This window comes from Erythrobacter litoralis (genome assembly GCF_029760855.1).
Lineage (GTDB): Bacteria > Pseudomonadota > Alphaproteobacteria > Sphingomonadales > Sphingomonadaceae > Qipengyuania > Qipengyuania litoralis_A.
The window spans coordinates 398,554-453,728 of sequence record NZ_SOSI01000002.1 but is presented as its reverse complement, the minus strand read 5'-3'; the positions used below and the strand labels follow the sequence as shown (position 1 = coordinate 453,728).

Sequence of the window (55,175 nt, the reverse complement as noted above, 5' to 3'; positions counted from 1 at the left end):
ACCGGAATGGCCGCGATGATGCTGATAGACGAGGGCAAGATGGGCCTCGACCAGCCTTTGTACGAAGTGCTGCCCGCCTACAGAAACATGCGCGTTCAGAAGACCTATGACGGGTCGCTTCAGGACCTCGTTCCGGCCGAACGCCCGATCACCATGCGGATGCTTTTGACCCACACGGCGGGCCTCGGTTACAATATCGTGCAGTCCGGGCCGATCAGCCGCTATTACGCGCAGGAAGGCCTCGTTCCCGGTCAGGTCAGCCGCCTGCCGCTGCCCGGCATGGGTCGGGGCAAGGCGATCGAGGGTCTCGACAACTTCGCGGACGAACTGGCGAAAGCACCGCTCGTGCTGCAGCCGGGCACGAAGTGGAGCTATTCGGTCGGGCTCGACCTGATGGGCCGAGTGATCGAGGTCGTCAGCGGGATGCGCTTCGACGAGTTTTTGAAAGCGCGCATCTTCGATCCGGTCGGCATGAGCAGTACTTATTTCCGCGTGCCGCAAAGCGAAGTCGGCCGCTTCACGACCAATTACGGCATCCTCAACGGAACGCCGATCCCGATGGACCCGGCGCGGGCGTCCATCTATCTCGACAAGCCGTCCTTCCCCTTCGGCGGTGCGGGTCTCGTATCCTCCGCGCGCGATTACGACCGGTTCCTGCAAATGCTGCTGGGTTATGGTGCGATCGACGGCACGCGGGTGATGAGCGAAACGGCGGTGCGGCTCGGCACTTCGAACCTCTTGCCCGAAACCGCGACGGTGGCCGGCACCTGGATACAGGGCCAGCAATTCGGCGCAGGAGGCCGCGTGGCGGAAGGCGCCTATGGCTGGGGCGGGGCTGCGGGCACGGTCGGCCTCGTTCACTTCCCGGCGGGCGTGCGCGCGACGATGATGACACAGTACATGCCGTCCGAAGCCTATCCCATCCACGATGCCTTCCCCGAAGCGTTGAGGGCCGATCTGGCCACCATGCAGACCGCGGCGGCAGCCTGAACGGCGTGCTGTCTTTCACAGGATCGCCGCTCGACCGGGCAGACAACATTCGCGGCGACAAGGACGCGCTGGCCGGGCTGATGAACTGGAAGGCGCGGTTGCTCGCGCTCGACGGTCTGACGCCATCGCTGACCGATGAGGGGCGGTTGGCGTGGACGACTCTCGCCGATGCCGATCCGGATGCCGAACTGGTTTTTCTCGGGCTGGACGAAGGCAAGGCGTGTTTCGCCGCCGTCCCGCCCCGCGGAGACTCCGCGCCGCGGCTGGCCAATCCGGCGTTATGGGACTTGATGGCGACGCTGCCCACTGCCGAACTCGCGTTGTACGGCGGCGCACGCAGCATCGTCGATTGGCATGCGCGCCACCGGTTCTGCGCGCAATGCGGCGGCACCACCCGCATCGCGAAGGGCGGCTGGCAACGGACCTGCGAGAATTGCGGGGCGGACCATTTCCCCCGCACCGATCCCGTCACCATCATGCTGGTCGAACATGACGGCAGGATGCTGCTCGGCCGCGGCAAGGGCTGGGGCGAGGGCCGCTTTTCAGCGCTCGCGGGTTTCGTCGAACCGGGCGAGAGCCTCGAAGAAGGCGTCGCGCGAGAAGTTCTGGAAGAAAGCGGCATCGTCATTCGGCCCAAAAACGTACGCTATGTTGCGAGCCAGCCATGGCCATTTCCAAGCCAGCTCATGATCGGATGCCACGCCTTCGCCGAAACGGATGATATCACGCGCGACGAGACCGAGCTCGACGAAATCCGCTGGTTCTCGCGAGACGAAGTCGCGGCATCGTTAAGTGGTTCGGGGCCGTTTATTGCACCGCCGAAGCAGGCGATCGCATCCTATCTCCTCAACTGGTGGATCGAACGATGACCCAGCCTCAGACTCTGAAGATCGACATCTGGTCCGATGTAATGTGCCCGTGGTGCCTCGTCGGCTGGGGCAACCTGCGCCAGGCTTTGGACAGCCTTGAAGGTGAAATCGCGGCCGAGATCGCGTGGCACGCTTTCGAGCTCAATCCCGATATGCCGTCCGACGGTGAGGAGCGGACCGCGCATATTGCGCGCAAATACGGGCGCACGCTCGATCAATCGCGCGACGTTCAGAACCGCATGCGCGAGGCGGCGGAGCGGGCGGGCGTCTCGCTCGATTACGAGGGCGAAGAGCCCGCGCCGCCCGCGATGATGTGGAACACGTTCGATGCGCACAAGCTGCTGCTATGGGCCCGTGATATGCATGGCGCACGACGGCAGACGGACTTGAAGCTTGCATTGTTCGAAGCGCATTTCAATGCGCGCCGAGAGATCGGCCGGCGCGATGTCCTGCTGGCGATTGCAGAGGAAACGGGTTTCGATCGCACCGAAGCGGCGGCGGCGCTCGATAGCGAGGAATTGGCTGAGAAGGTTCGCGCGGAAGAACGCGCGGCGTGGGAGATGAACGTGACTGGCGTTCCGGCGGTATTCGTCGAAGGCAAATTCCTGATCCCCGGCGCCCAGCCGTCGGAAGCATATGTCGACGCCTTGCGCCGTGTCGCAGCGAAGGTTGCGGAGAACGCTTGAATGAAAAACGCCCCGCAGTCGCATGACCGCGGGGCGTAATCTTGTAGATCGGCTTGGGGCCTAGCTGTCGCGTTCGCTCTGGATGGCGGCGCGCGTCTTCGGTCCCTTCTGCGCGTCTTCCGACGGATTGTCCGAACCCACTTCCGGCTCGCGATTTTCGGGATCGGTCGCGCGATGCAATTCGCCGCGCTTGCCGACCTGGCGGTTGACTTCACCACCTGCCGAACTGCCTTGCGAAGGGGTCTTGCCCTCGGTCATTTCGTCGATCAATTCATTGTCGGGATGGCGGGACTGGCGTTCTGGCATTCGAATTCTCCTTTGCCGAACCAACGGGTCGGACGGGCGGAGAGTTCCGCGAAAGGCCGCTAGATCAGTCCGAGTTTTTCCAGCTTGCCCGCGAGCCTGCCCGGCATGACGTCGCCGATATCCTCGCCCTCGGCCAGATCGCGTGGCGGTTCGCCCTTGAGGTAGCGCCAACCTTGATGCGCACGCTTGGGGCGGGGCAGGACCGGGATCAGGCGCGGTTCGAGATTGATGAACCAGCGGCCATTGTCCTGCTCCTCGAACCCGGTGATCTTGGAACGGGCGACGAGGTTGTGTTCGTGTATCCAGAACAGCGAACCGCCGATGCATTCTTCCCACCGGGTCGGCCGATAGCGGGTATTGACTGACATGCGCGGCCGGTTGGCGAACCAGCTTTCGATATCGGCATAGCTTTTTGCGCCGTATGCAATCTTGGTAAGGTTGAGAGGCATCGGGTTCGAGATAGGGTTGCAAACGGCCCGGACAAGAAACGAGGTGCTGGTTCGCCTAACCGACGACCCCGCTGGCCACAGCCAAGCCGAGGAAAGCGAAGAAGCCCATCGAGTCCGTTATCATCGTGACGAACACGCTGCTTGCGACCGCAGGGTCCTGCCGCAGCCGGTCGAACGCCACCGGCACCAGCACGCCGGCCAGCCCGGCCACCGCGACGTTGATCACCATGGCCGCCGCAATCACCGCGCCGAGCCGGGGCGTGAAGATCGCGGCCGTGCCCATGCCGATCAGCACCGCGATGGTCACGCCATTGAGCATCGCGACGCGGAATTCGCGCCACAGGATACGCTGCGTGTTCGAGCGTGTAAGCTGGTTCATCGCGATGGCGCGAACCGTCACCGCCATTGTCTGCGTGCCCGCATTGCCCCCGATACTGGCGACGATGGGCATGAGAACCGCAAGCGCCACCAACTGCTCGATCGCCGCGCCGAACAGCGCGATGATGAAGCTTGCCACCAAAGCGGTGCCGAGATTGGCGATCAGCCAGCGCACCCGGCTGGAATAGGCCTCGCGGATCGGTTCGTTGATATCGCCTTCGCCAGCGCCGGACATCAGCAGGGCGTCCTCGCCCGCTTCCTCGGCGATGATGTGCACGATGTCGTCGACCGTCATCTGTCCGACAAGTCGCCCATCCTCGTCGATCACGGCGGCGCTGATCAGTCCGTATTTCTGGAACATCAGCGCGACCTCTTCCTGGTCGAGCGTCGCGGGGATGAGCGTCTGGTCGCGCTTCATCACATCGCCCAGAGGAATGGTACGCGGTGTGCGCAAGATCCATGAAAGCTGGCAGGTGCCGACCGGATGGTGCCGCTGGTCGACCACGAACACTTCGAGGAATTCGTCGGGCAGGTCGCGCCCGTCGCGCAGGAAATCGATGAGGTCGCCGACCGTAATGTGTTCCGGCACTGCCACGAACTCGCGGCTCATCAGCCGCCCGGCAGTCTCCTCCGGATAGGACAGAGCGGTCTGGATCGCGATCCGGTCTTCGGGATCGAGTTCGGCGAGGATGGCGCGCTGGTCCGCTTCGTTAAGGTCCTCGATCAGCTGGACCGCATCGTCGGTCTCGAGCTGCTCGGCGATCTGCGCCACCGCATCGGCGGGCAGGGCCTCCATCATCTCGTCGCGAACGTAGTCGTTGAGTTCGGCGACCACGTCCGACGTCATCAGGTCGGTGATGGCTTCGGCGAGGCGGTGCCGCTCGTCCCGCTCGAGAAGCTCGAGCAGGTCGGCGACATCGGCGAAGTGCAGGGGTTCGACAAGGTCGTACACCGCGCCTTTTTCGCCATCCTCCAGCGCATCGCGGACCGAGCGGACGAAGTCGGGCTTGAGGGTATTCTCCTCGTCCATCCGCTCGTCGTCGATCCGGTCGTCCGGACGGCCGCCATCCTCCGGCGCATCCCCGTCGTCAGGGGCCAGCATTACCTCGTCGTCATCGAAGGGGCGTTCGTCGTCCGCCATGGCGCCGCTCTAGGGAGAGGGGGGCGAAAAGCAAGCAGAGGGTGACAGGCGGGCGACAGTCCCTATGTAGGCGGGCGAACCTATCAGGAGACCGAATTCATGGCCGACACGCTGACTTTCACGCTCGATACCGGCGACGGGACAAACAAGGATGTGGTGATCAAGCTGCGCCCCGACCTCGCCCCCAACCATGTCGAGCGCATCACGACGCTCGCGAACGAGGGCTTCTACGACGGTGTGGTGTTCCACCGCGTGATCCCCGGTTTCATGGCGCAGGGCGGAGACCCGACCGGCACCGGTATGTCCGGCAGCGACAAGCCTGACCTCAAGGCCGAATTCAACAGCGAACCGCACACCCGCGGTACCTGCTCGATGGCCCGCACCCAAGTGCCTGACAGCGCAAACAGTCAGTTCTTTATCTGCTTCGACGACGCCGAATTTCTCGACGGTCAATACACCGTCTGGGGCCAGGTCGAAAGCGGCATGGAACATGTCGATGCGCTCCCCAAAGGTGAGCCGCCGCAGAACCCGGGCAAAATCGTAAAAGCGACTGTCGCGTAAACAGGCCAACCAAATCAATATGAAGGCGCGTGAGAAATCACGCGCCTTTTTTTGCGACTAATAATGGTTCGCAATCAGAACTGCATATCGGCGGCCGCCGTAATGATAACTATTCGCAAACTGGGACAAACGCATGATTGATAGAATTATTTTATAGATGACCCTCGACGTTAGAAGATGCTAATGATTATCACTAATAACTGGCTGTTTTATTGGATTTTCGGAACCGAACGTTGTATTGGTCCGTTACCAAATCAAATCATCGATAATCGGAGACCGCAAATGCAGTGCGCAAAATGTAAGTTTTTCAACGACAGTCAGAGCGAATGTCGCCGCTATGCTCCCTCGCCGGCAGAAGGCGACAAGCAGGCCCATTGGCCAAATGTCGCCAGCGACGATTGGTGCGGCGAGTTCGTCGCCGAAGGTGAAGAGCGCAAGGTCGCTTGAACCTTTTTACCGACATGAAATTTAGAAAGGGCTGGCGGTGATCGGCGGCCCTTTTTTCTTTCCGGCCTCCCTTGACATAAACGTTCTTGCGTCTCATTCTCATTAGCGGAAAGACGGAGGTTTATTGATGATCGAGGAATTCCGCCGAGCCTGGCATGGCTGCGCCGCCGAAGTGCAACTGGATTGTGTCCGGGGTTCGGCCGCGAGCGTCGCGCGGTGGTCGCTCGATCGGACGCAAAGCATCTTGCGGTATTTCTCTCGCGCTCCGTTGCAAGTTGCCGAAGTGGGCGAGCATTCTCCAACGCCTCACGAGCAAAGTCTTCAGCACATCGCGGCTTGTCTCGCTAAGGGCAATCGCGATCTGGCGCGTGCGCATGCGCAATGGTTAGTGAAGCCGGTTGCCATCGAGCGCTTGCTGCGGGCCCTGGAACCTGTCTCGACAGGGCCTGCGAAGCTCGTAAAGGTCGCCTGATCTACACCCTACCGGATCGAAGAGCCGGCTCATTTTATTTCTTAGAAACGTTAGTTCGGGCGGTGGGCGGCGTTTGTGAGTGTTGGCTCGGCATGACAGAATCCGACCTCGCGCCCAATCCCGTCCAATCCCGAGAAGCCTTCGAAGACCGCATTCGCGAACCGACCTTTCCCTGTGTCGGCGCGAAGTCCGCACTCGCCAACGATCGCTTGGTAGTGCGGCACGCACGCGACCTGCTTAGCGGCTGGAACGACCTCGAAATTCACGATGCCTTGCTCGAATGGGCCGATCGGAACGACCCGCCGAGCGCCTTTCGAAGCCTTGCAGTCCTGTTCGACGGCCCTCTCGACCTTTCGGAAGAGCAGTTCGAGAGGGCGATGTGGGAGCGACTGCAATCGCTGTCCGACAAGGATGCATGGCGAGGGTTGCCTTATGACGAGACGGTCGGCGCAGATCCGTCCAAGCCCGACTTTTCGTTAAGCTTCGGCGGACAGGCGTTCTTCGTAGTCGGGCTCCATCCGAATGCATCCCGCCCGGCAAGACGGTTCGCGCAGCCCATCCTCGTCTTCAATCTCCATAACCAGTTCGAATGGCTCCGGGCAGAGGGCCGCTACGAACGGATGCGTGAGGCAATCCTGTCGCGTGATTTCGACCTTGCCGGCAGCCTCAATCCGATGCTCGCCCGTCATGGCGAAAATAGTGAGGCGCGTCAGTATAGTGGCCGGGCTGTCGACGAGAGCTGGGAATGCCCGTTCAGGGACTCCCGCGCATGAGCGATACGCGACGGATCGAGCCGCGGAGCGGTGTCGCATTCGAATTGCGCGAAGGCCAGACGCTGACCGTAATCGACCCGGAGGGCGCGCAGGTTTCCGATCTGTTGGCCTACAGCCTTGAGGACGTTCGCGAGGTTGTTTCGAACGGGCGAACCTTCGATTATGAAGAAACGATCAAGCTGACGGTCGGCAACACGCTATGGTCTAACCGGTCCAACCGGATGCTGGAGATCGTGCGGGACACGGTCGGCACACACGATTTCCTGCTGACCCCGTGCAGCGTGGCGACGTTCGAGCATTTCTATCCCGACAAGCCGGTGCATCGCGGATGTTTCGGCAATCTGGCGGAGGCGCTCGAACCTTTCGGTATCGCGGAAGACGACATCCCGTGTGCCTTCAACGTCTTCATGAACGTTCCGGTCGACGGGTCGAGCGGGAAGCTGTCGGTCGAAACGCCGCCGAGCAAGGCAGGCGACCGCATCGTGCTGAAGGCCCTGATGGATTGCGTGATCGGGCTGACGGCCTGTTCTGCCTATGCCTCGAACGGCGGCAGCTTCAAGCCGATCGACTACCGCATCGACTGAAGCACGATCGGTTGCGGGGGCCGGGCATTTCCCGTAAAGGCGCGGCCTTCATGAAACCGACCAATGCCCCCAAGACCTATCGGGTCAAGAGCTTCGGCTGTCAGATGAATGTCTATGACGGCGAGCGCATGGCCGAGATGCTGAGCGAGCGGGGAATCGTGCCCGCGCCCGATGGCGAAGATGCCGATCTCGTCGTGCTGAACACCTGCCATATCCGCGAGAAAGCGGCGGAGAAAGTCTATTCCGACATCGGGCGTCTGACCAAGGGCAAAACGCAGGCGAAGGCGCCGATGATCGCAGTCGCTGGCTGTGTCGCGCAGGCAGAGGGCGAAGAAATTATGAAGCGCTCGCCTGCTGTCAGTATGGTGGTCGGGCCGCAGGCTTATCACCGGCTGCCCGAAATGCTCGACCGGGCCGTGAAGGGCGAGCGGGCGACCGATACCGACATGCCCGCCATCGCCAAGTTCGCCGCACTACCCGAGCGCAAGCGGACCAATCCGGCGAGCTTTCTTACTGTACAGGAAGGCTGCGACAAGTTTTGCACCTATTGTGTGGTGCCTTACACGCGCGGTGCGGAAATCAGCCGCCCCTATGTTGACCTCGTCACCGAAGCGAAGAAGCTGGTCCACGCGGGCGCGAAGGAAATCACGTTGCTTGGCCAGAACGTATCGGCATGGTCGGGCGAGGACGAGAAAGGTCACATGATCGGGCTGGCGGGATTGATCCGCGACCTCGCTAGGGTCGATGGCCTCGCGCGCATCCGTTACACGACGAGCCACCCGGCGGATATGGACGACGATCTGATCGCCGCGCATGGCGAAATCGACAAGCTCATGCCTTTCCTACACCTTCCGGTGCAGGCGGGCAGCGACCGGGTACTCAGGGCCATGAATCGCAGCCACACGGCCGAAAGCTACCTTAGATTGCTAGACCGCTTCCGCGCCGCACGGCCCGACCTTGCGCTGTCGGGCGATTTCATCGTCGGTTTCCCCGGCGAAACCGACGCCGAATTCGAGGAAACGCTCGCCCTGGTGGACGAGGTCAAATACGCGCAGGCATTTAGCTTCAAATATTCGCCGCGACCCGGAACGCCCGCAGCTACGATGGAAGGGCAAGTCGCCAAAGAAGTGATGGACGAGCGCCTCCAGCGCTTGCAAGCTGCCCTCAACCGCGACCAATTTGCTTTCAACGAGGCGAGCGTGGGCAAGACCTGCGAGGTCCTAGTCGAGCGCAAGGGGAAGCATCCCGGCCAATGGCTTGGCAAGACGCCGTGGCTGCAAAGCGCTTGGTTCGAAGGCGAGGCGGCCATTGGCGATCTCGTGCAGGCAGAGCTGATCGAAGCGGGGCCCAATTCGCTCGCAGGACGGATGCTCGAACCGGCGCGGTCAGCCGCCTGAGGCTTCTTTTTTCGCAAGGTCGACGAGATCCAGATCCTCGGAAATCAGGACGGTGCCGGTCATTCCGACGATTTCCGCCGGCTGGACCGTAGGGTTCGTCGGATAAGCCTCGCCATCGAACTTGAGCAGGGCATTACCTGCCGCCCCGCCGCCGCCCGCTATCGCGACAGTGATGTCTTTCCAGCCCTTTGTACTGGTGTCCATCACGGTAACTGGCGTTCGTGAAACACTGATATCGCCCACCTTGCGCCACGACGGACCCGCAGACGTCAGAACCACGGTGTTGCATCCACCCGTGCCGCAGAAATAAGAGCCAACGAGTTGGACAATCGCTTCCTCCTCGCCGTCGTCGTTTAGATCGCTCCATGCAAGCGCATAGCGCATGGGCAAGGTGTCGGGATATTCCTGCGTCAGAAAATGGCGAATGGCGTCTTCCCGCATGGAAGCAGAAGCACCTGCCGGACCCTCTATGGCGGCGCCTTCGACAGGCGTTTGGGGTTCCTCGACCGATACGCAAGCTGTCAGAGCGGTTAGCGAGGCGGCAACGAAAAGCGGACGGATCATGAAGGTCTCCCCGGACTTCGAGTCGACGCGGGTTCTGCAAGCAGCTTGGCTTGATGACAAGCCGGTTACTTTCCACCGCCCTCGCGGCACGCTCTCTTGCGAAGTTTCGCCGAGCGCCTACTTTCGTAGGCATCGTACGAAAGGAGCGCATGGCCCGTAAACCCGCACCGAAGGATAGAACCGCCTTCAGCCCGTCACCCAGTCCGCAGCGCGAGGTCCGCCGCGCGCAGGTGGACGTTGGCTTCGACAATCAGAGCTTGCTCGGTGCGCTGTTCGGCCAATTCGACGCTAATCTGGTGCAGGTGGAAAACCGGCTCGGTGTGTTCATTTCGGCCCGCGGCAACCAGCTTCACATCGAAGGACCGGAAGACAGCGTGGCGCGGGCGCGCGACGTGCTCAGGCGCATGTACGATCGGCTGGCGATAGGGCAGGATCTCGATCAGGGCGCGATCGAGGCGCTGATCGCCATGTCGGACGAACCGACCTTCGACGGGATCGCCGATGTCGACCCCAAGGGGCCGCCGATCATGATCCGCACCCGCCGCAAGACCATCGTGCCGCGCAGCGCCACTCAGGCGACCTATATGCGCAGCCTGGTGCGCGACGACATCATCTTCGCGCTTGGCCCGGCGGGTACGGGCAAGACCTATCTCGCCGTGGCGCAGGCCGTCGCGCAGCTCATCACGGGTAGCGTGCAGCGCCTGATCCTTTCACGGCCGGCGGTGGAGGCGGGGGAGAAGCTCGGCTTCCTGCCCGGGGATATGAAGGACAAGGTCGATCCCTATCTGCGTCCGCTTTACGATGCGCTCTACGACTGCATGCCGCCCGAACAGGTGGAGCGGCGGCTGGCATCAGGCGAGATCGAGATAGCGCCCATCGCCTTTATGCGTGGGCGGACGCTGGCCGACGCCTTCGTCATTCTGGACGAAGCGCAGAACACCACGCGCGAACAGATGAAGATGTTCCTCACCCGCTTCGGCCAGAACAGCCGCATGGTCATTTGCGGCGACCCGCGGCAGGTCGATATTCCCGGCGGGGACCGCATGAGCGGGCTCGCCGATGCGGTTGACAAGCTCGAAGGTGTCGACGGTTTCGGCACCATCCGCTTCACCGCCGCCGACGTCGTGCGCCACCCGATAGTGGGTCGGATCGTGGAGGCTTACGAGGGGGAAGGGAGTTGATCCTGACTTGGCTCTCAGCTCGAGCTGAACTGTTCGAAACCCTTCTTTCTTTCTCGTGTGATGCTCGAACCGAAGGGCAGCCCTTCGTCAAGCTCAGGGCTATCGGTTCAAGACATGGAACTTGAAACGGATGTGTCAGGTTGGCCCGATGCCGACTGGACGGATATCGCCGCGCGCGCGAGCGCTGCGGCAGGGCAGGTTGAACCAGCGCTCGCCCATCACCGGCTGATCGTTTCGATCCTTTTCACCACCGACGCGCAAGTCCAGGCCCTCAACCGCGAATGGCGCGGCAAGGACAAGCCGACCAACGTACTTTCCTTTCCCATGCTGACACGCGAAGACTTGATCGTTCTGGCGCCCGAAGGTCCGCCGGAAATGCTTGGCGATATCGCACTCGCTTACGAAACCTGCGCGCGGGAAGCGGCGGAGAAGGGGGTCAGCCTCGAACATCATGCGACCCACCTCCTCCTACATGGGTTCCTCCATCTCGCCGGGCACGACCACGTCGACAGCGACGAGGATGCCGAAGCGATGGAGGCGCTCGAAATCGCGGCGCTTGCCAAAATGGGTATCGCGGACCCATATCGGGATCGCGAACTATAGGAGCGCGTTGCAGGGCCATGCCCGATTCGACATCACCCGCAGGAGAAGCGGAGAGTAGCGGCGGGCTGTGGCCCGCACTCCGCAAATTGTTCGATAGCGACAGTTCGGACCGATCGCTGCGCTCGCAGCTCGAAACCGCGATCGACGAGCACGAAGGCGAAAACGGCGAGGACGACGAGGCCGATCGCGGCAAGGGCGATCTGTCGGGCGTCGAGCGCCAGATGCTGCGCAACCTGCTCCATTTCAGCGAGCACGATGCCGACGATGTTGCGGTGCCGCGCGGCGAGATCATCGCGATGGACGCCGATGCGACGTGGGACGAACTGGTCGCGACCTTCTCCGAACACGGCCATTCCCGCATGCCGGTCTTCCGCGACCAGCTCGACGATGTCGTGGGCATGATCCACATCAAGGACGTGTTCCCATATCTGGCGGAGCGCAAGGATCCGCCGGCGGACTGGACCGTGCTGATGCGTCAGCCGCTCTACGTGCCGCAAACGCGCAATGCCCTCGATGTGCTTGCCGACATGCGGCAGCAGCGTATGCACCTTGCGATCGTGCTCGACGAGTTTTCGGGCACGGACGGGATCATTACGATCGAGGATTTGGTCGAGGAGATCGTCGGCGAGATCGAGGACGAACACGACGACGCGCCGGAGGAATGGATCGTACCCATTGGCGATGGCATGTGGGATTGCGACGCTCGGGCCGAACTGGACGATGTTGCTGACACGGTCGACAAGCGGCTCGCCGAAGTGGAAGAATCGGTCGATACTTTGGGCGGGCTCGCCTTCGTACTGGCCGAACAGGTTCCGGAAGTCGGCCGCGTGCTCGAACATTCCAGCGGCTGGCGGATCGAGATAACCGACGGCGACGAAACGCATGTGAAACGCCTCCGCCTTCACCAGCCCGAGCCGGCCCTGGAAGACGCGGAATGACGTTTCGCCGTATCGAGGCCTAGAAGCAATGGCCGTTCGCCGTCTCCCACCCTTGCGTGCGCTCGAAGCGTTCGTGCGGACCGTCCGCTTGGGGTCGGCGCGGGCGGCTGCGGACGAACTGGGACTGAGCCCCTCGGCCCTTTCGCGGCGGATCGGCAATCTCGAGGATTTTGTCGGCAAAAAGCTGTTCACCCGCGCGCGCCAATCGATGCAACTGACCGACGATGGCCACGCCTTTTTCGAAGCCGTAAACCCGCAGCTCGAAGCGCTCGCGCGCGCGGTCGAGGCGCAGTCCGACAACTTCTCGCTGCTACGCCTGCATCTCGGAGTACTGCCGCTTTTCGGCAGTCAGCGCCTATTCCCGCGGCTCGGCGAACTGCGCAAACGCCATCCCCTTCTGCATATCGACATCGATACCGGCCCGCATCTGGAAGATCGCGTGGGCGACACGCTGGATGCCGCCATCATCCTGTCTCGCGGTCCCACGCGCGGGCTTCATGCAATCAGGCTGGATTACAACAAGGTTCACGCAATCTGCAGCGCCGAGATTCGCAAGCGCGTCGGCAACGATCCCCAGAGCGATGTTTTGGCGAAGCAGACCTTCCTTGTTCACCACGAATTGCCGGACAGTTTCACGGCGTGGAAGGCGGCAATCAACCGACCGGATCTGGATCCGGCAGCGGTCGATCATTTCGATTCAGGACAATTGATGCTGGAGGCGGCGGCGCAGGGTCTGGGTATCGCGATCATGCATGACGATCATTTGCGCCGCGCGGCGGACACGCGGCTGGCGCGTCTGTTCGATGTCGAGGTGGAAAGCCCATACAGTTACTGGTTCGTGTGCAAACCGACTGCGCTCGAGGAGCGCCCGGTGCGGCTCTTCCACGATTGGCTCGCCAGCGCCGAGCTTTAATCCTGTGCGCTTTCCTTCGGAGGGGCACTGTAACGGATCGCCTCGACAGTATGGGAGTAATCGCGCAGCGGCTTACCCAACGTTTCGACCAGCTTTTCTTCGATTTCCTCGCGAGCCTTGGCCGCGATGGCCTTACGCCCGCGATATTCTTCGGGCGAGAACGGCTCGAGGTAGTGAATCGTCAGCCGGAACGTGCCGGGCCGTGCCATTATGCGCTTGGCGTTGTTCGCCCCGCTTTCCTCACCGATCCACCCGATTTCTTCGGCGACCGGACCGTAATCTACCACGCAAGGCTGAACCAAGACGCCGGGGGGCGGGGGCTCCAGTACGGATAACATCGAGGATTTGAACGGCAGGAGCGAATGCCCGTCGGTCACCGTGCCTTCGGGAAAGACGGTGACGGACCAGTTGTCCGCCAGCGCTTCACGCAGCGTATTGATCTGATCCGCAACGCTGAGCCGCGCTTCGCGCTTTACGAAGACCGTTCGGTTGAGGCGGCAGAGCCAGCCGATGACCGGCACTTCGCCAAGCTCCTGCTTCGCGACGAAAGCCGTGCCGCTCGCCCCGGCGAGTGCGAGGATGTCGATCCACGAGACATGGTTCGAGATGAAGAAGACGTCGCGCCGCAACGGGGTGCCGACGATCCGAACCCGCGCGCCTACGACGCATGCGGTGTAGCGCAGGAAATACATCGGGAAGGGCGAGCCGTAGGCGAAGATGCGGTAGAGATAGTGCAGCGGCACGAAGATCAGCACGAGAAGGACGATGCCGATCAGGCGCGCGGCGAAACGGAGGCCGCCGGCAAGCCCGAGTTTGGTCGGTTCGCCGCGCATGGCCGCGAGCCGTTTTTCCGAATATTGCTTGAGCCTTCGCTCAATCCTCTCGGTCGAGGCGGACGCCATACAGCTCCATCCGATGATCGACGAGGCGATAGCCGAGCTTCTCTGCGATCTGCTTCTGCAACGCTTCGAGTTCCGGATCGACAAATTCGACGACCTTGCCGCTTTCGACGTCGATCAGATGGTCGTGATGCGCTTCGGGTGCTGCTTCATAGCGGGCGCGGCCATCCCCGAAATCGTGCCGATCCAAAATGCCGGCCTCTTCGAACAGGCGAACGGTGCGATAGACGGTCGCAATCGAGATCTTAGGATCGATCTTATTAGCACGATCATGCAGCATTTCGACATCGGGATGGTCGTCGCTTTCGGACAGGACCTTGGCAATCACCCGGCGCTGGTCGGTGATACGCAAGCCTTTTTCCTGGCAAAGCTGTTCGAGATCGATCCGCTGGTGCAACAATCATGTCCTGTAAAATGACGAACGCCCCGCACCCTTATCGGGCCGGGGCGTCCTTCTCAAGCTATCGCTCGGATCAAACTTACGAAGCCGCTTTCTTGCGACCACGCTTCTGACCGGGCTTACGACCAAGACCAATCTTGTGTGCAAGATCACGGCGCGTTTCTGCATAGGCCGGGGCTACCATCGGATAGTCGGACGGCAAGTCCCAACGCTGACGATATTCATCCGGCGCCATATCGTGTTCTGTCGAAAGGTGACGCTTCAGCATCTTCATCTTCTTGCCGCAATCGAGGCAGACGATGTGATCTTTCTTCACGGAAGAACGGACCGAGACGGCAGGGTCCGGGCGCTCTTCTTCGACTTCGACGGGCTCGCCCAGTCCGGAAAGAGCCGAGTAGACATTCGTGATCAATTGCGGAACGGCATCCACATCGACACTGTTGTTCGAGACGTGCGCTGCGACGATATCGGACGTCAACGTAATCAGCGTTTCATTCATATCTGTTTCGAATTCGGACATATTATCAAGTAAACCCTTTCTTATTCTTCGCTCCGATAGTGACCAAGCAAAAACTTGTCCATACGATCTAGTAGATTGTCGCAATTCTACAATCTGATTGACTTTGCTTCGAAAAGGGAAAATTCTCTTTTTTCGCTGTTCTACAAATCCTTAGCGAAGGTCAGGGCATCGATAGCTTCGTTCGAGAGCGTCCGATAATACGCTTTGCGCCTGCCGATTTGCCGAAATCCACAGCGCAAATAAAGCGACACCGCCGGATTGCCGTCTCTCATTTCGAGAAAGACCCGCGTCGAACCATTTGCTTTTGCCACATCGAAAAACCGTTGCAGAAGCTTCGTCCCCAGTCCGGTATTTCTCACATTCGGTCGAACGCCGATAAGAAGAAGCTCTTCTTCGTCGGCGGCTCTTCGAACAAAGACGAAACCCTCCGCGGCATCGCCATTACGGGGTATTTGTCCTGCTTTGTCGGCAAGCAACATATAGGTGTTTGGTAGGGCGAGAGAGTCTTCGATCTGCTTGCGGGACCATGCCTCCCGCCAGTGAGGATCGAAAGCTGTCTCCATTACGGCCATGAGGCGATCGACGTCGTTCATGATCGACCGACGGCGGCATCCGGTGCACGACCGTAAAGCGGTGCAAGCTCTTCGGTTACAAGGCCGCGAGGAACGGAAAGCACTTCGCGCGCATCCGGAAGACAAGTAATAGCGCGGAACTCCGGCCCGCGACTTTCGATCAACTCCTCCGCCCTGTTTCCTGCAACGATCGGGTGTACTAGACCGGCCTTCGCGATGTCAGGCGGCAGCGAAGCGGCTTCCGCTTCCGGCAGACATTGCCGGTCGAAGTTCTGGACGAACCATTGCCCGTGGCCGCCATTCATACAGACGGTGACGGGTCCCGGCTGTCGGGCTTGCGCCATAGCTGAGACGAGCGCCAGCGTAGAAAAACCGCGAACTTCCGCTCGCCAAGCTACACCCAGAGCCCGCGCCGTCGCCAAGCCGATACGAACGCCGGTGAAGCTCCCGGGTCCGAGCGAGACGCGAATGGTCTCTGCCTTTCCCCGGCCAGGCAATTCGGCGATCATCGGAACGAGCCGCTCGGCATGGCCGCGGCCCAATATCTCATGGCGAAAGTCGACGAGCGCGTCGTCTTCGAACAGCGCCACCGAACAGGCTTCGGTCGCAGTTTCTATCGCCAGCATTCGCATCCGCCGGCGCTTAGCGCGGCGGATGCGATGTCTTCAAGTCAGGCGATAGAATTGAACTTGTCGAAATCGGGGCGCGGACTGCGCTCGAATATCGTCGACTTGTCGCCATAACCGATGGAGCAGATCCAGTCGGCCTTGTAATTCGGCTCATCGGCGAAGAAGTCTTTCGTGACCGCATCGAGATCGACGCCCGACATAGGGCCGCAGTCGAGCCCCAGCGCACGCGCCGCAATCATCAGATAGGCGCCCTGCAATGCGGAGTTGCGGAAAGCATTCGTTTGGCGCTTTTCCTTGTCGCCTTCGAACCAGCTTTTCGCATCGGCATGGGGGAAGAGCCACGGGAGCTGGTCGTGGAATTCGGTGTCGTAGCCGATGATGACGCAGACCGGCGCGGTCTTGACCTTTTCCTTGTTACCTTCGTCGGCATGGCCGGCGAGGCGGTCTTTCGCGTCCTGCGATTTGCACCAGATGAAGCGACCCGGCTGCTGGTTCGCCGAAGTAGGACCCATTTTCAAAAGCTCGTAGATCGCCTTGATCTGCCCTTCCGACACCTCCTTGTCGTGCCAGCCATTATAGCTGCGCGCTTCGCGGAAGATCTGGTCCAGCGCCTGGTCGGAAAGGGTGGTGTCGTGAAACTGCTCGGTCATGAAGTCCTCTGGTAAACGCCCTCAGGCTGCGCGGACTTCAACGACCTCCGGCACGTAATGTTTCAGCAGGCCCTCGATCCCGTGCTTCAGCGTTGCGGTGGAGGAAGGGCAGCCGGAACAGGCACCCTGCATCTGCAGATAGACGACACCGTCGCGAAACCCGCGATACTGGATGTCCCCCCCGTCGCCTGCCACCGCCGGGCGAACGCGGGTTTCGAGCAATTCGTTGATCTGCGCGACGATATCGCCGTCTTCCTCACGTTCTTCTACCAGCATGGTATCGGCTTCCGGCGGAACCGCGATCCCACCGGCGCTGCCGGCTGCGAACAACGGCGCTTCCGACACGAAATGGTCGAGCAGGATGGCGAGGACTTGCGGCTTCAATTCTGTCCATGAAACGCCCGGCGCCGCCGTTACGGTAATGAAGTCGCCGCCAAAGAAGACGTTCGTCACCTCGCCGGTATCGAAGATCGCCTGCGCGAGGGGGCTGGCTTCGGCCGCTTCGGGCGTCGCGAATTCGCGTGTGCCGCTCGCCATGACCTCGCGTTGGGGGAGGAACTTCAGGCTGGCGGGATTCGGAGTGGTCTCGGTTTCGATGTACATGAGTGAAGATGTAGGCGCGGCGGTCGCCGGTCACAAGCGCAACGGCGCGCAGGATATTCACTGGTGCTTCACCCCGCCCGACCTATATGCCCGCGCATGACTGATACCTCGCGCGCCCTGCGGCGTTTCGCGCTTTTCCTTCCTGCTGCCGCCCTGCTTGCCGCGCAACCTGCGTGGACGCAGGATGCGATGCCGGTCCCCTCGTCGATCCAGACGGCGGACGAAGTGCCGTGGATCTACGAAGGCAGCGACGTTCCGCGCGACGAGGAATGGACCTTCGGCGAACTCGATAACGGCTTGCGCTACGGTGTGCGCGAAAACGGCGTGCCGCCGGGGCAGGTGTCCATCCGCGTGCGCATCGATGCAGGCTCGCTATACGAGAACGACGACGAGCGGGGCTTCGCGCACCTGCTCGAACACCTGCTGTTCCGCGAAAGCCAGTATCTCGGCAAGGCGGAAGCGATCCCGACCTGGCAACGCCTCGGCGCGACCTTCGGGAGCGACACCAATGCCGAGACCAGCCCTACGCATACGGTCTACAAGCTCGATTTGCCATCCGCCGATCCGGCCAAGCTGCGCGAGAGCATGAAGCTGCTTTCCGGTATGGTTCGCGCGCCGGTCCTCTCGACAGAGAACGTGAACACCGAAGTGCCTATCGTCCTTGCCGAAAAGCGCGAGCGGGGCGGGCCGGGCGAGCGGATCAGCGAGCAGAGCATGCAGACCTTGTTCGCCGGGCAGCGGCTGGCGGACCGGATCACGATCGGTACGGAAGATAGCTTGCTGGCAGCGGACGGCGCTTCCGTTCAGGCCTTTTACGATCGTTGGTACCGTCCCGAGAACACGGTCATCTCGGTCGTCGGCGATATGGACCCGATGGTCTTCGCCGAACTGATCGAAACGTATTTCGCCGATTGGAAGGGCACCGGCCCGGCGGCGCAGGCGCCCGATTTCGGCGATCCGGTCGCGCCCCAGGGGTCCGATGCGGACAATCCCGTGGGCGAAGTAGCGGTCATCGTCGAACCCGATCTGCCGCGCTCTTTCACCTATGGGATCATGCGACCGTGGCGGCCGGTTGCCGATACGGTCGAATACAATGAGGGACGCCTGCGCGAACAGCTCGCGCTCGCGCTGATCAATCGCAGGCTGGAAGCCCGCGCGCGCGCCAATGGCAGCTTTCTGTATGCGCAAGCCGACGAATCGAAAATCAGCCGCTCGACCCATGCGACGCTCGTCACCTTCGCGCCCCTCAGCGAAGACTGGAAAGGCTCGCTCGAGGAAATTCGTGCGGTGATCGCGGACGCGACGAGCAACCCGCCGACCACCGAAGAAATCCAGCGCGAACTGGCCGAGATGCAGGTGGTCTATCAGAACATGGTTGAGCAGCGTTCGGTCATGGCCGGATCGCAGCTGGCCGACGATCTCGTGAATGCGGTCGATATTCGGGAAAGCGTGGCCGCGCCCGAGACCTTCCTGATGGTGTTCGATTCCATGAGCCGGACGGCGACGCCGGAGATGGTGCTGGAAGAAACGCGCAAGCTGTTTTCCGGCGACGTCATTCGCTCCGTGTATGTGACGCCGGATGCGGACGAGGCAAGCGAGAAGGCCGTGCGTTCGGCGATGCTCGCGCCGGTCAAGGCCGACGACAGCGCGCGGCTGGCCGCCACGACCATCTCGTTCGAAGATCTGCCGCCGATCGGCGAACCCGGCGAGATTGTCAGCCGCGAACAGCACGTGCTGCGCGATAGCGAGATGATCACCTTCGCGAATGGCGTGAAAGCCATCGTCTGGCCCTCGACGGGTGAACCCGGCCGGGTTTCGGTGCGCGTGAATTTCGGCGCGGGCTATCGCGCATTCTCGCCCGAACAAGCGCCGTATATTTCGCTCGGCGAAGCGGCGCTCGTCGGAATGGGCGAGGGCGAGCTCGGCCAGGAAGAGCTCGACCGGATCACGACCGGACGCAAGATCGGCTTCGACTTCGGGGTGGACGACGGCTCGTTTACCTTCGCGGCGCAGACCCGGCAGCAGGATCTGGACGACCAGCTCTATCTGTTTGCCGCCAAGCTCGCGATGCCGCGCTGGGACGAGAATCCGCTGATCCGCGCCAAGGCGGCGAACAAGCTGGCCTATGAGAGCTTTGTCACCAGCCCGTCGGGCGTGCTCGGGCGCGATCTAGAATATCTCCTGACCGACGGCGATGCGCGTTTCGGCGTGCCGACGCCCGCCGAGGTCGATGCGACAAGTGAGGACACCTTCCGCGAGATCTGGGAGCCGATCCTGACCGAGCAGGGTCCGATCGAAGTCATGGTGGTGGGCGATTTCGACCGCGAACAGACCGTGGCAACTCTAGCCGAAACCTTCGGCGCCTTGCCGGCGCGCGAACCGATTCCGGCAGAGGCGCTGGCACGTAACGTGTCCTTCCCCGAACCCGGCGAGACGGTGGTCGAAACCCATCGCGGCGATGCCAATCAGGCCGCTGCCGTGATTGCCTGGCCGAGCGGGGCGGGGCTGGACGGCATTCGCGAATCCCGCCAGCTGCGCATCCTCACCGAGGTGTTTAACAACCGCTTGCTGAATGCCATGCGCGAGAAGGCCGGCGCGAGCTATGCCCCGGTCGTCCGCTCCGATTGGCCGACCGAGATCGAGAGCGGCGGGCGGATCATGGCGCTCGCGCAATTGCGCCCTGAAGATGTCCCGACCTTCTTCGCCGAAGCGGATGCCATCGCGAACGATCTCGCGGCCAACCCGCCGACGCCGGAAGAGCTGCAATTGGTGACCGAGCCGCTGCGCAATTATTTCACGCGCATCCAGAGCGGCAATTACTTCTGGATGCTTGAGATCGAAGGCAGCAGCACCGATCCCCGCCGTGCGATGGCTTTGCCCACGCTGGTGCAGGATTATTCGCAGACCACGCCGGAGGTCATGCTGGCCTTGGGTCAGAAGTATTTCGGCGGAACGTCCGGGTGGCGCCTCGCGATCATTCCGGAAGGGCAGACGCTCGCCACGGCGGCAGCAACATCGGGCAGCGGAAGCGCCGCGACCGGTCGCTAGTCTTCGATCACCGCAATCGCGGTTTTACGTTGGCCAAGCAAATGCTGCTTGTGCGATAGCGGCCGCTCGTCTTGCCTTCTTATAGGGGCGAACCTTGGAACGACGGACGGAAGTTGAAAGCAATGGCACGCGAATGGGCACCCGATAGCTGGCATGAATTCGAAGCCCGGCACCTGCCGCGCTACGAAGATGAAGCCGCGTTGAAAGAGGCGGAAACCACGCTGTCGAGCCATCCGCCGCTTGTTTTCGCAGGCGAGGCGCGGGCGCTGAAGGCCGATCTCGCCGAAGTTGCTGGCGGCAAGGCGTTCCTCCTTCAGGGCGGCGATTGCGCGGAAAGCTTCGCCGAATTCCATCCGAACAACATCCGCGATACTTTCCGCGTCCTGCTGCAGATGGCGGTGGTGATGACCTTCGCCAGCAAGCAGCCGGTGGTGAAGGTGGGCCGCATGGCGGGCCAATTCGCCAAGCCGCGCAGTTCGGATACGGAAACGCAGGGCGATGTGACCCTGCCGAGCTATTTCGGCGACAACGTCAACGGCATCGAATTCGATGCCGCCGCCCGGCATAACGATCCGCAGCGGATGGTCCGCGCCTATTTCCAGGCGTCGGCCACATTGAACCTGCTTCGCGCCTTTGCGGGCGGCGGCTATGCGAACCTGCGGCAAGTGCACCAGTGGACGCTCGATTTCATGGGCCGCAGCCCGTGGGCCGACAAGTTCGCCCAGACCGCCGACCGGATCGGCGAGGCGCTCGACTTCATGGAGGCGTGCGGCATCGATCCGGCCACCGTGCCGCAATTGCAGGGCACCAGCTTCTTCACCAGCCACGAGGCGCTGCTGCTGCCTTACGAACAGGCGATGACCCGGCGCGACAGCCTGACGGGCGATTGGTACGACACCTCCGCCCACATGCTGTGGATCGGCGATCGTACACGGTTCGAGGGCAGCGCCCATGTCGAATTCATGCGCGGCATCGGCAACCCGATTGGCATGAAATGCGGGCCGAGCCTCGAGACCGACGCGCTGCTGAACCTGCTCGACACGCTCAATCCGGCGCGCGAGCCGGGGCGCATCACGCTGATCAGCCGCTTCGGGCACGATAAGGTGGAAGAGGGTCTCCCGCGCCTCGTCCGCGCCGTGGCGCACGAAGGGCATCCGGTCGTGTGGAGTTGCGATCCGATGCACGGCAACGTCGTCAAATCGGAAAGCGGCTACAAGACGCGCCCGTTCGACCGCATCCTTGCTGAGGTGCGCGGCTTCTTCGCCGTCCACCGCGCGGAAGGCACCCATGCCGGCGGCATCCATGTCGAGATGACCGGGCAGGACGTGACCGAATGCGTCGGCGGCGCGGTGGCCATCACCGACGACGCGCTGAAGGATCGCTACCACACCCATTGCGACCCGCGTCTGAATGCCGCGCAATCGATCGAGCTGGCCTTCCTGATCGCCGAGATGATCAATGCCGAGCATGCGCAACAGCGCGCCGATGCGGCATGACCTATGTGTTTAACATATGATCGTGCGTGGTATTTTTCCGGCCTGAAGGTTTGACCTGCGGCGCAAATTGTCCAAATTGGGCGCTGGTTGCTGCTTCCCGGTGGCCGCAGGAGAGAGGGGCCGATGTCCCAGGCCGAAGCCAGAACCGAAGCCGGATCGCAGGATCGCGCAGACGCATTTGCCGCCGTTCGTAGCCTGAGCGAAGCGCTGGTCGCGCCGCTGTCCGATGCCGATGCGACGCTGCAATCGATGGAAGATGCCTCGCCCGCGAAGTGGCATTTGGCGCATACGACGTGGTTCTGGGAAACCTTCCTGCTGCGAGATCACAAGCCAGGCTATCGCCTGTTCGACGAGGATTGGCCGTTCGTCTTCAACTCCTATTACGAAGCCGAGGGCGAGCGGATCGACCGGTTCTCGCGCGGAATGCTATCGCGGCCCACGCTGGCCGACATCCTCGAATGGCGCACGCATGTGAACGGCGAGATGGAGACGCTGCTCGATGATCCGGCGCTGGCTCCGTTGATCGATCTCGGCCTGTCGCACGAACAGCAGCATCAGGAATTGCTGCTGACCGATATCAAGCACGCCCTGTTTCAGAACCCTCTGGGTCCGGCCATGTGGGCTGCCCCCGAAACAGCGGGCCCGACGCAGGTCGATGGATGGTATACCCATCCCGGCGGCATCGCGCGGATCGGGCATCAGGAGGATGGCTTCGCCTTCGATTGCGAAGGGCCGGCGCATCGCCAGCTACTCGAACCCTTCGCCCTATCGAAACGCCTCGTCATGAACGGCGAGTGGGACGCGTTCATCGCCGATGGCGGGTATGAGACCGCAGCGCTCTGGTTGTCGGACGGATGGGCGTGGGTGAACGAAAATCGCGTGCGTGCCCCGCTATACTGGCGCGACGACGAGCATTTCACGCATTCCGGCTGGCAGACGCGCGATCCCGAAGCGCCGGTCACGCATATCTCCTATTACGAGGCCGATGCGTTCGCGAGCTGGGCAGGACACCGCCTGCCGACCGAATTCGAGTGGGAAGCGATCGCCCGAGGGCAAGAGGGCTCTGCGCCCGCGCACGATCCTGCGGGCGGAAACCAGCTCGACCGCGCTGCGCCTCCCTTGCCGCTCGGCGCCGAAGGGCTGTTCGGCGATTGCTGGCAATTCATGCGCAGCGCCTATCTGCCCTATCCGCGCTTTCAGCCGGCCGAAGGCGCGGTGGGCGAATATAACGGCAAGTTCATGAGCGGGCAGTTCGTGCTGCGCGGGGCAAGCTGTGCGACGGCGCGTGGCCATTCGCGCGCCAGCTATCGCAATTTCTTCTATCCGCACCAGCGCTGGCAATTCACGGGGCTGCGGCTCGCAAAAGACGTTTAGGGGTTTATGAAAAACGAACAGGGCATGGCAATCGTCGATCGCGACGAGGACGGGGTCGACCGCGCGTTTCGCAAGGACGTGTTGAACGGCCTGCGGCAGCGGCAGAAAGCGATCCCCGCGCGCTGGCTGTACGACGATGCCGGATCGCAATTGTTCGAGGACATCACCGAGGTCGAGGAATACTACCCGACCCGTGCGGAAACCGAGATATTGAAAGCGCGGGGCGAGGAATTCGCCGAGCTGATCGGGGAAGGGCGGGCCGTCGTCGAATTCGGATCGGGCAGCTCGGTCAAGACCCCGCTGCTGCTGTCGGCCATCGAACCTGCCGCTTACATCCCGCTAGACATTGCGGGCGATTTCCTGCGCGCCTCTGCTGCTGCACTTGGCGAGAAGTTTCCGGGCCTGCCGATCCACCCGGTCGAGGCGGATTTCATGCGCGAGACGCCGTTGCCCGATGCGGTGAAGACCATGCCGAAACTCGGGTTCTTTCCTGGCTCCACCATCGGCAACATGGTGCCGCGGACGGCCGTCGACCTGCTGCGCTCGATGCGTGCGACGCTCCGCGCAGACGAGGGCACGGCGCCATTGCTCCTCATCGGCATGGACCTCGTGAAAGACCGCGATGTACTGGAGGCGGCATATGACGATGCGAAAGGCGTAACCGCCGAGTTCAATCTCAACCTTGCGCGTCGGATAAACCGCGAGCTCGATGGCGACATCCCGGTCGATGCCCTGCGCCACGAGGCACGGTGGAACAACAAGTTCGCCCGCGTCGAAATGCATCTTGAAGCGGCGCGCGCCATCGACTTCTCGATTTGCGGTGAACGCTTCTCGATGGCGAAGGGCGAGACGATCCACACGGAGAACAGCCACAAGTTCACGCGCCGCAGCTCGGCCACCTTGCTGCTGGCCGGCGGCTGGACACCAGTTAAGCGCTGGCGGGACAGCGAGAAGCGCTTTTCGCTTATCCTCGCCGAAGCGACTGAGCAACGCGAGGCGCCGTAAGCGCGGGCTCTTCCTTCGCGCGGCAAACCGCCTATATTCCAAGGATGGATTTCGATCCCCTGATTTCCGGCGTTTCCGAAGTCATTCGGGCCATTCCGCGATCCGGTCTGCTGATGGCGACGGTGGCCGCGATGGTCGTCGGCTGGATCGGTTCGGCGCTCGTCTCGCGCAAAGTCGCAGGCGGCCGGCTTGTTCGCGGCATTGGGACTATCGCTCTAGGCGCGATCCTCGTCACCCTCGTGCTCCAGCTTTCCCGGTTCGATCCGCGACTTGAGGTAGCCGTACCTTCGCTGGGGCTCCCCGAACAGCGGGTTGAGGGCAACGAAACCGTCATCCCCTTGGCTGCGGACGGGCATTACTGGCTCGAGGCTAAGATCAACGGCGTACCTGCGCGCTTCCTTGTCGATACCGGCGCGACCTTGACGGCAGTGTCCGCCGAAACCGCCGAACGGGCGGGGCTGCAAGCGCGATCGGGCGGGGTACCGGTAATGATTTCCACCGCCAACGGAACCGTAACCGCCGACCTGACCACACTGGAATCGCTCGCGTTCGGCAACATCGAGGCAAGCGGACTCGATGCCGTGATCGCGCCCAATCTTGGCCGGACCAATGTTATCGGGATGAACTTTCTCTCCCGGCTGGAAGGCTGGCGGGTGGAGAAGGGCGATCTGATCCTCGATCCGGGCGGCCTCGCCCAAGTAGAAACGCGGCGTTGATCTGATCGCGCCAGTCGCTAAGGCAGGCGCGATGGCTGCAACCTCTCCGCTTCCCGAACCGCCGCCGCTGCGCGACCTGATGGCGCAGGACTGCATCGCCCTGTTTCTCGATTTCGACGGCACGCTGGTCGAGCTGGCGGAAGAGCCGGACGGCATCCACGTTCCCGATGATTTGCTGGAAAATCTGCGCGATCTTCGCACGCGGCTGGACGGTCGTTTGGCGATCGTGACGGGGCGTGCGCTCGACAATTTCGAAACGCATATCGGCACCTGCGACCTTGCCCGCGCGGGTTCGCACGGAGCCTATTGCCTCGATGAGAAGGGCTCGCGCCTTGGCGAGGAACCGAACCCTTTGCCCGATAAGGCAGTGGAAACCATGCGCCGGTTCGCGGCAGAGCGCGGCATAACCTACGAACAGAAGGCCCACGGCGGCGCGCTGCACTATCGCAACGATCCCGAAGCCGAGCAGGCCGTGCTCGATCTCGCGACGAACGTGGCGAACGAATACGAGCTCGAGATGAAGCGCGGCAAACGCGTGGTCGAACTCACCGCTTCGGGCGCGCACAAGGGCAGCGCGGTCGAAACCTTCATGGCCGAAGACCGGTTCAAAGGTGCCCGTCCGATCTTCATCGGCGACGACCTGACCGACGAGGACGGGTTTGCCGGCGCAAACGAATGCGGAGGGTTCGGCATTGCGGTCGGCGAGCGGGAAAGCCAGACAGCTCGCTATCACCTTCCCGATGTTTCCGCAGTCCATGCATGGTTGAATCTTTGACGAACACGCAAGCCAGTCTCGAACTTTCCCCGATCGGCAATTGCCAAGTCAGCGCCCTAATCGACGAGGTGGGCGGTTTTGTCTGGGGCTGCGTGCCGCGGGTAGACGGCGATCCGGTGTTCTGTTCGCTGCTCAACGGTGACAATCGCGACGAAGGCGTCTGGCGGTTCGAACTCGATGGCCAAACCAGCGCCTCGCAATATTACGTCCGCAATACGCCGATCCTTGTCACCCGGCTGGAGGCGGAGGACGGCAGCGCGGTCGAGATCACCGATTTCTGCCCGCGGTTCGAAGGGTCGGGTCGGATGTACCGGCCGGTCGCCTATGGGCGGATCGTGCGCCCCGTCGCCGGTGCGCCCCGGCTCCGCGTGCGGCTCGCGCCGATGAAAGATTACGGCGCGGCTCTGGCCAAGACGACCAATGGCACGAACCATATTCGTTACATGGCGGGCGCCCATGTCCTCCGCCTATCGACGGATGCGCCGGTCGGATACATTCTCGAAGGCCGCAGCTACCGGGTCGAAAGCGACCAGCATTTCTTTCTTGGGCCCGACGAGCCGTTTTCCGGCAACATCCGCACCGAAGTCCGCAGGATGGAAGCCAGTACGAAGAAGTACTGGCAGCACTGGGTGCGCGGCTTGCATATTCCGCTGGAATGGCAGGAAGAGGTCATTCGCGCCGCGATTACGCTCAAACTGTGCCAGCACGAGGAAACCGGCGCCATCGTCGCCGCGCTGACCACATCGATCCCGGAAGCGCCGGGAAGCCAGCGCAACTGGGATTACCGTTACTGCTGGATACGCGACAGCTATTATACCGTGCAGGCTTTGAACCGCCTCGGCGCGCTGGACGTGCTCGAAAAGTATCTCGCTTATTTGCGTAATATCATCGACCAGTCGCGCGGCGGGCAGGTGCAACCCCTTTATTCCGTGATGGGCGCCGCCGAATTGCACGAGTTCGAGGCGGAGAACCTTGCCGGCTATCGCGGCAACGGACCGGTTCGCGTGGGCAACGCCGCTTACAAGCAGGTGCAATACGATTGCTACGGCCAGATCGTGTTGCCGACGGTGCAGGCCTTCTTCGACCAGCGCCTGCTCCGTATGGCCGACGACCGCGACTTCGCCAGCCTGGAGGAGGTGGGCGAGGCGGCGTGGGACAAGCACGATAAGCCCGATGCCGGTCTGTGGGAATTCCGTACCCGGCAGGAAGTACACACCTATTCCGCCGTCATGTGCTGGGCCGCGTGCGACCGGCTCGCCAATGTCGCAACACGGCTCGGCAAGGGCGATCGCGTACGGTTCTGGAAGGACCGCGCGCAGGCCATTCGGGAAAAGATCGAAGCGCAGGCCTGGAACGAGGAGGGCCAGCATTACGGCGCGAGCTTCCAGAGCGATTATCTCGATGCCAGCCTGTTGCAGATGGTCGAATTACGCTTCCTGACGCCGGATGACGAGCGTTTCCTCAAGACCTTCGCCGCCGTCGAACGCGATCTGCGCAAGGGCAACCATATGCTGCGCTATGCCGCCGAAGACGATTTCGGCGCGCCGGAAACCGCGTTCAACGTCTGCACCTTCTGGCTGATCGAGGCGCTGCATCTCGTCGGGCGGAGCGAGGAATCGCGCGAGATATTCGATGCGATGCTCGAACATACGACGCGGTCCGGTCTCCTAAGCGAAGATCTCGATTACGAAAGCGGCGAGCTATGGGGGAACTTCCCCCAGACCTACTCGCTAGTGGGTATAATCAATTCCGCCGGTCACCTTTCCAAAAGCTGGAGCGAAGTCCGCTGAGCGATCAACCCCGTCTCGTCGTCATATCCAACCGCGTCGCGGTTCCAAAGGCGCGGGGCGCTGCGGGCGCGCAGGGCGGATTGGCCGGGGCGCTGAATGCGGCGCTGAAAGAGCGCAGAGGGTTGTGGTTCGGCTGGTCGGGCGAGGAGATCGACGAGCATACGGGCAAGGTTTCGACACAAACGACCGACGGCGTGACTACGGCGACGATGGATCTGTCGAAGCGCGACGTCGACGAATATTACAACGGTTATGCCAATGCGACCCTGTGGCCGCTTTTCCATTTCCGGCTCGATCTGGCGAAATACGAACGCGAGACCGGAAAGGGCTATGAGCGCGTCAACGACCGGTTCGCCGAATGCGTCGCCTCGGAAATCGAGCCAGACGATATCATCTGGGTGCACGATTATCACCTGATCCCCCTTGGTGAGCGCCTGCGGTCACGCGGGATCAAGAACCGGATCGGGTTCTTCCTGCATATTCCGTGGCCAGCGACCCGGCTTTTCGTGTCCCTACCGCATCACGAGCGGCTGGCCCGCACGATGCTGGATTACGATGTGATCGGCTTCCAGACCGAGGAATGGCTGGAAAGTTTCGTCCACTATTGCCGCAATGAACTCGGAGCGGAGGTCGATGAGGACAGCGGCCGAATTACGCTCGGTGATCGGTCTACCGTAGCCCGTGCCTATCCAATCGGCATTGATTGGGAGCATTTTTCGCAGCTTGGCGAAACGGGCGAGGCTCGTCAGGCGCAGCAGCGTTTGATGAGTTCTACGCGCCGCCGGCTGGCGATGATCGGGGTGGACCGGCTCGATTATTCGAAGGGCCTCCCCGAACGCCTTGACGGGATTGCGCGGTTCTACGATCAATATCCGGAAAAGGTGCGGGATCTGGTATTTATCCAGGTTGCGCCGCCCAGCCGCGAGGATGTGGAGAGCTACCAGAAGATACGTGCCGAACTCGAGCAGAAAGCGGGGCAGATCAATGGCGCGAGGTCCGAGGTCGATCTTGTACCGGTCCGATACGTCAACCGGGGCTATTCACATGCCGAATTGTTCGGCTTCTTCCGCGCGTCGAAAATCGGGCTGGTCACGCCGCTGCGCGATGGCATGAACCTGGTCGCAAAAGAGTATGTCGCGGCGCAGGATCCGGATGATCCCGGTGTTCTGATCCTGTCGCGATTCGCCGGGGCGGCGGATCAGCTGGAGGACGCTGTCCTCGTCAATCCGCACAGCCCGGACGACATTTCGGATGCCATCGCCACGGCGCTCGCTATGCCGCTGGACGAGCGCAAAGCGCGCTACGAAAAACTGATCCGGACCGTTCGGGAAGACGATGTGCAATCGTGGACGAACAACTTCCTCACCGATCTCGGCGAGACCGTGCGAAATTAGAAGAACGCGCGTCTAAGCGGCGTCGTCCCCGACACGACTGGCGAATCGCGCCACCGCTGCGCGGCTTGGGCGAGATATTCAGCCAGCGGCTCGTCCTCACAGCTATCGATATTTTGGCTGGCCAAAACCCGGTTAACCTGCGCGAGCAGGAAATTCGATCCGAAGGGCTTGCGAACATAAGCCTGCGCTCCCCGAAAGGATCCATCGGACGCGGCCCCAGTCGGCTTGGGTGTCTGATTGGCGGGGTGCACAAGCATGACGACCGGCAGGGCGGACAGACCTTTCGAGCCTCTGATCCGGCGCAGGATTTCGGCCCCGGTTGTCGCGGGAAACGTGTCGTCCAGAACAAGGAGGTCGGGCTTTTGCTTGCCCAGACCATCCAGAACCAGTTCGGGATCGGCGCCCAACCAGCCGCAGCGATGCCCGGCCTCCACGAGAGCAATCGTAGCCATCTCCGCGGCAAGCGCGTCGTCGTTCGCAATCAGGATATTTGCCATGGGTTTTTCCCGCTCTTTTTGTCGAGACACGAAAATAGCAAACGAGTTCTGCGCTACGGGTTACCGGTGCGCTTCGGAAAATTACTGACTTGCCGCATTGCACCCCCGCCGTGCGGCTGCCACCTCCGGCAAGATGATTCGCGAACCTTTCCTCTCGACCGTCGGTATCCACAATTTCCGCGATTACGGGGGGTGGAAAACCGCCGACGGGGGCGAGGTGAAGCGCGGTTTGCTTTGGCGTTCGGGCCAGCATGTCGCCGCGACCGACGAGGATCTTGAGGCAATCGCCGCGCTCGACATCCGCACGATCATCGATCTTCGCGGTGCGAGCGAACGGGAGCGCAATCCCTGCCGCCGGGTGGAAGGATTCGATGGCGAGGTAATTTTCTATGAAGGCGAGACCTCGTCCAGTCCGCCGCACATGGATATCGACGAAACCGTGACCACCGCCGATTACGCGCGGCAGCGAATGAATGCGGTCTACACGCGAATGCCGAGCAATCCTGCGATGATCGAGATGTTCGCCCGCTATTTCCGCGTGCTCGACGAGCGGGAGGGGGCGAGCCTCGTCCATTGCTTCGCCGGCAAGGACCGCACCGGCGTTGCGGCCATGCTGCTGCTGCACGTGCTCGGCGTCAGCCGCGAAGATCAAATGGCGGAGTTCCTGCGCACAAACGATGCGCCGACCCTTGCCGTGCTGCGTGAACAATCGGTGCCGGGGATCGAAGCGCGGCTGGGGCGCAAGCTCGATGACGAAGCGGTGATGGCGCTGCTCGGCGTCCGCGAGGAATATCTCGAAACGTGGTGGTCCGAAGTCGAAACCGAATACGGCTCGCTCGATGCCTTCATCGACGGGCACTTAGGTGTGGACGACGCCATGCGCGAGCGGCTGCGCGATCGCTTCGTGGCGTGACAGCGGCGGCTATCGTCCCCATATATCGCGCTCGCCTTACCATTATCCGCATACGAGACTTCGCATATGGCTACCCATCGCACCAAGATGCTCATCATCGGTTCCGGCCCAGCCGGCTATTCCGCCGCCATCTATGGCGCGCGCGCGATGATGGAGCCGATCGTGGTGCAGGGCCTGCAGCCCGGTGGCCAGCTCACCATCACCACCGACGTCGAGAACTATCCCGGTTTTCGCGATGTGGTGCAGGGCCCGTGGCTGATGGATGAGATGAAGTCGCAGGCCGAGCATGTCGGCACCCGCATGATGTGGGACACGATCGTGGAGGTCGACCTTGCGAACGGGTCGCCGTTCCGTGCCGTGGGCGATAGCGGCGATGAATATATCGGCGACGTGCTGGTGATCGCCACCGGGGCGCAGGCCAAATGGCTCGGCGTGCCGGGCGAGCAGGAACTGGGCGGCAAGGGCGTTTCAGCCTGCGCGACATGCGACGGGTTCTTCTATCGCGGCAAGAAGGTCGCGGTGATCGGCGGCGGCAATACCGCGGTCGAAGAGGCGCTATACCTCACCAACCATTCCGACGACGTGACCCTGATCCACCGGCGCGACGAGTTGCGCGCCGAACGCATTCTGCAGGATCGTCTGTTCAAGAGCCCGAAGATCAAGGTGCTGTGGAACAAGACGGTGGAGCGGTTCGAAGCGGGCGAGAACGGCGCGCTGGCGCAGCTCGCCCTGCGCGATACCGAAACCGGGCAGGACAGCACCTTTGCGTGTGACGGAGCCTTCGTCGCAATCGGCCATGCGCCGTCGACCGAGCTGTTCGAGGGCAAACTGGAGATGGACGCCAGCGGCTACCTCGCCGTCGAGCCGGGCACGCCCAAGACCGCCATTCCCGGCGTGTTCGCAGCGGGCGACGTGATGGATCATACCTATCGGCAGGCCGTGACGGCGGCGGGTACGGGCTGCATGGCCGCGCTCGATGCGGAACGTTTCCTTGCCGGGTTGGAGATCGACCTCGACGGTCATGCGCACGAGGCGGAAGCGGCGGAGTAACGCCGCTTCCCACGCGCGTTGGTTTAACCGAACACTGCCAAAGCCGCATGGAAGATCAGCGCGATCAGCACCACGCTCGATATTGCGAACAGGACGAAGCGCACCATCACGCGATTGGCCGTCACCTGCACGAGCGAGTGGATGATCCGCAGACCGGCATACATCCAAGCCAGTAGCGCATTCATGCCTTCGCCCTGGCCGATCATCGCGAGCAGCAGGGCGACGGCGTAGAACACGGTCGGCTGTTCATGCAGGTGATTGTAGTTGTGCGCCTTCCACTGCACCTCCACCGGCAGTTCCTTGTCGAACGATCCCTCCGGATCGCGCACGACCTTGTCCGGATTGACCTTGAGGCGCGTCATCGCCGGAATGCGGGTGGCGTACATCCAAGCCCACATGATCATGGTCCAGATCATCAGCACCACGACCGGCTGGAAGATGGAGGACTGGATCGCGATCATGCGTAGACTCCGGGATCGGCGAACAGGGTAAGGGCGAGCGCGCGAACGGCGAGATAGACCAGCGCGGCGGTCGAAAGGAGAAACAGCAGGAAGCGGACCGGCACGAGGTTGACGGTCGCCTGCCAGATCGAATGCACGATGCGCAGACCGACGTAGATCCACGCCGCCGCGATCGTGCCTGCGGTCGGCCCGAGCAACGCCAGGATGACCGACACCGCGTAGAACAGCGTCGGCTGCTCCATCAGGTGCGCGTAATTGTGAGCCTTCCAGTTGATCCGGTCGTCGAGCACGCCTTCGAGGTCCTGCCCGCGGCCGCCCGGCTTGGCTTTGCCGAGCCCGCCACCTGCGCGCTTCATGGCGGGAAGGCGGGTCGCCGCCATCCAGACCAGCATCACGAGCGACCATGCGATCAGTACCGCGGCGGGTGCCAACATCTGTGCCATCATCGTCCTATCCCCTCGGTTCGGTCGAAGACCTGCGGCGGGGCGGGCCGAATGTCAAACCCCGGCGATCGTCGCTGCGAAACTGTCCGCATCGGTATTGCCGCCGGTCAGCATGATGACGGTATCCTCGTCCAGCGGCACCTTACCCGCCAGCGCCGCCGCCAAGGCCGCCGCGCCGCCAGGTTCGAGGACCAGATGCAGTTTGGCGAAGGCGAAGCGCTGGGCGGTGCGCACCTCCTCATCGCTCACCGTGACGCCCGGCTCCGCCCGCCCCAACAAAGCGAGCAGGTTGATGGGTTTCGTCGCATCGGGCTGCAAGGCGTCGCAGATCGTCGAAGGCGGATCGTCGCCGACGCGGACGATGTCGCCTTTCGCGAGCGCCTGCCCGACCATGTCCCACCCATCGGGTTCGACGATGACGAGGGCGCTGTCCGGACAGGCGAGCCCCAGCCCCGCCGCCAATCCTCCGCCCCCGCAGCACGTGACGATGCGGGACGGCTGGCGGCCGAGCTGTTCCGCAATCTCCACGCCCGCGCTGCCCTGACCCTCGATCACCCACGGGTCGCCGAACGCATGGACCAGCGTTGCTCCGCGTTGCTCGACCTCGCGGGCGGCCACCTTATCGCGGTCCTCGCCGGGCCGGTCGTACAGCACGATCTCCGCACCTAGCGCCTTGGTCGCCTCGAGCTTCACCTTGGGCGCATTACGCGGCATCACGATCACCGCGGGAATGCCCAATCGCCGCGCCGCCCAGGCGACACCCTGTGCATGGTTGCCGCTCGATACTGCGATTACGCCGCGTTCCTTTTCCGCATCCGACAGGTTGGACAGCCGCCACCAGCCGCCCCTGATCTTGAACGCCCCGATGGGCTGCAGGCTTTCCGCCTTCACGTGACAGCGGACCGTACCAGACGAGGAGGGGATCTCGACCGGCAGGAGCGGCGTCATCGGAAGGCCGATCTCCTGCAAGCTCTGGAACGCGGCGTACACGCCTTCGCGGGCGGGGAGGGGCATATCGTCGGGGATCATGTTGCAGCCCTAGCGCATTTCCCTATGTGAACGAACCATTCCCGAAGCCTGCGCGTCCGCATGGCTTCCGCAAGTTTGAAAGAGGATCATCATGTCGACAGTTCTGGTCATCGGCGCGGGCGGCGTCAGTTCGGTGTGCGTGCACAAGATGGCGATGAACAGGGAGATTTTCTCCGACATCCATCTGGCGAGCCGGACCAAATCGAAATGCGATGCCATCGCCAGGAGCGTGAAGGATCGCACCGGCGTCGACGTCGCGACTTACGAGATCGATGCTGAAGAAGTGCCTGCGATGGTCAATCTCATCCGCAAGGTGCAGCCCAGCCTCGTTGTCAATCTGGCGCTCCCCTATCAGGATCTGCCGATCATGGACGCCTGCCTCGAAGCGGGCGTGAACTATCTCGACACAGCCAATTACGAACCGAAGGACGAGGCGAAATTCGAGTACAAGTGGCAGTGGGCCTATCACGACCGCTTCAAGGACGCGGGACTGATGGCGTTGCTAGGGTCCGGCTTTGACCCAGGCGTCACATCCGTTTTCACCATGTGGCTGAAGAAGCACAAGCTGAAGACCATCCGACAGCTCGACATCCTCGACTGCAATGGTGGCGATCACGGGCAGGCCTTCGCGACCAATTTCAACCCAGAAATCAACATCCGCGAAGTCACCGCGCCGGCGCGCCATTGGGAGAACGGCGAGTTCGTCGAGACCCCGGCGATGGGCAAGAAGATCACCTTCGACTTCGAAGGCGTGGGCGAGAAGAACGCCTACATGATGTATCACGAGGAACTGGAAAGCCTCGCCAAATTCAATCCCGAACTGGAGCGGGCGCGCTTCTGGATGACCTTCGGCGACGAATACATCAAGCATCTGACCGTGCTGCAGAATGTCGGCATGACGCGGATCGATCCCATCAAGTATCAGGGCAAGGACATCATCCCCCTGCAATTCCTCGCCGCTGTACTGCCCAAGCCGGAAAGCTTGGGCGAGACGACCAAGGGCAACACCAATATCGGCGTCATCGCGACCGGCGAAGCGCTGGACGGCAGCGGCGAGAAGACGTTCTACATCAACAACATCTGCAGCCACGAGGCCGCCTACGAGGAAACCGGCAACCAGGCCGTCAGCTACACCACCGGCGTCCCCGCAATGATCGGCAGCGCGATGGTCGTGCAAAACCAGTGGGCCGGCGAGGGCGTCTTCAACATGGAAGAGATGGACCCCGATCCCTTCATGGACATGCTCAACGAACACGGCCTGCCATGGCAGGTGAAGGAGCTAGACGGGCCGGTGGACTTCTAAGGCGGCCGCAATGGAAACCAGAGCCGGCGATCCGGGCGCCTTCCGCCATTTCGACCTTAACCGCGTCGATAGTCCTGCCTTCGTCGTCGACGCCGCGAAGCTGCGGGCGAACTGCAAAATCCTCGCCGAAGTGCGCGACGAGGCGGGGATCAAGATGCTGTCCGCCCTCAAGGCGTTCAGCATGTTTTCCGTCGCACCGATTCTCGGCGAATATCTCGACGGGGTATGCACCAGTGGGCTGTGGGAAGCGCGCCTCGCCTCCGAATTCTACGACGGCGAGATCAGCACCTATTGCGCGGCTTACAAACCGGAGGAACTGGACGAGGTCTGCCGCCTGTCGGACCATGTGATCTTCAATTCGTCCGGCCAGATGCAGCGCGCCGCGCTGATCATGGAGCAGGCGAAGGCGACCGGCGGGGATTTCGACGTCGGTCTGCGCATCAACCCGCAAGTGCCCACGGGCGAGGTGCCGCGCTACGATCCGTCTAGCCCCGGCAGCCGCCTCGGCTTTCCGCTCGACCAGCTGACCGAAGAGCATATGGAAGGCGTCGAGGGCATCCATTTTCATAATCTGTGCGAGCAGGATTTCGAGCCGCTCCACCGCACGTGGGATGCGGTGTTCGATGCGATCGAGCCTTGGTTCGGCCAGCTAAAATGGATCAATATGGGCGGGGGCCACCACATCACCCGCGCCGATTACCAGCGCGAGGAACTGATCGATTTCCTGCGCGATGCGAAGGACGATACGGGCGCAGACATCTATCTCGAACCCGGCGAGGCGGTGGCGCTCGACGCGGGCATCCTAATCGGCACGATTCTCGATACCGGCTGGAACGGCCTGCCGGTTGCGGTGTCCGACGTTTCGGCCACCTGCCACATGCCCGACGTGATCGAGGCGCCCTATCGCCCCGCCATGCTTGGCGAGGCGCATGACGACGCGACGCCTGAAGTACGCATCGGTGGCTCTTCCTGCCTCGCCGGAGACGTAATCGGCGATTACCGGATCGAGGGTGGGGCGGAGATCGGGAAACGCTTCGCCTTTCTCGACCAGGCGCATTATTCGATGGTGAAGACCAATACGTTCAACGGTGTACCGCTGCCCTCGATCTACCTATGGGACAGCGAAACCGACCAGCTCGATCTGGTGCGCGAGTTCGGATACGAGGCATTCCGCGACCGGTTGAGCTGAGGCCCGGTCCGTCGCGGCGCTGCCTCGCGCCGCCCCGCGCAACCTTGCACGGCGGAACGCGGCTATTCACTTGCGTTTCATGACTGACGCTTTATACGCGCCGCTCCCGCTGCCCCAAGGACCCTTCCTAACCGCAAGGCAGCTTGTCGTTTCATGGTTCGAAAGAGCCGTTTAGGGGGTCCCTTGAATTGCAGCATTTTCCTGACGCCAAGGCCGTAGCGCGCACCATCGCGCCCGACGATCCGGTAATCCTCAACCGCCCGCATGCCGCGGCGCGGGCCGCACGGTTCTTCGTCGAGCGGTTTCCGGGCAAGTCGCTCTATGCGGTGAAGGCCAATCCTTCCCCTGACCTTATCGAAATCCTGTGGGCGAACGGCGTCACGCATTATGATGTCGCGTCGATCGCCGAGGTGCGGCTGGTGCGGGGCCTGCTGCCGGACGCCGTGCTGTGCTTCATGCATCCGGTAAAATCGCCCGGGGCGATCCGCGAGGCCTATTTCGAGCACGGGGTGAAGACCTTCAGCCTCGATTCGAGCGAGGAACTGGCGAAGATCGTCGACGCGACGCGCAATGCAGACGGCGAAGCGGCGACCGATCTGCGCCTGTGCGTGCGCCTGCGCGTTTCCAGCGAATATTCGGAACTCAGTCTCGCCAGCAAGTTCGGCTGCGATCTGACCGAAGCGCCTGCGCTGCTGCAGGAAACCCGGCAATATGCGGACTGGCTCGGCGTGTGCTTCCATGTTGGCAGCCAGGCGATGAGCCCGTTCGCTTATGTGCAGGCACTGGACCGCACGCGCGCGGCCATTGCCGAGGCGTCGGTCGTGATCGACATGATCGATGTCGGCGGCGGTTTTCCAAGCGTTTATCCCGGCATGGAGCCGCCCCCGCTCGAAGATTACTTCAAGATCATCCACCAGCACTTCTACGCCTTGCCGATCGCCTACAACGCGGAACTGTGGTGCGAGCCCGGCCGCGCGCTCTGCGCCGAATATTCCTCGCTCGTCGTGCGCGTGGAAAAGCGCCGCGGTGAAGAACTCTACATCAACGATGGCGCATACGGTGCGCTGTTCGATGCCGCGCATGTGGACTGGAAATTTCCCGTCCGCGCGCTGGAAGACGATCTCATCAAACCTGAAGCGGATTTCGCCTTCTACGGCCCGACCTGCGACGATGCCGATTACATGCCCGGCCCGTTCGCCCTGCCGTCGGATATTCAGGCGGGCGACTATATCGAGATCGGCATGCTGGGTGCCTACGGCGCGGCGATGAAGACCGACTTCAACGGTTTCGGTGCCGCGCAGCGTATCGTGGTGGAGGACGAACCGATGGCCAGCCTCTACGACGGCAGCCGCCAGCGTCCCGAGGCGGATAATGTGGTGAGCTTACGGTAGGGGCGGTTTGCGCAACTAGCCTCTATTCCGAAAGCATATCAGGCAGGCTCGCAACCAGTTCCGGGAATATATCGGCGATCGGCTCGTTCGCGGGTTGGGACCGGAAGAGCGCGAGCATACGCGCCTGAAACTTATCGAAGCGCGTGAAGCCACGATTTCGAACCATTATCCGCTCGACACGTTCCGCTATTTGATCGGCTTCGGCTTCCGGCAGCACATCGTATGCGTGAACGGAGACCAGCGCCCAGTTCGTCATTTCCGTAAAGATTCCGGTCCCGTTACCATATCCGGCAGCGGTCTCATTCCCCACCCATAGCGAGAGGTCCGGCATCGCGGCTTCGATTTGGCTCGAATAAGGTTCGATCGTCGGGTTGATGTATCCGTGATTGAGCTCGGTAAAGAGGATCAGGCCGCGGTATACAGCGAGCGCATCGCGAGAAAGCTGGGCGTCAATCTCTTCGGGATAGGGGAAATTCACGTGGGGCATCGATTGCCGAAAGCCGTCTTCGTCGAATGTCTTCAACGATTGATTGTAACCGACCAGGGGCGAGAACAGTATGCGCGTATGATCGTACGGCGCGACATCCGGAAATTCGGCGCCCAGCCATAAAATCATCCCGGGGACATCAACCTCGTCCCGAAGATAGGCGATCTGAGATGCGTAGAGTTGGGTGTGCTCGGCATAGAATTTCGAAAAGTCCGAAAATCGCGCGAACGCCTGCATATCCTCCATCAAAGGCAACAGATCGTTTCCAGTCCAAGCGGAGCTTCGATAAATTTCGCTACGCGTTAAGGTGTTATCGTCCGCCAGTTCGAACGCGGCCCCGTTCATCTTGAGAGTATGATAGCTGGACGCATCTTCGCGCATGAGATCGTCGAGCCGCTGCACGAATGCAGCATCGGCGTGATCGGCGAAGTAGGAGCGAACATCGTCTAGATAGGGAGACGAAGCTGTCAGACCCAGATTTTCGGCAGCATACGGCGTGAGAGACAGGCCGACGTTCACGAGCTCGTAAGCGCGGGGTACTTCTATATCTATCCTCCCGCGATGGGCCGCTTGATATGCTTGCGAAAACTGCGCCTGCGGACCCAGATAGGAAAAACGAAGAGTTTTTTCGCCATCCGCGAACCGTAGTACCATGTCCTGTGGCACATCCGGTTCCAGCGTGATGCAGGTTTCCCGCTCGTCCTGCATGACGCAAACGGGGATGGGTTCGCGGCCCGAGCCCAGATTGACGTCGGTACGCTCGTCTTCGAGCGGCAGCGGAATGACTCGGCGATGGATCTGCTGATCGACTTGCAGGTCCAGATCGGCACCTTCGGCAGAATAGACCGGCGGTGCGGAAGAGGGCGTAAGCTCCTCCGCGGCGTAACTGACGCAACCGGACAGGATGAACATCGTCACGAGCGAGAAGAGACTTCCCCGGCGCATATCTACTTTCTTACGATACGAGACATTTCGATTTTGCCTTTGATTTCGCCTACTCGAGAACAGCTTACCCAAACCCCACGAACCGCGCCGCCTCGTCTACGCCCTTGCGTTCGCTTACCACGGCGTTGGCCGGAAAGTCATCGTCCGGCCAGCCGAGCGCGATGCAGATCATGATGACCTGATCGTCGGGTATCTCCGCGTGTTCGCGCACCACCGGGCTTTGCATGATGCCTTGCGAGTTGATGACGCAGCCGAGACCGCGCGACCATGCGGCATTGACCACGGCATTCGTCACCGCACCGCAGTCGAACGGCGCGATGTCGCTGCCGAGCAGGGCGCGGTCGTAGGTGACGACGATACTGACCGGCGCGTCGAACTGGCGAAAGCCGCGCAGCACCCAGTCCTGCCGCCCGTCCTTGTCGTCGCGCTCGATCCCCATCGCGCCGAACAATTGCTTGGCGACGGCGACCTGCCGTTCGCGGTGAGCCGGGTGCTGCCCATCATGTCGCCGGAACTCGCGGCTGTCGGGTTTGCCGGCAAGGATGCCTTCGGTATTGCCCTTGCGGATCGCATCGAGCGGATCGCCGGTGACGACGGTGAAGTGCCAGCACTGGTTGTTGAAGGAGGAGGGCGCCCGCATGGCGAGCTCCAGCACCTCCTCGATCAGGTCGCGGGGCACAGGCTTATCGAGGAAACCGCGGATCGAGCGGCGGCCGGTCACAACCGCGTCATAGGATTGTTGGTCGGGTTCGGTCATCGCAGCAGGTTGCCGCAACGCGGGCCGGGGTCAAGTCCGCGCTTTGGGCAGGCACCGGCCGGACGCGGGCTCGTCCCACAGGCTGCAATCGAAGAACACCGCTTCCTTGCTGCCGTCGGAGGCGGGGAGGAAACTGAAGCGCAGGGCGGCGCGCGCCGCATCTGACAGCGGCAGCTTGTCGGGAATGGCGCTGCGTTCGCTCCAGCCCATCACCTGGCAATAGCGATCGCCCGGGCACAGCCGCCGCGCCCGCACGACGAGTTCGGCAGGATTATCAGCTTGGGACACGAGGACGAAATGGATGCCGGGGGCGGGCGAGTTCGGTCCGTTCCCCGCCTGTGCGTCCTCGTCGACCGAGGCGACGGTCTTCACCGCCTCTCCCTCTTCGGTAAGCAAGGCCTCGTCCATCGAGGGACGCTCGACGGCGGCGGCAAGGCGGCGCAGCGCCGCAGGATCGGGCTCGTTCCCGCCATAGCGCGCGGAAAGCGCCTGCGGCGTCCCCCAATAGCCGCGCCATTTCAAAAAGAGATGCGGTCCGACCTTCGCGACTTTGTCCAGCCGCGGGCTCCACCACGGATACACATAGTCCGCATGGTAATGCGTCGCATTGCCCACCGTCTTGTCCACATAGCCGCCGAGCGCTTCCTTCGCACGGGCGCGGGCGGGGTTCATCAGATAGGCGGGGTAGGAGCGCGTGAGCGACCCGTCGCAGGTGAAGGTGAACTGGCATCCGGTGCTGCGCTGCGAGCCTTCGAAGACGACGCCGCAAACGGTGTTGGCGAAGGCGGGGTGGCGTACGCGGTTGAGAACGACCTGCATCACGGCGCGCTGGTCCGCCGCGCCGCCACCCGCTTCGGCGATGGCGACGAGCGAAAGGCAGTCCTCCGCCCGCGCCCGGTCCGTCGCCGACCCGCGAAAGACGAACGGCTTCGCCGCACCGAGCTTGTCGGACGCGATCGGGATGGCGCCGTTCTTTGCCTGTGCAGAGGACGGATCGAGCTGCGACCACGCAACCGCCTCGCTCTTAGCGGTGGCGGGCAGTTCGTCGAGGTCTTCGGCAGCTTCGGGGGCGGGGGCAGTGGCCGCGCTATCTTCGGCGGCCATGTTAGTTTGCGCGCGAGAAGGAGCGTCATTCGATCCGCGACCGAATAGGGCCAGCGCCGCGAGCGCGCAGATCACCAAGGCTCCAATCGCGAGCAGTGGCAAGTTGGCGCCGACGAAGGAGCGAAGTTTGGCAATCATTTCCGGTGAAGCGCCTATAACGCCGTTGACCGAGTTATGTGCCGAAAATACGCCGGCTTATCTGAGGGTGGTCGGGGCCGACGCTCAAGCCGCGCGGGCGAGCTCCAGTTCCAGCCGGTCCCATACTTCGACCAGCGCGCTTACCAGGTCGTCCATCATCGCTTCGCTGTGGGCGGGGCCGGGAGTGAAGCGGAGGCGTTCGGTGCCGCGGGGCACGGTGGGGAAGTTGATCGGCTGCACGTACACGCCGTATTCGGCGAGCAGGATGTCGCTGATCTTCTTGGCGCGGACCGGATCGCCTACCATCAGCGGGACGATATGCGTGGTCGATGGCATGACCGGAAGGCCCGCTTTTGCCATCTTGTCCTTCAGCGAAGCGGCAGCGGCCTGCTGCGCGTCGCGCTCCTCGCTCGACTGTTTGAGATGCTTTACGGCCGCCAGCACACCGGCAACCAGCACAGGGCTGAGCGAGGTGGTGAAGATGAAGCCGGGCGCATAGGAGCGGATGCAGTCGATCACGCGGGTATCGGCCGCGATATAGCCGCCCATCACACCGAATGCCTTTCCCAGCGTGCCCTCGATGATGTCGATGCGGTGCGCCGCCTCATCGCGTTCGGTGATGCCGCCGCCGCGCGCTCCGTACATGCCGACCGCGTGCACCTCGTCGACATAAGTCAGCGCGTTGTACTTCTCGGCAAGATCGCAGATCGCATGGATGGGGGCGACGTCGCCATCCATCGAATAGACGCTTTCGAAGGCGATCAGCTTGGGCGTCGCCTCATTTTCCGCGGCAAGCAGTTCTTCGAGGTGCTCGAGATCGTTATGGCGGAAGACCCGCTTCTCGCAGCCGGAATTGCGGATGCCGGCGATCATACTGGCGTGGTTCAATTCGTCGGAAAAGATGATGCAGCCGGGCAGCAGCTTCGCGAGGGTGGACAGCGTCGCATCGTTCGAGACGTAGCCGCTGGTGAACAGCAGCGCGCCGTCCTTGCCGTGCAGATCGGCCAGTTCGCGCTCGAGCTCGACATGGAGGTGCGTGTTGCCGCCGATATTGCGCGTACCGCCCGAACCCGCGCCGACATCGTGCAGCGCCTCTTCCATCGCGGCGACCACCTTGGGATGCTGGCCCATGGCGAGGTAATCGTTGGAGCACCACACGGTGATCGGCTTCGGCCCGTTATGCCCGTGGAAACAGCGCGCATTGGGGAACGCGCCCTTGTTGCGCATGATGTCGATAAAGACCCGGTAGCGTCCTTCGGAATGCAGGCGGTCGATCGCCTCGTCGAAGATCTGGTCGTAATTCACGCTTGCACCGCTAGTCTGCGTCGCCCCGGGGGCGGCAATTTCCATAGCGCACATAGGCGCTGTTCGTTAATTTCGCCACCGCGATCTTTGCGAGCGGTTCGCAAGTATCAGAAGACGCGCAGATCGCTGATCGCGTAGAGATCGAAGGCCGCCTTCAGGCGCTCGAAATCGTCGAGCGGTCCGGTGGTAACGGCGAAATCCGGCGCGTCGCGGTTGAATGTCTGACCCTTGGTCAATGTCGCGATCCGCTGCGCAATGCCTTTCGAACCGTGGACGAAAGAAATGTCCGGGCCGAAGGCTTCGCGCAGTTCGGGTTCGAGCAGCGGGAAATGCGTGCAGGCGAGGACGACGGTATCGATCTCGTTGCCGTGATGCTGGAGGAAGAGACCTTTCACCTCCTGTGCCACATCGTCCGCGGTGACGGTCTCGCCGCGCAGCTTCGCCTCGGCCAACTCCACCAGTCCGTTCGCCCCGTGCCGCAGCAGGCGCTTGCCCACCGCGAATTCCTTTTGAAGCTCGTCGACATAGGGCTGGCGCATGGTCGCCTCGGTGCCGAGCAGGCCGAATACGCCCGTTTCGGTCAAAGCGGCGGCGGGCTTGATGGCAGGCACCGTGCCGACGATCGGCAGTTCCAGCACGTCACGCACCATGGCCAGTGCGATGGTGCTGGCTGTGTTGCAGGCGATGCAGATCAGGCGGGGATGATAGCGTTCGGCCATCCGCCCGAGCAGTCCGCAGACCCGCGCGGCAATCTCCGCCTCGCTCTTCGCGCCATAGGGCAGGCCGGCCATATCGGCGGCGTAGATCACCGGCGCTTCCGGCAAAAGAGTGCGGAGTTCGCCGAGGACGGTCAGGCCGCCGACGCCGGAATCGAACAGCAGGATGGGGGAAGATGCGTGCAAGTTTTTATCCGTTCGTCCTGAGACTGTCGAAGGACTGTTTTTCTTATCCATTCCGGCTCTAAAAGAAACGGCGGCCCTTCGACAAGCTCGGGGCGAACGGTTAGAGGCGAGGTTATGGAATTCGGGGCAATCACGATCACCACCCTCTGGGCCGCGCTGCTCGGCTATGCGTTCGGCTCGATCCCGTTCGGCCTGATCCTCACGCGCCTCGCCGGAAAGGGCGATGTGCGCAAACAGGGCAGCGGCAATATCGGGGCGACCAATGTGCTGCGTACAGGCTCGAAAGGGCTGGCGGCGGGTACTCTGCTGCTCGATCTGGCTAAGGGGCTGGTGCCTGTTCTTATCGCGCGCGAACTGTTCGCGTTCGACATGGGTTGGACGGCGCTGTTCGCGGTGATCGGACACTGCTTTCCGATCTGGCTCGGCTTCAAGGGTGGCAAGGGCGTGGCGACCAATGCGGGCGTATGCTTCGGCCTCGCCTGGCAGCTGGGCGTGGTTTATGCGGTGGTCTGGATCAGCCTCCTCGCGATTACGCGGATCAGCTCGGTTGCGGGCATGGGTGCGGTGATCGCGGCGGCGATTGCGGCATGGGTGTTCGACTGGCCGACCTTCGGCAAGGTGCTCGTGCTCGTTGCCTTGCTGATCGTCTTCCTCCACCGTACCAATATCGCGCGGCTGATGGCCGGAACCGAACCCCGGGTCGGCACCAAGAAATGAGCCTTCCGGCGGCGGCGGAACTGACGCAAGGCGAGGCGTTCGCACGCATTCGCTTGCTGCGCTCGCCGAATATCGGACCGGTCAGCTACACGGTATTGCTCGCTCGCTTCGGAACCGCACAGGGTGCGCTCGACGCCTTGCCCGACCTTACCGGTCGCGGCGGCAAGCCCTATCGCATCGCCCCCGCCGACCGGATCGAACGGGAGGTGGACGCCGTCCGCAAGGCCGGTGCGCGCTATCTGTTTCACGACCAGCCGGACTATCCCGCGCTGCTCGGCGAGATCGACGGCGCGCCGCCGATCCTGATCTATCGCGGCGATATCGCGCTTGCCGCCAAACCCTGCGTGGCGCTGGTCGGCGCGCGCAATGCCAGCGCGGCGGCGGTCCGGTTGGCGCGCGACTTCGGCAGCGGACTGGCGGAGGCGGGGTTTACCGTGGTTTCCGGCCTCGCGCGCGGCATCGACGGAACTGCGCATGAAGGCGCGCTCAATTCTTCGAACGGGCCGCGAACCATCGGAGTGATCGCCAGCGGGATCGACATCGCCTACCCTCCGCAGCACGAGGCTTTGCAGGAGCGAATTGCGAAAGAAGGTTTGCTCCTCGCAGAACAGCCACCCGGTACCGAACCGCGGGCCAGCCACTTTCCCAGCCGCAACCGCATTATCGCAGGGCTTGCGGCGGGAACTCTGGTTGTGGAGGCGGCGGTCAAATCCGGTAGCCTCATCACCGCGCGTCTGGCGGGCGAGGCGGGGCGCGAGGTCATGGCGATCCCCGGCAGCCCGCTCGAAGCGCGCAGCCACGGCTGCAACCACCTGATCCGCGAAGGGGCGGTGCTGGTCCAGACGCCGGAAGACGTCGCCGAACTGCTGACCGGGTTCGACGGCAGCCCACGCTCAACCTTTCGCGAACCGGCGGCGGCCTTCGACTACGCGCCCGAAGAACTGGGGGAAGCCGAACCCGCCGATATCGCGGCCCTGCTGACAACCGCTCCTGTCGCGGTGGACGAACTGGTCCGCCAATCCGGTCAGGGCGCGGCGGCCGTGCAGCTTGCCTTGATGGAGCTGGAGATCGCCGGCACGCTGGAACGGCACGCCGCCGGCAGGGTCAGCCTGCGATAGGCCTCAACCTTCGCGCAGGCGGTCTCGCTTCTTCTGGATATCGCGCAGCTTCTTTTCCGCCTTCTCGATATCCTTGGCGGTGCGGCGCATGTCCTTTTCCTCGTCCTCGAGCTTGTCCTTCGCATCCTCGAACTTGTCGCGCGCTTCCTTCACGTCCGAAATGTCGTCGCGCCGTTCCTCGTAATATTTCGCGAGCCGTTCTTCGAGCTTGGCGGCATCCTTGTTGTACCGTTCCCAGCGCTCGGCGTCCTTTTCGGAGAGGCTTTTCGGCGCAGTCACGATAATGGTGGGCATTTCTTCCTGAGCCAACGCGGCGGTGGCGGGCAGGGTCAGGGCGAGGGCGGTTGCGGCGGCGAGAGCCTTTCTCATGGCGAGAACCTTTCTGTCGTCGAAGGATGATTGTCGCGGCGATCGGGCGCCACACGAGGTCCCGATCTAGTAACTTTGTTCGCAATTGCAAAAAACAGGCGGCGAACAACCTGCTTGACGCCCCTGCGGAGCCGCCCCCATTTTCGCGCGTATACGCACATGCACACGTAAGGGACGCATTTCACACCCATGCAACTGGTCATCGTAGAATCGCCGGCCAAGGCGAAAACCATCGAGAAGTATCTCGGCAAGGACTTCAAGGTCCTCGCCTCCTACGGCCATGTCCGCGACCTGCCGCCGAAAGACGGCAGCGTCCGCCCGGACGAAGACTTCGCGATGGACTGGGAGCTTTATCGCGACAAGCAGAAGCGCTTCAAGGAAATCAGCGACGCGGCGAAGGGCGCGGACCGGCTGGTCCTCGCCACCGACCCCGACCGCGAGGGCGAAGCGATTTCCTGGCACGTGCGCGAACTGCTGGCGAAGCGCAAGGCGCTGCCCAAATCGGTCGACCGGGTCACGTTCAACGCGATCACCAAGCAGGCCGTGACCGACGCCATGAAGCGCCCGCGCGAGCTGGATCAGCCGCTGATCGACGCCTATCTCGCCCGCCGTGCGCTCGATTATCTCTACGGCTTCACCCTGTCGCCGGTATTGTGGCGCCGCCTTCCGGGTGCGAAGAGCGCGGGCCGGGTGCAATCGGTCGCTCTGCGCCTGATCGTCGATCGCGAGCGCGAGATCGAGGCCTTCCGGGCGGACGAATACTGGTCGGTCATCGCCAAGCTCGAACAGGACGGCACGCCGTTCGATGCGCGGCTGGTGAAGTATGACGGCAAGAAGCTCGAAAAGCTTACTCTCGGCGACGAGGGCAGCGCGAAGGCAGCGAAGCAGGCGGTCGAGCAGGCGAACTTCACGATCGAGGAGATCGAGACCAAGCCGTTGAAGCGCAATCCTGCGCCGCCGTTCACCACCTCGACCCTGCAGCAGGAGGCGGCGCGCAAGCTCGGCTATTCCGCCAGCCACACGATGCGGCTTGCCCAATCGCTCTATGAAGCGGGCGCGATAACCTACATGCGGACCGACGGCGTGCAGATGGACGGCAGCGCGATTACCGCCTGCCGCAAGGCCATCGCCGACCGGTACGATGCCTATTATCTGCCTGACAAGCCGCGCCATTATTCGACCAAGGCGAAGAATGCGCAGGAAGCGCACGAGGCAATCCGGCCGACCGATTTCGGGCGCGACCGCGCCGGTTCGGGCGACGAGGCGAAGCTGTACGACCTGATCTTCAAGCGCGCGATGGCGAGCCAGATGGCCGCCGCCCAGCTCGAACGCACCACCGTCACCCTGCGTGACGGGACCGGCAAGCACGAATTGCGTGCGACGGGGCAAGTGGTGAAGTTCCCCGGCTTCTTCGCCGTTTATCAGGAAGGGTTCGACGACAAGGACGACGACGAGGACGGCTTGCTCCCCAATATGAGCAAGGGCGATGCCCCGGCGAAGAAAGCGGTGGAAGCCAACCAGCATTTTACCCAGCCGCCCCCGCGCTTTTCCGAAGCGAGCCTCGTCAAACGGCTCGAGGAACTCGGCATCGGCCGCCCCTCCACCTATGCGAGCACGATCCAGACCCTCCGTGATCGCGCCTATGTTCGGATGGAGAAAAACCGTTTCTTCGCAGAGGAATCGGGTCGATTGCTCACGGCGTTTCTCGAACGGTTCTTCGACCGGTATGTGGCGTATGAATTCACCGCCGGGATGGAGGACGAGCTCGATACCGTGTCCGACGGGCGCGAGGAGTGGAAGAAACTGCTCGAAGCGTTCTGGCGTGACTTCAAGCCCAAGACCGAAGAGGTGATGGACAAGAAGCCCTCGGAAGTGACCGAGGTGCTGGATGAATTCCTGTCCGACTACCTCTTCCCCGAACGCGCCGACGGGCACGAGCCGCGTTGGTGCCCGCTGTGCGACAAGGAAGGGCGCGAAGGGGGCCGGCTGGCGCTGCGCGGCGGACGTTACGGCGCGTTCGTCGCCTGTGCCAATTATCCCGAATGCACTTTCACCCGCCAGTTCGCCAAGCCAGGTAGCGAGGGCGACGACGGGGCGGAAGATGCGATTCTTGGCGAGGATCCCGACACCGGCCTGCCGGTCGAACGCAAGACGGGGCGGTTCGGCCCCTATGTCCAGCTCGGCGAAGGCAAGGAGGCGAAGCGTGCGAGCATTCCCAAGGATCTCGACGATTTCGATCTCGAATGGGCGCTGAAGCTCCTGAGCCTGCCGCGTATTGTGGGCGCGCATCCGGAGACCGGAAAGGAAATTGAAGCCGCGATAGGGCGTTACGGCCCATACCTCCGCCACGATGGCAAGTATGCCAAGCTGCAAACCACGCGCGATGTGTTCGAAACCGGCATGAATGCCGCCGTCTCGCTCCTCGCAGAAGCAGCCAATCGCAAGGGCGGCGGGCGGCAGAAGGCCGAGCCGATCAAGACGCTGGGCGAGCATCCGACCAGTGGCGCCGAAATGAAGGTGATGCCCGGCCGCTATGGCCCCTATGTCACCGACGGCACGACCAATGCGACCATCCCGAAGGACATGAAACCGGAGGATGTGACGGAAGCGCAGGCCATCGAACTGATCGATGCCCGCGCGGCCAAGGGTCCGGCGAAAAAGAAGAAAAAGGCGCCGGCCAAGAAGAAGGCGCCCGCGAAGAAAAAGGCCGCCGCCAAGAAACCGGCGGCGAAGAAGGCGCCGGCGAAGAAAGCTGCAACGAAGAAGGGGGATGCCTGATGGCGAAGGAGTTTTTCGAACGGCACAAGCAACCCTGGAAAGCCGACGAAGCGGGGCAATTGCGCACACTCGCCGGCAAGGGCAAAGGCCTGAAGGAAATTGCGAAAGCGATTGGGCGGAGCGAAGAATCGACCAAGGATTTCGCCAAGAAGAACAAGATCGGGATCCAGAAGAAGCGCTGACACTTCGGGACCGATGCGGGCCGAGCGCCGTTAAAGCGTGATGCCCGCCGATACCGCACCTTCATCTCCTCCAATCGAGCGAACGGAGGAGGAAGACGGGCTGCCCATGCCGCGCCGCATCTGGGCTATCGTCGCGATCAGTTTCGGCACCGCGCTCTTCGTGCTGGACGGTAATGTCGCAAACGTCGCCTTGCCGACCATTGCGCGCGATCTTGGCGTGTCGAATGCCGATGTGACCAACGTCGTCACGGTCTACCAATTGGTACTGGTCATGGTCCTGCTGCCGTTTTCCAGCATGGGGGACCGGATCGGGCACCGCACGCTGTACCAGGCGGGGCAGGCGATCTTCCTCGTCGCCTCTGCGCTGACTTTCTTTGCGAACGACTTTCTGATGCTGCTGGCCGTGCGCGCAGGGCAGGCGCTGGGCGCAGGTATGGCGCTTAGCGTTTCGGCGGCAATGCTGCGTGCGACTTACCCGGCACGCAGTCTCGGCAGCGGGATGGGCATCAATTCGGTCGTGGTCGCGAGCTCGGCAGCCATCGCGCCGACGCTGGGGGGCTTTGTAGTCGAGCATGTCGACTGGCGCTGGGTCTTCATAGCCGGCGCGCCGATGGCCTTGCTGTCGCTGCTGGTCGGGCGAAGCCTGCCCGATCCGGTGAAGCTGCTCGACCGAAAGCGCGAGACGCTGAGCGGCGTATGGAGCGCGCTGACCCTCTTACTGTTGATCGGCGGCCTCCAATGGGCGACGCACGGGGCTGAGTGGTGGCCGGGGGCCGTGGCAGCGGCAATCGGCGTCGTCTCGCTCCTGCTGCTGATCCGGCGCGAGCGTGCGCGCGAGAACCCGGTGCTGCCGGTCGATCTGCTGGCGACACCGGTGCTTGGCCTTTCGGCGCTGGCCGCCGTCGCAGCCTTCATGGCGAGTGGCGGGATCATGATTTCCCTGCCGTTCCTGTTCCAGCAAAGCTTCGGTTACAGCGCGGCGGAAGTCGGCCTACTCCTGCTGCCGTTCCCGCTCACCCTCCTGTTCGTCGCGCCTTTCGCAGGCTGGCTGTCCGACCGCATCGCGGCGACCAAGCTCGGCCTGACCGGCATGGCGCTGGCGATCCTCGGGCTGGCCTTGCTGATGACGATGGGCAACGATCCGGGCTGGCAGGCGATCGCGTGGCGACTGGCAATCATGGCGGCGGGCTTCGGCCTGTTCTTCGCCCCTAATTCGCGTTTGATTATCGGGCGTGCCCCCAAGGCGCGAGCGGCGGCGGCCGGCGGAATGCTCTCGACCTCGCGCCTGCTCGGCCAGACCTTGGGCGCGGCGATGATCGGCGTACTCTTGGCGGCAAACCTCGGCACCGGCCCCGCACCGATGGCGGCGGCCATGATCTTATGTGTGCTGGCGGCGGCGTGCGGACTGACGCGGTTTTTGACAGTGCGCCGACAGGCCGGCTGATTACCGCACCCAGTCCAGTCCCATTTCCTCGAACATTTCCTTGTCGTCGACCCATCGCTCGTCGGTCTTGACGTGCAGGAAGAGATGGACCTTGCGGCCGAGCATGTCGCCAAGTTCCGCGCGAGCCGCGCTGCCGATTTCCTTGATCCGGCTGCCGCCCTTGCCGAGCACGATGGCGCGCTGGTTGTCGCGCGCGACCACGATCTGCTGGTGGATTTCCACGCTGCCGTCGGGGCGTTCGATGTATTTTTCGGGCCGCACCGCGCTGTCGTAAGGCAGTTCCTCGTGCAGCTGCTTGTAGAGCTGTTCGCGCGTGATTTCGCAGGCGAGCAGGCGTTCGCTCGCATCGGAGACCTGGTCTTCGGGATACATCCACGGGCCTTCGGGCATGGTGTCGGCCAGCGCCTGCTTCATTTCCGGTACGCCGTCGCCGGTGAGGGCGGAAACGAAGAACACCTCGGCGAAGTCGATCTTGTCGCCCAGTTCCTGCGCGAGGGCGAGCAGTGGCTCCTTCTTCGCCCGATCGACCTTGTTGAGGACGAGGATCTTGCGCTCGGGCCGGTTCGCGAGCGCCTCGACCAGCGGTTCGAGTTCGTGGCGGCGCTGCTTGATCGGATCGACCAGCAGCAGCAAGGCATCGGCGCTTTCCGCGCCTTCCCACGCCGCGCTGACCATCGCCCGGTCCAGCCGCCGCTTGGGCGCAAAGATGCCGGGCGTGTCGACGAGGATCATCTGCGTCTCACCATGCAGCGCGATGCCGAGCATCCGCGCACGCGTGGTCTGGGCCTTGGCGCTGGTGATCGCGACCTTCTGGCCGACGAGCTGGTTCACCAGCGTGGACTTGCCGGCATTGGGAGCGCCGATAACGGCGACGACGCCGCATTTGGTTCTATCGTGATCTGACATCGATTATCCGTTCGCCCTGAGCTTGTCGAAGGGCTGATTTCCTTGAGACTGGTTTGAAAGACCGGTGACCTGCCGAGGCATAGGAACCGCGCTCACGCAAAGCGATCCATGAAGGCTTTCGCCGCCGCCTTTTCCGCTTCGCCCTTGCTCGAGGCGACCGCTTCCGCTTCGCCGACCTTGTGGACTTTCACCCGCACGGTGAACTGCGCCGCGTGGTCCGGGCCGGAACGGTCGATAACCTCGTATTCCGGCGGTTTCCTGCGATTGCCCGCCGCCCATTCCTGCAGTGCGCTCTTGGGATGCTTGCTTTCGCCTGCGCCGCTTTCCAGCGCGGGCCGCCAGAGGATATGCACAAGCTCGCGCGCCGCGCCGAAGCCGTTCTCAAGGAACTGCGCGCCGAGGAGGGCTTCCATCACGTCGCCGAGGATGTTGTCGCTATCCTGCCCGCCGTCCGACCGGGCCTGCTTGGAGATGCGCACATGCGCGCCGAGGCCGATATCGCGGGCAATGATGGCGCACATCTCGCGGCTGACGATGGCGTTGAGGCGCTGGGCGAGCTTGCCTTCCGGCTCGTTCGAGCGTTCGTACAGCCAGTCGGCGATGGACAGGCCGAGCACACGATCACCGAGGAATTCGAGCCGCTCGTAATTCTGTTTTTCGCCGGTGCTGCCGTGGGTCAGCGCAGACTGCCAAAGCGCGGCGTCCTTCACCTCAAAGCCGATCCGCTCCAGCCATTCACGGCTTTCGTGCAGGAGAGCGGTCATATCGCGCTGCCGATCCGGTCCCAGCGGGCGGCGGTGAACCACGTCCACGGCAGCAGCCATTCTGCGCTGCCGTCGGTGGACCACAGCACCATGCTGGCGCGCCCCACGAGAAGGTCGGTATCGACGAGGCCGACGCCGCCGCCGGCATAGGAAGGAAAGCGGCTGTCCATCGAATTGTCGCGGTTGTCGCCCATCACGAACATCCGCCCTTCGGGTACGATCTGTGGTGCAAAGTCGTCCTGCTGCATGGCGCCAAAATCGAGCGTCGGATAGCTTTTGCCCGAAGGCAGGGTTTCGATGAATTGCCGATATCGGCACGCCGGACCCTCCGCCGTTTCGACCACCGTGCCGCCGCGCGGCTCGCAATCGGTATTCGCGCTCATGGCGAGTAGGAACGGCGCGGCCGGTTCCTTGGGGAGGGGTTCGCCGTTCAGGATCACCTGACCGCTGCGCATGGCGACCGTATCGCCGGGCAGGCCGATTACGCGCTTCACGTAATCCGTCCCGTCGACCGGATGCTTGAAGATGACCACGTCGCCCCGTTCGGGCAGGGAAGCGAAGATGCGCCCTGGGATCAGCGGCAGTTCAAAAGGCAGCGACAGGCGCGAATAGCCATAGGGCCATTTCGCCGCGACCAGATAATCGCCATTGCGCAGGCCCGGCAGCATGCTCTCGCTCGGGATGGTGAAGGGCGAGAAGATGAAGCTGCGGAAAATAACCACCGCCAGCACGAGCTTGATCAGGAATCGTGCGAAATCGCCCCAATCTTCTTCCTTGGCTTCATCGTCCTTCGACGGGGCGTTATTTGCGAGCGCCTGATCGGTCATGCGGGGTTCTCAAACATGGCGGATGTGCCTAGTCGCACGAGGCCGAACACGAAAGGATTTTTGCGCGCCATGACCAGCCCCGCCGCCGCTGATATCTGGGACCGCCTCAAGGCCCTGCCGCAGCCGACCCTGCTTGAACTATTCAGCACAGAACGCGACGGCGGCGAGGGGCAGGACGAGCCGGGCGGGGCGGACCGCGTGGCGATGCTGAGCGGCAGGCTGGAACTGGCCGGGGAAGACGAGGCAGGCGATCCGATGGCGCCAGGCGGCATCCTGTTCGACTGGTCGAAAACCCATCTCGATCGCGCGGTCCTCTCAGTGTTCGAGGAACTCGCCGAAGCGATGGACTTCGCCGGAATGCGCGCCAAGCTGTTCGCGGGAGAGGTCGTCAACCCGACGGAAGGCCGCGCCGCCGATCATGCGACCCTGCGCGGCGTGGGCGATGCGGCGAAGGTGGAGGAAGCCGCCGCGCTGATCGACCGGATGGGCATGCTGGTCGAGGCGATCCGTGGCGGGGCGCTCGGCGAGATCAAGCACCTCATCCATGTCGGCATCGGCGGCAGCGCATTGGGCCCGGCATTGGGCGTCGATGCGTTGAGCCGCGATCTTTCACTGTGCGATGTGCACGTGGTCTCGAACATCGACGGGGTTGCGCTCGAACAGGCATTCGCCGCCTGCGATCCGGCGACGACACTGATCGCGGTTGCCAGCAAGACCTTCACCACGATCGAGACCATGACCAATGCCGAAAGCGCGCTGAAATGGCTGCGCGACAATGGCGTCTCCGATCCGGGCGGGCGGGTCGTAGCGCTCACTGCCGCGCCAGATAAGGCGGTGGAATGGGGCGTCGACGAAACGCGCATCCTGCCGTTCCAGGAAAGCGTCGGCGGGCGCTATTCCATCTGGTCGAGCATCGGCTTTCCCATCGCGATGGCCGTGGGCATGGACGATTTTCGCGCCATGCTGGCTGGTGCCGCTGCGGTGGATGCGCATTTCCGCGATACCGACGGCGCGGACAATCTCGTCCTTCGCGCTGCCTTCGCCGATCTCTATTACACTCGCGTGCGTGGCTGCCAGACCCGCGCGGTGTTCGCCTATGACGAGCGGCTCGGCCTGTTTCCCGACTATCTTCAGCAGCTAGAAATGGAGAGTAACGGCAAGCGCGTGACCGCCGATATGCAGCCTGTCGATGGGCCGACTGCGCCGATCACCTGGGGCGGGGTGGGCACCGATGCACAGCACGCCGTGTTCCAGCTGCTCCACCAGGGCACGCACCTCATTCCCGTCGACTTCATAGCCAGCATCGCGCCGGGCGACGATCTCGACCCGGCGCATCACCGAATCCTGCTGATGAACTGTTTCGCGCAAGGCGCCGCACTGATGGCGGGCAAGAAGGGCGAAGACCCGGCGCGCAACTATCCCGGCGACCGGCCGAGCGCGACCATCCTTTGCGACGACCTCGACGCGAGCACGCTGGGCGCGCTGATCGCGTTCCACGAACACCGCGTGTTCGCCAGCGCCGTGCTGATGGGCATCAATCCGTTCGACCAGTTCGGCGTCGAACTCGGCAAGCAAATGGCGAAGGCGATCGAGCAGGGCGGCGAAAAATTCGACGCCAGCACGAATGCGCTACTGGCGGCAGCGGACCTAACCGATTAGACGCGGTGGCCTCGATGGGCTATGTCCATCATTCCGTTGAACGGGAATACCGATAGATGCCGATGGACCGGCTCCGCCGCGAACTCGCCGAAAGCCGCATGCAATTCGAAGCGCTTGCGGATAACATTCCTCAGCTTGCCTGGATGGCGGACGGAACAGGCTCGATCTTCTGGTACAATCGCCGGTGGTACGATTTCACCGGCACGACACTGGAGGAAATGCAGGGCTGGGGGTGGAAAAGCCTTCATGATCCGGAACTTCTGGATGGCATTACCGAGCGATGGACGGCTGCGATCGCGGCGGGTGAGCCGTGGGAAGATACGTTTCCCCTCCGCTCCGTGCATGGCGATTATCGCTGGTTCCTCTCGCGCGCCTTGCCGGTTACGGACGAGAACGGCAAAGTTGCCCTGTGGTGCGGCACCAATACCGACATTACCGACAGGCGCGAAAATGCCGAACGTATTCTGTTGCTCATGCGTGAGGTAAATCACCGCGCGCGCAACATGCTGTCCATGGTGCAGGCTATCGTGAATCGTTCCGCCGGAGCAGAGAGCGATCTTGCGCAATCGATCGCCGCGCGGATCGAAGCGCTCGCGGCCAATCAGGACATCCTCAACGATCACGATTGGCAGGGGGCCGATCTCGGTTCGATCATTCGCCAGCACGTGACGCGGGCCACCCGCAACCTCGACAATGTGGTGACCTTCGAGGGTCCTGACGAACTCGTGCTTCGCCCGTCCGTGGCCGAGGCGATCGGCCTCGCCATGCACGAGCTCGCCACCAATGCGATCAAGTACGGCGCTCTATCCCAAGATGGCGGCGAAGTTACGATCGAATGGAAGTTGGACGACGATCCCCAGCGTCCGAGCCTCTCCGTCCTCTGGAAGGAAACGGGCGGGCCGCCCGTCTCCGCTCCGGACCGACAGGGCTTCGGCACGACGGTCATCAAGCGGTTTCCCGAAATGGCGACGGGGGGAAAGGTCGACATCGCCTACAAGGCTGAAGGTGTACGCTGGGTGCTGACGGCGCCGAAGGATGCGGTACTCGCGAATACCGTCCCGCTGATTTCGAAGATCGAGGGTCTCACACAGTAGGCTGCGCGCGTACATAAATATCGAACACCCATGATGCTTTCCTCCGCGCTCTTCCTGCTTCTCGGTTTCGTCCTGCTCGTCGGTGGCGGTGAACTGCTCGTGCGCGGCGCGGTGCGCATTGCCGAGCGCTTCGGCCTGTCGCCGATGCTGATCGGGCTGACCATCGTGGGGCTCGGCACATCGATGCCGGAACTGGCCGCCAGCGTTCAGGCTGCTCTTCAGGGTTCACCGGGCATCGCGGTTGGCAATATCGTGGGCTCCAATCTGGCGAATACCCTCC

At 62.6% G+C, this 55,175-nt stretch carries 58 protein-coding genes (2 of these 58 only partly in view); 34 read left to right on the top strand and 24 right to left on the bottom strand.

Annotation, left to right across the window (positions count from 1 at the left end):
- The 3 genes from E3U23_RS05130 to E3U23_RS05120 all read left to right on the top strand — a co-directional run.
- Window positions 1-990: the 3' portion of a serine hydrolase domain-containing protein gene (locus E3U23_RS05130; protein ID WP_279350126.1), read on the top strand. Its footprint begins 324 nt before the window's first position; only the last 990 of its 1,314 coding nucleotides appear in the window; its start codon lies beyond the left edge, outside the window; the stop codon is at window positions 988-990.
- An 80-nt stretch (window positions 991-1,070) separates the two neighbouring features.
- On the top strand, window positions 1,071-1,859 hold the full coding sequence (gene nudC, locus E3U23_RS05125) for an NAD(+) diphosphatase (protein ID WP_279350256.1): 789 nt from the start codon (window positions 1,071-1,073) through the stop codon (window positions 1,857-1,859).
- Entirely contained in the window at window positions 1,856-2,545 is a 690-nt protein-coding gene (locus E3U23_RS05120) for a DsbA family oxidoreductase (RefSeq protein ID WP_279350125.1), read from the top strand. The genes nudC and E3U23_RS05120 overlap by 4 nt, the downstream gene beginning before the upstream one ends.
- A 60-nt stretch (window positions 2,546-2,605) precedes the next feature.
- Here the strand turns inward: E3U23_RS05120 and E3U23_RS05115 are convergent, their stop codons facing one another.
- Genes E3U23_RS05115 through mgtE form a run of 3 tightly spaced genes read right to left on the bottom strand, consistent with a single transcriptional unit; the run spans window position 2,606 to window position 4,819 of the window.
- Window positions 2,606-2,851, bottom strand: coding sequence for a hypothetical protein (locus tag E3U23_RS05115; protein ID WP_279350123.1), 246 nt, complete (start codon window positions 2,849-2,851; stop codon window positions 2,606-2,608).
- 59 nt (window positions 2,852-2,910) lie between these two features.
- Window positions 2,911-3,300, bottom strand: coding sequence for a DUF1489 family protein (locus tag E3U23_RS05110; RefSeq protein ID WP_279350122.1), 390 nt, complete (start codon window positions 3,298-3,300; stop codon window positions 2,911-2,913).
- A gap of 55 nt (window positions 3,301-3,355) precedes the next feature.
- Window positions 3,356-4,819 (bottom strand): magnesium transporter, encoded by a 1,464-nt coding sequence (gene mgtE / locus E3U23_RS05105; protein ID WP_279350121.1) that lies wholly within the window; start codon window positions 4,817-4,819, stop codon window positions 3,356-3,358.
- Between the two features lie 99 nt (window positions 4,820-4,918).
- Between mgtE and E3U23_RS05100 the strand changes: the two genes are divergently transcribed.
- The 6 genes from E3U23_RS05100 to miaB all read left to right on the top strand — a co-directional run bounded on the left by E3U23_RS05100 (window position 4,919) and on the right by miaB (window position 9,053).
- Window positions 4,919-5,380, top strand: coding sequence for a peptidylprolyl isomerase (locus E3U23_RS05100; protein WP_279350120.1), 462 nt, complete (start codon window positions 4,919-4,921; stop codon window positions 5,378-5,380).
- 282 nt (window positions 5,381-5,662) lie between these two features.
- Window positions 5,663-5,827 carry a hypothetical protein gene (locus tag E3U23_RS05095; protein WP_279350119.1) on the top strand — a complete coding sequence of 55 codons (165 nt, stop codon included), beginning with the start codon at window positions 5,663-5,665 and terminating at the stop codon, window positions 5,825-5,827.
- A gap of 127 nt (window positions 5,828-5,954) precedes the next feature.
- Entirely contained in the window at window positions 5,955-6,299 is a 345-nt protein-coding gene (locus tag E3U23_RS05090; RefSeq protein WP_279350118.1) for a hypothetical protein, read from the top strand.
- A 92-nt stretch (window positions 6,300-6,391) separates the two neighbouring features.
- The gene (gene gntA, locus E3U23_RS05085; RefSeq protein WP_279350117.1) at window positions 6,392-7,072 is read left to right on the top strand and encodes a guanitoxin biosynthesis heme-dependent pre-guanitoxin N-hydroxylase GntA; all 681 of its coding nucleotides are present in this window, start codon (window positions 6,392-6,394) and stop codon (window positions 7,070-7,072) included.
- Complete coding sequence (locus E3U23_RS05080) at window positions 7,069-7,656, top strand: urea carboxylase-associated family protein (protein WP_279350116.1); 588 nt, start codon at window positions 7,069-7,071, stop codon at window positions 7,654-7,656. The genes gntA and E3U23_RS05080 overlap by 4 nt, the downstream gene beginning before the upstream one ends.
- Window positions 7,657-7,706: 50 nt before the next feature.
- Entirely contained in the window at window positions 7,707-9,053 is a 1,347-nt protein-coding gene (gene miaB / locus E3U23_RS05075) for a tRNA (N6-isopentenyl adenosine(37)-C2)-methylthiotransferase MiaB (RefSeq protein ID WP_279350115.1), read from the top strand.
- Here the strand turns inward: miaB and E3U23_RS05070 are convergent.
- A complete protein-coding gene (locus tag E3U23_RS05070; protein ID WP_279350114.1) occupies window positions 9,042-9,617 on the bottom strand; it encodes a hypothetical protein in 576 nt (191 codons plus the stop codon). The genes miaB and E3U23_RS05070 overlap by 12 nt on opposite strands.
- A 149-nt stretch (window positions 9,618-9,766) precedes the next feature.
- Between E3U23_RS05070 and E3U23_RS05065 the strand changes: the two genes are divergently transcribed.
- From E3U23_RS05065 to E3U23_RS05050, 4 genes are all read left to right on the top strand, one after another.
- Window positions 9,767-10,798, top strand: a complete 1,032-nt coding sequence (locus E3U23_RS05065) for a PhoH family protein (protein ID WP_279350113.1) — start codon at window positions 9,767-9,769, stop codon at window positions 10,796-10,798.
- Window positions 10,799-10,912: 114 nt separating this feature from the next.
- Window positions 10,913-11,401 (top strand): rRNA maturation RNase YbeY, encoded by a 489-nt coding sequence (gene ybeY, locus E3U23_RS05060; protein ID WP_279350112.1) that lies wholly within the window; start codon window positions 10,913-10,915, stop codon window positions 11,399-11,401.
- 17 nt (window positions 11,402-11,418) lie between these two features.
- On the top strand, window positions 11,419-12,339 hold the full coding sequence (locus E3U23_RS05055; protein ID WP_279350111.1) for a hemolysin family protein: 921 nt from the start codon (window positions 11,419-11,421) through the stop codon (window positions 12,337-12,339).
- Window positions 12,340-12,367: 28 nt separating this feature from the next.
- Window positions 12,368-13,252, top strand: coding sequence for a LysR substrate-binding domain-containing protein (locus tag E3U23_RS05050; protein ID WP_279350110.1), 885 nt, complete (start codon window positions 12,368-12,370; stop codon window positions 13,250-13,252).
- Here the strand turns inward: E3U23_RS05050 and E3U23_RS05045 are convergent.
- The 7 genes from E3U23_RS05045 to E3U23_RS05015 all read right to left on the bottom strand — a co-directional run bounded on the left by E3U23_RS05045 (window position 13,249) and on the right by E3U23_RS05015 (window position 17,525).
- A complete protein-coding gene (locus tag E3U23_RS05045) occupies window positions 13,249-14,154 on the bottom strand; it encodes a lysophospholipid acyltransferase family protein (protein ID WP_279350109.1) in 906 nt (301 codons plus the stop codon). The genes E3U23_RS05050 and E3U23_RS05045 overlap by 4 nt on opposite strands.
- Entirely contained in the window at window positions 14,126-14,548 is a 423-nt protein-coding gene (locus E3U23_RS05040) for a Fur family transcriptional regulator (RefSeq protein ID WP_279350108.1), read from the bottom strand. Before E3U23_RS05040 ends, E3U23_RS05045 begins: the two co-directional genes overlap by 29 nt.
- Before the next feature lie 82 nt (window positions 14,549-14,630).
- Window positions 14,631-15,071, bottom strand: a complete 441-nt coding sequence (locus E3U23_RS05035; protein WP_279350107.1) for a MucR family transcriptional regulator — start codon at window positions 15,069-15,071, stop codon at window positions 14,631-14,633.
- 140 nt (window positions 15,072-15,211) lie between these two features.
- A complete protein-coding gene (locus E3U23_RS05030; protein WP_279350106.1) occupies window positions 15,212-15,664 on the bottom strand; it encodes a GNAT family N-acetyltransferase in 453 nt (150 codons plus the stop codon).
- Window positions 15,661-16,269 (bottom strand): tRNA (adenosine(37)-N6)-threonylcarbamoyltransferase complex dimerization subunit type 1 TsaB, encoded by a 609-nt coding sequence (gene tsaB, locus E3U23_RS05025; RefSeq protein WP_347710008.1) that lies wholly within the window; start codon window positions 16,267-16,269, stop codon window positions 15,661-15,663. The genes E3U23_RS05030 and tsaB overlap by 4 nt, the downstream gene beginning before the upstream one ends.
- Before the next feature lie 44 nt (window positions 16,270-16,313).
- Window positions 16,314-16,922: a malonic semialdehyde reductase gene (locus E3U23_RS05020; protein WP_279350104.1), complete on the bottom strand. Its 609-nt coding sequence runs from the start codon at window positions 16,920-16,922 to the stop codon at window positions 16,314-16,316.
- A 21-nt stretch (window positions 16,923-16,943) separates the two neighbouring features.
- Entirely contained in the window at window positions 16,944-17,525 is a 582-nt protein-coding gene (locus E3U23_RS05015; protein WP_279350103.1) for a NifU family protein, read from the bottom strand.
- A gap of 96 nt (window positions 17,526-17,621) precedes the next feature.
- On the opposite strand from E3U23_RS05015, the gene E3U23_RS05010 reads away from it, so the two are divergent.
- From E3U23_RS05010 to E3U23_RS04975, 8 genes are all read left to right on the top strand, one after another.
- Window positions 17,622-20,573: a M16 family metallopeptidase gene (locus E3U23_RS05010; RefSeq protein ID WP_279350102.1), complete on the top strand. Its 2,952-nt coding sequence runs from the start codon at window positions 17,622-17,624 to the stop codon at window positions 20,571-20,573.
- A gap of 122 nt (window positions 20,574-20,695) precedes the next feature.
- Complete coding sequence (locus E3U23_RS05005; protein WP_279350101.1) at window positions 20,696-22,069, top strand: class II 3-deoxy-7-phosphoheptulonate synthase; 1,374 nt, start codon at window positions 20,696-20,698, stop codon at window positions 22,067-22,069.
- Between the two features lie 123 nt (window positions 22,070-22,192).
- On the top strand, window positions 22,193-23,443 hold the full coding sequence (gene egtB, locus E3U23_RS05000; RefSeq protein ID WP_279350100.1) for an ergothioneine biosynthesis protein EgtB: 1,251 nt from the start codon (window positions 22,193-22,195) through the stop codon (window positions 23,441-23,443).
- A 6-nt stretch (window positions 23,444-23,449) separates the two neighbouring features.
- Window positions 23,450-24,448, top strand: coding sequence for an L-histidine N(alpha)-methyltransferase (egtD, locus tag E3U23_RS04995; RefSeq protein WP_279350099.1), 999 nt, complete (start codon window positions 23,450-23,452; stop codon window positions 24,446-24,448).
- A 44-nt stretch (window positions 24,449-24,492) separates the two neighbouring features.
- Window positions 24,493-25,164 carry a retropepsin-like aspartic protease family protein gene (locus tag E3U23_RS04990; RefSeq protein WP_279350098.1) on the top strand — a complete coding sequence of 224 codons (672 nt, stop codon included), beginning with the start codon at window positions 24,493-24,495 and terminating at the stop codon, window positions 25,162-25,164.
- Between the two features lie 31 nt (window positions 25,165-25,195).
- Complete coding sequence (gene otsB / locus E3U23_RS04985) at window positions 25,196-25,939, top strand: trehalose-phosphatase (protein WP_279350097.1); 744 nt, start codon at window positions 25,196-25,198, stop codon at window positions 25,937-25,939.
- Window positions 25,924-27,729, top strand: a complete 1,806-nt coding sequence (locus E3U23_RS04980; protein ID WP_279350096.1) for a glycoside hydrolase family 15 protein — start codon at window positions 25,924-25,926, stop codon at window positions 27,727-27,729. The genes otsB and E3U23_RS04980 overlap by 16 nt, the downstream gene beginning before the upstream one ends.
- Window positions 27,642-29,123 carry an alpha,alpha-trehalose-phosphate synthase (UDP-forming) gene (locus E3U23_RS04975; protein WP_279350095.1) on the top strand — a complete coding sequence of 494 codons (1,482 nt, stop codon included), beginning with the start codon at window positions 27,642-27,644 and terminating at the stop codon, window positions 29,121-29,123. The genes E3U23_RS04980 and E3U23_RS04975 overlap by 88 nt, the downstream gene beginning before the upstream one ends.
- Here the strand turns inward: E3U23_RS04975 and E3U23_RS04970 are convergent.
- The gene (locus tag E3U23_RS04970; RefSeq protein WP_279350094.1) at window positions 29,120-29,620 is read right to left on the bottom strand and encodes a response regulator transcription factor; all 501 of its coding nucleotides are present in this window, start codon (window positions 29,618-29,620) and stop codon (window positions 29,120-29,122) included. The genes E3U23_RS04975 and E3U23_RS04970 overlap by 4 nt on opposite strands.
- A gap of 133 nt (window positions 29,621-29,753) precedes the next feature.
- Between E3U23_RS04970 and E3U23_RS04965 the strand changes: the two genes are divergently transcribed.
- Both E3U23_RS04965 and trxB read left to right on the top strand, forming a co-directional pair.
- Entirely contained in the window at window positions 29,754-30,533 is a 780-nt protein-coding gene (locus E3U23_RS04965) for a tyrosine-protein phosphatase (protein ID WP_279350093.1), read from the top strand.
- Window positions 30,534-30,599: 66 nt separating this feature from the next.
- Window positions 30,600-31,583, top strand: coding sequence for a thioredoxin-disulfide reductase (trxB, locus tag E3U23_RS04960; RefSeq protein ID WP_279350092.1), 984 nt, complete (start codon window positions 30,600-30,602; stop codon window positions 31,581-31,583).
- 23 nt (window positions 31,584-31,606) lie between these two features.
- Here trxB and E3U23_RS04955 read toward each other — a convergent pair whose 3' ends face one another.
- Genes E3U23_RS04955 through E3U23_RS04945 form a run of 3 tightly spaced genes read right to left on the bottom strand, consistent with a single transcriptional unit; the run spans window position 31,607 to window position 33,516 of the window.
- A complete protein-coding gene (locus E3U23_RS04955; RefSeq protein ID WP_279350091.1) occupies window positions 31,607-32,044 on the bottom strand; it encodes an MAPEG family protein in 438 nt (145 codons plus the stop codon).
- The gene (locus E3U23_RS04950; protein ID WP_279350090.1) at window positions 32,041-32,490 is read right to left on the bottom strand and encodes an MAPEG family protein; all 450 of its coding nucleotides are present in this window, start codon (window positions 32,488-32,490) and stop codon (window positions 32,041-32,043) included. The genes E3U23_RS04955 and E3U23_RS04950 overlap by 4 nt, the downstream gene beginning before the upstream one ends.
- A 51-nt stretch (window positions 32,491-32,541) precedes the next feature.
- A complete protein-coding gene (locus E3U23_RS04945) occupies window positions 32,542-33,516 on the bottom strand; it encodes a threonine ammonia-lyase (RefSeq protein WP_279350089.1) in 975 nt (324 codons plus the stop codon).
- A 91-nt stretch (window positions 33,517-33,607) separates the two neighbouring features.
- On the opposite strand from E3U23_RS04945, the gene E3U23_RS04940 reads away from it, so the two are divergent.
- From E3U23_RS04940 to E3U23_RS04930, 3 genes are all read left to right on the top strand, one after another.
- Window positions 33,608-34,819: a saccharopine dehydrogenase family protein gene (locus E3U23_RS04940; RefSeq protein ID WP_279350088.1), complete on the top strand. Its 1,212-nt coding sequence runs from the start codon at window positions 33,608-33,610 to the stop codon at window positions 34,817-34,819.
- 10 nt (window positions 34,820-34,829) lie between these two features.
- Window positions 34,830-36,008, top strand: a complete 1,179-nt coding sequence (locus tag E3U23_RS04935; protein ID WP_279350087.1) for a carboxynorspermidine decarboxylase — start codon at window positions 34,830-34,832, stop codon at window positions 36,006-36,008.
- A gap of 188 nt (window positions 36,009-36,196) precedes the next feature.
- Window positions 36,197-37,399 (top strand): type III PLP-dependent enzyme, encoded by a 1,203-nt coding sequence (locus tag E3U23_RS04930; protein ID WP_279350086.1) that lies wholly within the window; start codon window positions 36,197-36,199, stop codon window positions 37,397-37,399.
- Between the two features lie 22 nt (window positions 37,400-37,421).
- On the opposite strand, the gene E3U23_RS04925 is transcribed toward E3U23_RS04930, so the two are convergent.
- The 5 genes from E3U23_RS04925 to murI all read right to left on the bottom strand — a co-directional run bounded on the left by E3U23_RS04925 (window position 37,422) and on the right by murI (window position 43,037).
- A complete protein-coding gene (locus E3U23_RS04925) occupies window positions 37,422-38,831 on the bottom strand; it encodes a DUF4932 domain-containing protein (protein ID WP_279350085.1) in 1,410 nt (469 codons plus the stop codon).
- A 64-nt stretch (window positions 38,832-38,895) separates the two neighbouring features.
- Window positions 38,896-39,588 carry a nitroreductase gene (locus tag E3U23_RS04920; RefSeq protein WP_279350084.1) on the bottom strand — a complete coding sequence of 231 codons (693 nt, stop codon included), beginning with the start codon at window positions 39,586-39,588 and terminating at the stop codon, window positions 38,896-38,898.
- Window positions 39,589-39,618: 30 nt separating this feature from the next.
- Window positions 39,619-40,830: a cell wall hydrolase gene (locus E3U23_RS04915; protein WP_279350083.1), complete on the bottom strand. Its 1,212-nt coding sequence runs from the start codon at window positions 40,828-40,830 to the stop codon at window positions 39,619-39,621.
- A gap of 84 nt (window positions 40,831-40,914) precedes the next feature.
- On the bottom strand, window positions 40,915-42,135 hold the full coding sequence (hemA, locus tag E3U23_RS04910) for a 5-aminolevulinate synthase (RefSeq protein ID WP_279350255.1): 1,221 nt from the start codon (window positions 42,133-42,135) through the stop codon (window positions 40,915-40,917).
- Between the two features lie 107 nt (window positions 42,136-42,242).
- Window positions 42,243-43,037: a glutamate racemase gene (gene murI / locus E3U23_RS04905; RefSeq protein ID WP_279350082.1), complete on the bottom strand. Its 795-nt coding sequence runs from the start codon at window positions 43,035-43,037 to the stop codon at window positions 42,243-42,245.
- A 114-nt stretch (window positions 43,038-43,151) separates the two neighbouring features.
- On the opposite strand from murI, the gene plsY reads away from it, so the two are divergent.
- Window positions 43,152-43,754 (top strand): glycerol-3-phosphate 1-O-acyltransferase PlsY, encoded by a 603-nt coding sequence (plsY, locus tag E3U23_RS04900; protein WP_279350081.1) that lies wholly within the window; start codon window positions 43,152-43,154, stop codon window positions 43,752-43,754.
- Window positions 43,751-44,872 carry a DNA-processing protein DprA gene (gene dprA / locus E3U23_RS04895; RefSeq protein WP_279350080.1) on the top strand — a complete coding sequence of 374 codons (1,122 nt, stop codon included), beginning with the start codon at window positions 43,751-43,753 and terminating at the stop codon, window positions 44,870-44,872. Before plsY ends, dprA begins: the two co-directional genes overlap by 4 nt.
- A gap of 3 nt (window positions 44,873-44,875) precedes the next feature.
- On the opposite strand, the gene E3U23_RS04890 is transcribed toward dprA, so the two are convergent.
- Entirely contained in the window at window positions 44,876-45,241 is a 366-nt protein-coding gene (locus tag E3U23_RS04890; protein WP_279350079.1) for a hypothetical protein, read from the bottom strand.
- A 189-nt stretch (window positions 45,242-45,430) separates the two neighbouring features.
- Between E3U23_RS04890 and topA the strand changes: the two genes are divergently transcribed.
- Genes topA through E3U23_RS04875 form a run of 3 tightly spaced genes read left to right on the top strand, consistent with a single transcriptional unit; the run spans window position 45,431 to window position 49,645 of the window.
- Window positions 45,431-48,019: a type I DNA topoisomerase gene (gene topA / locus E3U23_RS04885; protein ID WP_279350078.1), complete on the top strand. Its 2,589-nt coding sequence runs from the start codon at window positions 45,431-45,433 to the stop codon at window positions 48,017-48,019.
- Window positions 48,019-48,201: a hypothetical protein gene (locus E3U23_RS04880; RefSeq protein ID WP_279350077.1), complete on the top strand. Its 183-nt coding sequence runs from the start codon at window positions 48,019-48,021 to the stop codon at window positions 48,199-48,201. The genes topA and E3U23_RS04880 overlap by 1 nt, the downstream gene beginning before the upstream one ends.
- A 40-nt stretch (window positions 48,202-48,241) precedes the next feature.
- The gene (locus tag E3U23_RS04875) at window positions 48,242-49,645 is read left to right on the top strand and encodes an MFS transporter (protein WP_279350076.1); all 1,404 of its coding nucleotides are present in this window, start codon (window positions 48,242-48,244) and stop codon (window positions 49,643-49,645) included.
- Here E3U23_RS04875 and era read toward each other — a convergent pair whose 3' ends face one another.
- The 3 genes from era to lepB form a co-directional block, all read right to left on the bottom strand.
- Window positions 49,646-50,551 (bottom strand): GTPase Era, encoded by a 906-nt coding sequence (gene era / locus E3U23_RS04870; RefSeq protein ID WP_279350075.1) that lies wholly within the window; start codon window positions 50,549-50,551, stop codon window positions 49,646-49,648.
- 92 nt (window positions 50,552-50,643) lie between these two features.
- Window positions 50,644-51,315: a ribonuclease III gene (gene rnc / locus E3U23_RS04865; RefSeq protein ID WP_279350074.1), complete on the bottom strand. Its 672-nt coding sequence runs from the start codon at window positions 51,313-51,315 to the stop codon at window positions 50,644-50,646.
- The gene (lepB, locus tag E3U23_RS04860; RefSeq protein WP_279350073.1) at window positions 51,312-52,142 is read right to left on the bottom strand and encodes a signal peptidase I; all 831 of its coding nucleotides are present in this window, start codon (window positions 52,140-52,142) and stop codon (window positions 51,312-51,314) included. The genes rnc and lepB overlap by 4 nt, the downstream gene beginning before the upstream one ends.
- A gap of 69 nt (window positions 52,143-52,211) precedes the next feature.
- Between lepB and pgi the strand changes: the two genes are divergently transcribed.
- The 3 genes from pgi to E3U23_RS04845 form a co-directional block, all read left to right on the top strand.
- Window positions 52,212-53,801, top strand: a complete 1,590-nt coding sequence (gene pgi, locus E3U23_RS04855; protein WP_279350072.1) for a glucose-6-phosphate isomerase — start codon at window positions 52,212-52,214, stop codon at window positions 53,799-53,801.
- Window positions 53,802-53,863: 62 nt separating this feature from the next.
- Window positions 53,864-54,895 carry an HWE histidine kinase domain-containing protein gene (locus E3U23_RS04850; RefSeq protein ID WP_279350071.1) on the top strand — a complete coding sequence of 344 codons (1,032 nt, stop codon included), beginning with the start codon at window positions 53,864-53,866 and terminating at the stop codon, window positions 54,893-54,895.
- A 30-nt stretch (window positions 54,896-54,925) separates the two neighbouring features.
- A protein-coding gene (locus E3U23_RS04845) for a calcium/sodium antiporter (protein ID WP_279350070.1) crosses the window boundary here: on the top strand, window positions 54,926-55,175 show its beginning. It continues 737 nt past the right edge of the window; 250 of the gene's 987 nt are visible here — the first part of the coding sequence; its start codon is at window positions 54,926-54,928; its stop codon lies beyond the right edge, outside the window.

Coding starts and splice junctions, on each gene's coding strand:
- E3U23_RS05050 (WP_279350110.1), top strand. CDS start 12,368: ATGGCCGTTCGCCGTCTCCCACCCTTGCGTGCGCTCGAAGCGTTCGTG.
- E3U23_RS05080 (WP_279350116.1), top strand. CDS start 7,069: ATGAGCGATACGCGACGGATCGAGCCGCGGAGCGGTGTCGCATTCGAA.
- mgtE (WP_279350121.1), bottom strand. CDS start 4,819: ATGGCGGACGACGAACGCCCCTTCGATGACGACGAGGTAATGCTGGCC.
- rnc (WP_279350074.1), bottom strand. CDS start 51,315: ATGACCGCTCTCCTGCACGAAAGCCGTGAATGGCTGGAGCGGATCGGC.
- E3U23_RS05065 (WP_279350113.1), top strand. CDS start 9,767: ATGGCCCGTAAACCCGCACCGAAGGATAGAACCGCCTTCAGCCCGTCA.
- ybeY (WP_279350112.1), top strand. CDS start 10,913: ATGGAACTTGAAACGGATGTGTCAGGTTGGCCCGATGCCGACTGGACG.
- E3U23_RS05010 (WP_279350102.1), top strand. CDS start 17,622: ATGACTGATACCTCGCGCGCCCTGCGGCGTTTCGCGCTTTTCCTTCCT.
- lepB (WP_279350073.1), bottom strand. CDS start 52,142: ATGACCGATCAGGCGCTCGCAAATAACGCCCCGTCGAAGGACGATGAA.
- E3U23_RS04955 (WP_279350091.1), bottom strand. CDS start 32,044: ATGATCGCGATCCAGTCCTCCATCTTCCAGCCGGTCGTGGTGCTGATG.
- E3U23_RS05035 (WP_279350107.1), bottom strand. CDS start 15,071: ATGTCCGAATTCGAAACAGATATGAATGAAACGCTGATTACGTTGACG.
- E3U23_RS04890 (WP_279350079.1), bottom strand. CDS start 45,241: ATGAGAAAGGCTCTCGCCGCCGCAACCGCCCTCGCCCTGACCCTGCCC.
- tsaB (WP_347710008.1), bottom strand. CDS start 16,269: ATGCTGGCGATAGAAACTGCGACCGAAGCCTGTTCGGTGGCGCTGTTC.
- plsY (WP_279350081.1), top strand. CDS start 43,152: ATGGAATTCGGGGCAATCACGATCACCACCCTCTGGGCCGCGCTGCTC.
- miaB (WP_279350115.1), top strand. CDS start 7,707: ATGAAACCGACCAATGCCCCCAAGACCTATCGGGTCAAGAGCTTCGGC.
- E3U23_RS04915 (WP_279350083.1), bottom strand. CDS start 40,830: ATGATTGCCAAACTTCGCTCCTTCGTCGGCGCCAACTTGCCACTGCTC.
- E3U23_RS05120 (WP_279350125.1), top strand. CDS start 1,856: ATGACCCAGCCTCAGACTCTGAAGATCGACATCTGGTCCGATGTAATG.
- E3U23_RS04950 (WP_279350090.1), bottom strand. CDS start 32,490: ATGATGGCACAGATGTTGGCACCCGCCGCGGTACTGATCGCATGGTCG.
- E3U23_RS05110 (WP_279350122.1), bottom strand. CDS start 3,300: ATGCCTCTCAACCTTACCAAGATTGCATACGGCGCAAAAAGCTATGCC.
- dprA (WP_279350080.1), top strand. CDS start 43,751: ATGAGCCTTCCGGCGGCGGCGGAACTGACGCAAGGCGAGGCGTTCGCA.
- E3U23_RS05070 (WP_279350114.1), bottom strand. CDS start 9,617: ATGATCCGTCCGCTTTTCGTTGCCGCCTCGCTAACCGCTCTGACAGCT.
- E3U23_RS04880 (WP_279350077.1), top strand. CDS start 48,019: ATGGCGAAGGAGTTTTTCGAACGGCACAAGCAACCCTGGAAAGCCGAC.
- E3U23_RS04935 (WP_279350087.1), top strand. CDS start 34,830: ATGGAAACCAGAGCCGGCGATCCGGGCGCCTTCCGCCATTTCGACCTT.
- E3U23_RS04980 (WP_279350096.1), top strand. CDS start 25,924: ATGGTTGAATCTTTGACGAACACGCAAGCCAGTCTCGAACTTTCCCCG.
- E3U23_RS04925 (WP_279350085.1), bottom strand. CDS start 38,831: ATGCGCCGGGGAAGTCTCTTCTCGCTCGTGACGATGTTCATCCTGTCC.
- egtB (WP_279350100.1), top strand. CDS start 22,193: ATGTCCCAGGCCGAAGCCAGAACCGAAGCCGGATCGCAGGATCGCGCA.
- E3U23_RS04975 (WP_279350095.1), top strand. CDS start 27,642: ATGGGGGAACTTCCCCCAGACCTACTCGCTAGTGGGTATAATCAATTC.
- E3U23_RS05115 (WP_279350123.1), bottom strand. CDS start 2,851: ATGCCAGAACGCCAGTCCCGCCATCCCGACAATGAATTGATCGACGAA.
- E3U23_RS04970 (WP_279350094.1), bottom strand. CDS start 29,620: ATGGCAAATATCCTGATTGCGAACGACGACGCGCTTGCCGCGGAGATG.
- E3U23_RS05015 (WP_279350103.1), bottom strand. CDS start 17,525: ATGTACATCGAAACCGAGACCACTCCGAATCCCGCCAGCCTGAAGTTC.
- E3U23_RS04850 (WP_279350071.1), top strand. CDS start 53,864: ATGGACCGGCTCCGCCGCGAACTCGCCGAAAGCCGCATGCAATTCGAA.
- E3U23_RS05090 (WP_279350118.1), top strand. CDS start 5,955: ATGATCGAGGAATTCCGCCGAGCCTGGCATGGCTGCGCCGCCGAAGTG.
- E3U23_RS04990 (WP_279350098.1), top strand. CDS start 24,493: ATGGATTTCGATCCCCTGATTTCCGGCGTTTCCGAAGTCATTCGGGCC.
- E3U23_RS05030 (WP_279350106.1), bottom strand. CDS start 15,664: ATGAACGACGTCGATCGCCTCATGGCCGTAATGGAGACAGCTTTCGAT.
- topA (WP_279350078.1), top strand. CDS start 45,431: ATGCAACTGGTCATCGTAGAATCGCCGGCCAAGGCGAAAACCATCGAG.
- E3U23_RS05005 (WP_279350101.1), top strand. CDS start 20,696: ATGGCACGCGAATGGGCACCCGATAGCTGGCATGAATTCGAAGCCCGG.
- gntA (WP_279350117.1), top strand. CDS start 6,392: ATGACAGAATCCGACCTCGCGCCCAATCCCGTCCAATCCCGAGAAGCC.
- E3U23_RS05100 (WP_279350120.1), top strand. CDS start 4,919: ATGGCCGACACGCTGACTTTCACGCTCGATACCGGCGACGGGACAAAC.
- egtD (WP_279350099.1), top strand. CDS start 23,450: ATGAAAAACGAACAGGGCATGGCAATCGTCGATCGCGACGAGGACGGG.
- E3U23_RS05095 (WP_279350119.1), top strand. CDS start 5,663: ATGCAGTGCGCAAAATGTAAGTTTTTCAACGACAGTCAGAGCGAATGT.
- E3U23_RS04965 (WP_279350093.1), top strand. CDS start 29,754: ATGATTCGCGAACCTTTCCTCTCGACCGTCGGTATCCACAATTTCCGC.
- otsB (WP_279350097.1), top strand. CDS start 25,196: ATGGCTGCAACCTCTCCGCTTCCCGAACCGCCGCCGCTGCGCGACCTG.
- E3U23_RS04920 (WP_279350084.1), bottom strand. CDS start 39,588: ATGACCGAACCCGACCAACAATCCTATGACGCGGTTGTGACCGGCCGC.
- trxB (WP_279350092.1), top strand. CDS start 30,600: ATGGCTACCCATCGCACCAAGATGCTCATCATCGGTTCCGGCCCAGCC.
- E3U23_RS04945 (WP_279350089.1), bottom strand. CDS start 33,516: ATGATCCCCGACGATATGCCCCTCCCCGCCCGCGAAGGCGTGTACGCC.
- pgi (WP_279350072.1), top strand. CDS start 52,212: ATGACCAGCCCCGCCGCCGCTGATATCTGGGACCGCCTCAAGGCCCTG.
- E3U23_RS05020 (WP_279350104.1), bottom strand. CDS start 16,922: ATGACCGAGCAGTTTCACGACACCACCCTTTCCGACCAGGCGCTGGAC.
- E3U23_RS04875 (WP_279350076.1), top strand. CDS start 48,242: ATGCCCGCCGATACCGCACCTTCATCTCCTCCAATCGAGCGAACGGAG.
- nudC (WP_279350256.1), top strand. CDS start 1,071: ATGAACTGGAAGGCGCGGTTGCTCGCGCTCGACGGTCTGACGCCATCG.
- E3U23_RS05055 (WP_279350111.1), top strand. CDS start 11,419: ATGCCCGATTCGACATCACCCGCAGGAGAAGCGGAGAGTAGCGGCGGG.
- E3U23_RS05045 (WP_279350109.1), bottom strand. CDS start 14,154: ATGGCGTCCGCCTCGACCGAGAGGATTGAGCGAAGGCTCAAGCAATAT.
- E3U23_RS04940 (WP_279350088.1), top strand. CDS start 33,608: ATGTCGACAGTTCTGGTCATCGGCGCGGGCGGCGTCAGTTCGGTGTGC.
- era (WP_279350075.1), bottom strand. CDS start 50,551: ATGTCAGATCACGATAGAACCAAATGCGGCGTCGTCGCCGTTATCGGC.